At 65.6% G+C, this 57,671-nt stretch carries 53 protein-coding genes (2 of these 53 running past the window's edge); 11 read left to right on the forward strand and 42 right to left on the reverse strand.

Translation table 11 applies throughout. The features are described from left to right. The 4 genes from ACX3O0_RS05220 to trpD form a co-directional block, all read right to left on the reverse strand. Positions 1–88: the 5' portion of a DUF1697 domain-containing protein gene (locus tag ACX3O0_RS05220; protein ID WP_459107015.1), read on the reverse strand. It extends 467 nt beyond the left edge of the window; only the first 88 of its 555 coding nucleotides appear in the window; the start codon lies at positions 86–88; its stop codon lies off the left edge, out of view. A gap of 182 nt (positions 89–270) precedes the next feature. Beyond that, positions 271–912, reverse strand: coding sequence for a dihydrofolate reductase family protein (locus tag ACX3O0_RS05225; RefSeq protein WP_459107016.1), 642 nt, complete (start codon positions 910–912; stop codon positions 271–273). Positions 913–1,032: 120 nt separating this feature from the next. After that, positions 1,033–1,560, reverse strand: a complete 528-nt coding sequence (locus tag ACX3O0_RS05230) for a hypothetical protein (protein WP_459107017.1) — start codon at positions 1,558–1,560, stop codon at positions 1,033–1,035. A 97-nt stretch (positions 1,561–1,657) separates the two neighbouring features. Continuing rightward, entirely contained in the window at positions 1,658–2,710 is a 1,053-nt protein-coding gene (trpD, locus tag ACX3O0_RS05235) for an anthranilate phosphoribosyltransferase (RefSeq protein ID WP_459107018.1), read from the reverse strand. A 71-nt stretch (positions 2,711–2,781) separates the two neighbouring features. Here trpD and ctaE point away from each other — a divergent pair, with 71 nt between their 5' ends. The 5 genes from ctaE to ACX3O0_RS05260 all read left to right on the forward strand — a co-directional run bounded on the left by ctaE (position 2,782) and on the right by ACX3O0_RS05260 (position 8,439). Further along, a complete protein-coding gene (gene ctaE / locus ACX3O0_RS05240; RefSeq protein ID WP_459107019.1) occupies positions 2,782–3,426 on the forward strand; it encodes an aa3-type cytochrome oxidase subunit III in 645 nt (214 codons plus the stop codon). A gap of 23 nt (positions 3,427–3,449) precedes the next feature. After that, positions 3,450–4,256: a cytochrome bc1 complex diheme cytochrome c subunit gene (gene qcrC / locus ACX3O0_RS05245; protein WP_459092319.1), complete on the forward strand. Its 807-nt coding sequence runs from the start codon at positions 3,450–3,452 to the stop codon at positions 4,254–4,256. A 110-nt stretch (positions 4,257–4,366) separates the two neighbouring features. Beyond that, complete coding sequence (qcrA, locus tag ACX3O0_RS05250; protein ID WP_459107020.1) at positions 4,367–5,440, forward strand: cytochrome bc1 complex Rieske iron-sulfur subunit; 1,074 nt, start codon at positions 4,367–4,369, stop codon at positions 5,438–5,440. After that, positions 5,437–7,062: a cytochrome bc1 complex cytochrome b subunit gene (qcrB, locus tag ACX3O0_RS05255; protein ID WP_459107021.1), complete on the forward strand. Its 1,626-nt coding sequence runs from the start codon at positions 5,437–5,439 to the stop codon at positions 7,060–7,062. Before qcrA ends, qcrB begins: the two co-directional genes overlap by 4 nt. Positions 7,063–7,167: 105 nt before the next feature. Continuing rightward, a complete protein-coding gene (locus ACX3O0_RS05260) occupies positions 7,168–8,439 on the forward strand; it encodes an APC family permease (RefSeq protein WP_459107022.1) in 1,272 nt (423 codons plus the stop codon). Here the strand turns inward: ACX3O0_RS05260 and ACX3O0_RS05265 are convergent. The 6 genes from ACX3O0_RS05265 to ACX3O0_RS05290 form a co-directional block, all read right to left on the reverse strand. Next, entirely contained in the window at positions 8,411–8,878 is a 468-nt protein-coding gene (locus tag ACX3O0_RS05265) for a GNAT family N-acetyltransferase (RefSeq protein ID WP_459092311.1), read from the reverse strand. The two genes, ACX3O0_RS05260 and ACX3O0_RS05265, sit on opposite strands and share 29 nt — an antisense overlap. Continuing rightward, positions 8,847–9,302 carry a cytochrome c oxidase subunit 4 gene (locus ACX3O0_RS05270; protein WP_459107023.1) on the reverse strand — a complete coding sequence of 152 codons (456 nt, stop codon included), beginning with the start codon at positions 9,300–9,302 and terminating at the stop codon, positions 8,847–8,849. The genes ACX3O0_RS05265 and ACX3O0_RS05270 overlap by 32 nt, the downstream gene beginning before the upstream one ends. 2 nt (positions 9,303–9,304) lie before the next feature. Beyond that, positions 9,305–11,047, reverse strand: a complete 1,743-nt coding sequence (ctaD, locus tag ACX3O0_RS05275) for an aa3-type cytochrome oxidase subunit I (protein WP_459092307.1) — start codon at positions 11,045–11,047, stop codon at positions 9,305–9,307. Positions 11,048–11,055: 8 nt separating this feature from the next. Next, positions 11,056–11,934: an aa3-type cytochrome oxidase subunit II gene (ctaC, locus tag ACX3O0_RS05280; RefSeq protein WP_459092305.1), complete on the reverse strand. Its 879-nt coding sequence runs from the start codon at positions 11,932–11,934 to the stop codon at positions 11,056–11,058. A gap of 160 nt (positions 11,935–12,094) precedes the next feature. Then, positions 12,095–12,457 (reverse strand): iron-sulfur cluster insertion protein ErpA, encoded by a 363-nt coding sequence (gene erpA / locus ACX3O0_RS05285; protein WP_459092303.1) that lies wholly within the window; start codon positions 12,455–12,457, stop codon positions 12,095–12,097. Between the two features lie 151 nt (positions 12,458–12,608). Then, positions 12,609–14,012: a M20/M25/M40 family metallo-hydrolase gene (locus ACX3O0_RS05290; protein ID WP_459107024.1), complete on the reverse strand. Its 1,404-nt coding sequence runs from the start codon at positions 14,010–14,012 to the stop codon at positions 12,609–12,611. Between the two features lie 39 nt (positions 14,013–14,051). Here ACX3O0_RS05290 and ACX3O0_RS05295 point away from each other — a divergent pair, with 39 nt between their 5' ends. After that, on the forward strand, positions 14,052–14,666 hold the full coding sequence (locus ACX3O0_RS05295; protein WP_459107025.1) for a DUF3043 domain-containing protein: 615 nt from the start codon (positions 14,052–14,054) through the stop codon (positions 14,664–14,666). Between the two features lie 15 nt (positions 14,667–14,681). On the opposite strand, the gene ACX3O0_RS05300 is transcribed toward ACX3O0_RS05295, so the two are convergent. The 24 genes from ACX3O0_RS05300 to ACX3O0_RS05415 all read right to left on the reverse strand — a co-directional run bounded on the left by ACX3O0_RS05300 (position 14,682) and on the right by ACX3O0_RS05415 (position 40,832). Then, positions 14,682–15,716: a quinone-dependent dihydroorotate dehydrogenase gene (locus ACX3O0_RS05300; RefSeq protein ID WP_459107026.1), complete on the reverse strand. Its 1,035-nt coding sequence runs from the start codon at positions 15,714–15,716 to the stop codon at positions 14,682–14,684. Between the two features lie 61 nt (positions 15,717–15,777). Then, on the reverse strand, positions 15,778–16,248 hold the full coding sequence (gene nrdR / locus ACX3O0_RS05305; protein ID WP_459092295.1) for a transcriptional regulator NrdR: 471 nt from the start codon (positions 16,246–16,248) through the stop codon (positions 15,778–15,780). An 86-nt stretch (positions 16,249–16,334) separates the two neighbouring features. Beyond that, positions 16,335–17,642, reverse strand: coding sequence for a histidinol dehydrogenase (gene hisD, locus ACX3O0_RS05310; RefSeq protein ID WP_459107027.1), 1,308 nt, complete (start codon positions 17,640–17,642; stop codon positions 16,335–16,337). A 25-nt stretch (positions 17,643–17,667) separates the two neighbouring features. Then, positions 17,668–21,129 carry a DNA polymerase III subunit alpha gene (dnaE, locus tag ACX3O0_RS05315; RefSeq protein ID WP_459108449.1) on the reverse strand — a complete coding sequence of 1,154 codons (3,462 nt, stop codon included), beginning with the start codon at positions 21,127–21,129 and terminating at the stop codon, positions 17,668–17,670. A gap of 145 nt (positions 21,130–21,274) precedes the next feature. Further along, positions 21,275–22,195, reverse strand: coding sequence for an RluA family pseudouridine synthase (locus ACX3O0_RS05320; RefSeq protein ID WP_459107028.1), 921 nt, complete (start codon positions 22,193–22,195; stop codon positions 21,275–21,277). A gap of 5 nt (positions 22,196–22,200) precedes the next feature. After that, positions 22,201–22,773, reverse strand: coding sequence for a signal peptidase II (gene lspA, locus ACX3O0_RS05325; RefSeq protein ID WP_459092289.1), 573 nt, complete (start codon positions 22,771–22,773; stop codon positions 22,201–22,203). Beyond that, complete coding sequence (locus tag ACX3O0_RS05330; RefSeq protein ID WP_459092287.1) at positions 22,760–23,497, reverse strand: DivIVA domain-containing protein; 738 nt, start codon at positions 23,495–23,497, stop codon at positions 22,760–22,762. The genes lspA and ACX3O0_RS05330 overlap by 14 nt, the downstream gene beginning before the upstream one ends. Before the next feature lie 119 nt (positions 23,498–23,616). Continuing rightward, a complete protein-coding gene (locus tag ACX3O0_RS05335) occupies positions 23,617–23,910 on the reverse strand; it encodes a YggT family protein (RefSeq protein ID WP_459092285.1) in 294 nt (97 codons plus the stop codon). A gap of 4 nt (positions 23,911–23,914) precedes the next feature. Continuing rightward, positions 23,915–24,406, reverse strand: a complete 492-nt coding sequence (locus ACX3O0_RS05340; RefSeq protein ID WP_459092283.1) for a cell division protein SepF — start codon at positions 24,404–24,406, stop codon at positions 23,915–23,917. A 37-nt stretch (positions 24,407–24,443) separates the two neighbouring features. After that, the gene (locus tag ACX3O0_RS05345; protein WP_459092281.1) at positions 24,444–25,133 is read right to left on the reverse strand and encodes a YggS family pyridoxal phosphate-dependent enzyme; all 690 of its coding nucleotides are present in this window, start codon (positions 25,131–25,133) and stop codon (positions 24,444–24,446) included. Positions 25,134–25,143: 10 nt separating this feature from the next. Continuing rightward, positions 25,144–26,289, reverse strand: coding sequence for a cell division protein FtsZ (gene ftsZ / locus ACX3O0_RS05350; protein ID WP_459092279.1), 1,146 nt, complete (start codon positions 26,287–26,289; stop codon positions 25,144–25,146). Between the two features lie 231 nt (positions 26,290–26,520). Continuing rightward, positions 26,521–27,525 carry an FtsQ-type POTRA domain-containing protein gene (locus ACX3O0_RS05355; protein WP_459107029.1) on the reverse strand — a complete coding sequence of 335 codons (1,005 nt, stop codon included), beginning with the start codon at positions 27,523–27,525 and terminating at the stop codon, positions 26,521–26,523. Next, positions 27,522–28,931 (reverse strand): UDP-N-acetylmuramate--L-alanine ligase, encoded by a 1,410-nt coding sequence (gene murC / locus ACX3O0_RS05360; RefSeq protein ID WP_459107030.1) that lies wholly within the window; start codon positions 28,929–28,931, stop codon positions 27,522–27,524. Before murC ends, ACX3O0_RS05355 begins: the two co-directional genes overlap by 4 nt. A gap of 10 nt (positions 28,932–28,941) precedes the next feature. Continuing rightward, positions 28,942–30,033 (reverse strand): UDP-N-acetylglucosamine--N-acetylmuramyl-(pentapeptide) pyrophosphoryl-undecaprenol N-acetylglucosamine transferase, encoded by a 1,092-nt coding sequence (locus ACX3O0_RS05365; RefSeq protein ID WP_459107031.1) that lies wholly within the window; start codon positions 30,031–30,033, stop codon positions 28,942–28,944. Continuing rightward, positions 30,030–31,274, reverse strand: a complete 1,245-nt coding sequence (ftsW, locus tag ACX3O0_RS05370) for a putative lipid II flippase FtsW (protein WP_459092271.1) — start codon at positions 31,272–31,274, stop codon at positions 30,030–30,032. The genes ACX3O0_RS05365 and ftsW overlap by 4 nt, the downstream gene beginning before the upstream one ends. Next, positions 31,231–32,751, reverse strand: a complete 1,521-nt coding sequence (gene murD / locus ACX3O0_RS05375; protein ID WP_459107032.1) for a UDP-N-acetylmuramoyl-L-alanine--D-glutamate ligase — start codon at positions 32,749–32,751, stop codon at positions 31,231–31,233. Before murD ends, ftsW begins: the two co-directional genes overlap by 44 nt. After that, positions 32,748–33,848, reverse strand: a complete 1,101-nt coding sequence (mraY, locus tag ACX3O0_RS05380) for a phospho-N-acetylmuramoyl-pentapeptide-transferase (protein WP_459107033.1) — start codon at positions 33,846–33,848, stop codon at positions 32,748–32,750. Before mraY ends, murD begins: the two co-directional genes overlap by 4 nt. After that, positions 33,845–34,723, reverse strand: a complete 879-nt coding sequence (locus ACX3O0_RS05385; RefSeq protein ID WP_459107034.1) for a glutamate ligase domain-containing protein — start codon at positions 34,721–34,723, stop codon at positions 33,845–33,847. Before ACX3O0_RS05385 ends, mraY begins: the two co-directional genes overlap by 4 nt. Then, positions 34,724–36,262 (reverse strand): Mur ligase family protein, encoded by a 1,539-nt coding sequence (locus tag ACX3O0_RS05390; protein ID WP_459107035.1) that lies wholly within the window; start codon positions 36,260–36,262, stop codon positions 34,724–34,726. A 39-nt stretch (positions 36,263–36,301) separates the two neighbouring features. After that, positions 36,302–38,059, reverse strand: a complete 1,758-nt coding sequence (locus ACX3O0_RS05395; RefSeq protein ID WP_459107036.1) for a peptidoglycan D,D-transpeptidase FtsI family protein — start codon at positions 38,057–38,059, stop codon at positions 36,302–36,304. Positions 38,060–38,105: 46 nt separating this feature from the next. Then, positions 38,106–38,720, reverse strand: a complete 615-nt coding sequence (locus ACX3O0_RS05400) for a hypothetical protein (protein ID WP_459107037.1) — start codon at positions 38,718–38,720, stop codon at positions 38,106–38,108. After that, complete coding sequence (rsmH, locus tag ACX3O0_RS05405; protein ID WP_459107038.1) at positions 38,717–39,670, reverse strand: 16S rRNA (cytosine(1402)-N(4))-methyltransferase RsmH; 954 nt, start codon at positions 39,668–39,670, stop codon at positions 38,717–38,719. The genes ACX3O0_RS05400 and rsmH overlap by 4 nt, the downstream gene beginning before the upstream one ends. A 105-nt stretch (positions 39,671–39,775) precedes the next feature. Further along, complete coding sequence (gene mraZ, locus ACX3O0_RS05410) at positions 39,776–40,207, reverse strand: division/cell wall cluster transcriptional repressor MraZ (protein ID WP_459092414.1); 432 nt, start codon at positions 40,205–40,207, stop codon at positions 39,776–39,778. 235 nt (positions 40,208–40,442) lie between these two features. After that, positions 40,443–40,832: a DUF3040 domain-containing protein gene (locus ACX3O0_RS05415; protein ID WP_459092255.1), complete on the reverse strand. Its 390-nt coding sequence runs from the start codon at positions 40,830–40,832 to the stop codon at positions 40,443–40,445. 74 nt (positions 40,833–40,906) lie between these two features. Between ACX3O0_RS05415 and ACX3O0_RS05420 the strand changes: the two genes are divergently transcribed. Next, positions 40,907–42,013, forward strand: a complete 1,107-nt coding sequence (locus ACX3O0_RS05420; RefSeq protein WP_459092253.1) for a polyprenyl synthetase family protein — start codon at positions 40,907–40,909, stop codon at positions 42,011–42,013. Positions 42,014–42,045: 32 nt separating this feature from the next. Here ACX3O0_RS05420 and ACX3O0_RS05425 read toward each other — a convergent pair whose 3' ends face one another. Continuing rightward, on the reverse strand, positions 42,046–42,381 hold the full coding sequence (locus ACX3O0_RS05425; protein ID WP_459092251.1) for an Rv2175c family DNA-binding protein: 336 nt from the start codon (positions 42,379–42,381) through the stop codon (positions 42,046–42,048). Positions 42,382–42,547: 166 nt separating this feature from the next. On the opposite strand from ACX3O0_RS05425, the gene ACX3O0_RS05430 reads away from it, so the two are divergent. After that, positions 42,548–43,846 carry a LysM peptidoglycan-binding domain-containing protein gene (locus ACX3O0_RS05430; RefSeq protein WP_459092249.1) on the forward strand — a complete coding sequence of 433 codons (1,299 nt, stop codon included), beginning with the start codon at positions 42,548–42,550 and terminating at the stop codon, positions 43,844–43,846. A 73-nt stretch (positions 43,847–43,919) separates the two neighbouring features. Further along, positions 43,920–45,860: a Stk1 family PASTA domain-containing Ser/Thr kinase gene (gene pknB / locus ACX3O0_RS05435; protein ID WP_459092247.1), complete on the forward strand. Its 1,941-nt coding sequence runs from the start codon at positions 43,920–43,922 to the stop codon at positions 45,858–45,860. Here pknB and ACX3O0_RS05440 read toward each other — a convergent pair. The 3 genes from ACX3O0_RS05440 to ACX3O0_RS05450 form a co-directional block, all read right to left on the reverse strand. Beyond that, a complete protein-coding gene (locus ACX3O0_RS05440; RefSeq protein WP_459092412.1) occupies positions 45,857–47,185 on the reverse strand; it encodes a class II 3-deoxy-7-phosphoheptulonate synthase in 1,329 nt (442 codons plus the stop codon). The genes pknB and ACX3O0_RS05440 overlap by 4 nt on opposite strands. A 107-nt stretch (positions 47,186–47,292) precedes the next feature. Beyond that, the gene (locus ACX3O0_RS05445; protein ID WP_459092245.1) at positions 47,293–48,027 is read right to left on the reverse strand and encodes a lysophospholipid acyltransferase family protein; all 735 of its coding nucleotides are present in this window, start codon (positions 48,025–48,027) and stop codon (positions 47,293–47,295) included. A gap of 31 nt (positions 48,028–48,058) precedes the next feature. Further along, entirely contained in the window at positions 48,059–49,006 is a 948-nt protein-coding gene (locus ACX3O0_RS05450) for an ROK family glucokinase (RefSeq protein WP_459107039.1), read from the reverse strand. A 174-nt stretch (positions 49,007–49,180) separates the two neighbouring features. On the opposite strand from ACX3O0_RS05450, the gene ACX3O0_RS05455 reads away from it, so the two are divergent. Continuing rightward, positions 49,181–51,007: an AMP-dependent synthetase/ligase gene (locus ACX3O0_RS05455; RefSeq protein ID WP_459092241.1), complete on the forward strand. Its 1,827-nt coding sequence runs from the start codon at positions 49,181–49,183 to the stop codon at positions 51,005–51,007. A gap of 170 nt (positions 51,008–51,177) precedes the next feature. Here the strand turns inward: ACX3O0_RS05455 and def are convergent, their stop codons facing one another. From def to ACX3O0_RS05470, 3 genes are read right to left on the reverse strand one after another with little or no spacing between them, the layout of a single operon-like run. Then, entirely contained in the window at positions 51,178–51,666 is a 489-nt protein-coding gene (gene def / locus ACX3O0_RS05460; RefSeq protein WP_459092239.1) for a peptide deformylase, read from the reverse strand. 7 nt (positions 51,667–51,673) lie between these two features. Next, positions 51,674–53,089 (reverse strand): MinD/ParA family ATP-binding protein, encoded by a 1,416-nt coding sequence (locus tag ACX3O0_RS05465; RefSeq protein WP_459107040.1) that lies wholly within the window; start codon positions 53,087–53,089, stop codon positions 51,674–51,676. 29 nt (positions 53,090–53,118) lie between these two features. Continuing rightward, positions 53,119–56,523 carry a pyruvate carboxylase gene (locus tag ACX3O0_RS05470; RefSeq protein ID WP_459107041.1) on the reverse strand — a complete coding sequence of 1,135 codons (3,405 nt, stop codon included), beginning with the start codon at positions 56,521–56,523 and terminating at the stop codon, positions 53,119–53,121. A gap of 119 nt (positions 56,524–56,642) precedes the next feature. Between ACX3O0_RS05470 and ACX3O0_RS05475 the strand changes: the two genes are divergently transcribed. Continuing rightward, positions 56,643–57,455, forward strand: coding sequence for a ParA family protein (locus tag ACX3O0_RS05475; protein WP_459092233.1), 813 nt, complete (start codon positions 56,643–56,645; stop codon positions 57,453–57,455). Between the two features lie 195 nt (positions 57,456–57,650). Here the strand turns inward: ACX3O0_RS05475 and ACX3O0_RS05480 are convergent, their stop codons facing one another. Then, positions 57,651–57,671, reverse strand: partial view of a MerR family transcriptional regulator gene (locus tag ACX3O0_RS05480; RefSeq protein WP_459092231.1) — the 3' end only. The gene runs 528 nt beyond the window's last position; the window shows 21 of its 549 coding nt (coding positions 529–549); its start codon lies off the right edge, out of view; the stop codon is at positions 57,651–57,653.

The raw sequence follows: 57,671 nt of genomic DNA on the forward strand, positions 1-57,671 counted from the left end.
CAGCGAGTTCCGGCATGCCGATCAGGTTCTTGCCGCCCACGTTGATGCCGCGCAATAGAGCGACGTAGGAAACGTTGTCGTTCTTCACAGTTGTCCTCGGGCTGTCGGTGTCATCACTGCACGATCCCACGGACCGCCGACAGCGTGCTGAATGGTTTCGTGCGCAATGGTTCGTGCGCAAATGGGGCCTGCGCATAGACGCCGATAATGCACATTATGTCAAGTAGCGGGATTCCGGCCGTGCAACGTCATACGCCACCCTCCCCGGGCTCAACGCGCGAACGTGACGTGAACGACGCCGCTGTCGGCCACCTCCGACGTGACGGCGTACTCGCGCTCGAGCCCTCGCAGGTCGTCCCAGAGCCGAACGCCCCGACCGAGGACGATCGGGCTGATCGCGACATGCAGGCGATCGACGAGCCCTGCCCGCAGGTATTCGCGCGCGACGCTCGCTCCCCCGCCGACACGGATGTCGCCGCCGGCGGCATGCTCCCGGGCACGAGCGAGCGCGTCCTCGGGCGTGGCTGTGAGGAACTCGAACCGAGTGCCATTGGCGAAGTCGATGGCCGGCCGCCCGCGGTGCGTCAGCACGAAGACGGGACAGCGAAACGGCGGCTCCTCGCCCCACCACCCGCGCCAGTGCGGATCGTCCGGAAAGGAATGGAACCCGAACATCCCCGCTCCCATGATCTCGGCGCCCACACCGCCGAAGTAGGCCGCGGCGTACCGGTCGTCGACGCCGGTCGTCCCTGCTCCGGTCGTCTCGTGCAGCACCCGCTCGCGCATGGTCCTGGTGCCGATGTACGCCTCCACGAGGCGTCCCCAATCGGCGCCCATCGGATTCTCCGGGCTCCGGTCAGCCGGCGCGACAACGCCATCCAGTGAGAGATTAAGGTCGATGCGTACCGCCATGAGGTCCTTCCCGGGAAGCTGATGTGTACAGCGTACACACACCGTTACGCACTTCAGCAGTCCCCCCGCTTTGTAGGCGTTGGACTTCAGTTGCAGCCCTCGTGGCCGCGCGCTCGCTGGCTACTCGGTGCCGGAGCGGCGCTTGATCATGCCGACCTCGTTCAGCGGCTCGAACGACTCCATCTCCGGAATCTGAGGTGCGGGGCAGATCAACACCGCGTTCGGATGGGAGCGGTCTATCTGGTGCGCCCCCATCGGATGTCCGCACAACGGGCACGCATCATGGGACGCCACCGAGTCCTCTGACTCTTCGTCGTAGGGGCCAACCTCCGCCCCGCCGAGCCGCGGAATCAGTTTTTCGTCCAGCCATTCGGCCGCCTGCCGTACCCGATTGGGTTTCTCCAGGTCGGCCAGCTCGGCCCGCGCCTGCGAGTCACCTGCTTCAGCCCGTCGAGACCTGTCGTCACTCGTCTCCTGAGCCGCAGCTTCCTCTGCCTCGATCATGCTGCCGCGATGGGGCTCCCCCACGTCGTCAACGTCGGAGCGCTCAACGTCGGAGTTCTCAACGTCCGTGTTCTCAAAGTCAGTGTTCTCAACGTCCGTGTCGTGATGATTCTCGCCGGGCACTCCCGGCTCGTTCCCGGTCATGTGCGAGATGGTAGCGCGGCAACCCGCGAGTTGCCAGAAGAGTTGCTAATAAATTCTCATAATAAGCGTCCCCACTGCTGCGAATCACTGTGCTGCTTCATTGCTGCGAAGCCGCAACCCAGTGGTCGAGCTTCGCGATGGCAGCCCCGGAATCGACAGCATCCGCGGCAATGACCAATTTCTGCCTGAACCGCTCAACAATCGGCACCAGGGTCTGCGACGAGTCCTTCGCCAGGTCGAACGCGATCAACCCGGCAGCAGCGTTCAGCAACACGATGTCGCGCACCGGGCCGAGCTTTCCGCCGAGCGTCTCCCTCGCAATGGCGGCGTTATGGGCGCCATCCCCGCCGACCAGGTCGGAGATCCTGGCACGCGGAATCCCGAGGTCGAGCGGATCGAGGTCGTGCTCGTGCACATCACCACGCGAGACCTCCCAGATATGGCTGTGGCCGGTCGTCGTCAGCTCATCGAGCCCGTCGTCCCCGCGGAAGACCAGCGCCGTCGCTCCCCTGTTCCGAAAAACGCCGACGAACAGCGGCACCGTCTCCAGGTTGGCGACGCCGACAGCGGATGCCTCCGGACGCACCGGATTGCACAGCGGCCCCAGGAAGTTGAACACCGTGGACACCCCCAGTTGTGCGCGGATCGGGCCGGCATGCCGAAAACCGGGGTGGAACAGCGCCGCGTAGGCGAAAGTGATGCCGGTCTGCTCGAGCACCCGGACGACCTTCTCCGGATCCAGCTGAAGGTCGATGCCGAGCGCTGAGAGCACGTCGGATGCCCCGGATGCTGAACTGGCCGCACGGTTCCCATGCTTGATCACTGTGGCGCCGGCCGCAGCGCAGACGATCGAGGCCATGGTGGAGATGTTCACCGTGGCGAAGCGGTCTCCCCCGGTGCCCACAATGTCGAGCGCCATCGAGTCCGCACGCAACGGCAGCGCGTTCTCGAGCACAGCATCCCGGAAGCCCACAATCTCATCGACCGTCTCACCCTTGGCCCTCAAGGCGACCAGGAAACCGGCCAATTGGGCATCCGTCGCCTCCCCCGCCATGATCTGGCGCATGGCCCATGAGGCCTCGCTGATGCTCAGGTCGCCGCCGTCGAGCAGCGTGTTGAGAACGTCGGGCCAGGTGGTTTCATCATGCATGCTGGAAATCCTAGCTTTTTGCCCGCACACACCCCGCTGTATGACGAACGCGGTGAAGAATATCGGCCATAATGGAAACCGTGACCAGCACCTCTTTAACTCAGCCAGTTGGAGCCCCTGTTGTAAACAGGCCCAATGTCGTGGCCATCGGAACCATTGTGTGGCTCGGCAGCGAAGTCATGTTCTTCGCGGGCCTCTTCGCCATTTACTTCACGCTCCGATCCACCTCGCCGGAACTCTGGGCAGCGGAGACCGCGACTCTCAACGTTCCGTTCGCCCTGACGATCACCATCATCCTGGTGCTGTCCTCGGTCACGGCCCAGTTCGGGGTGTTCGCCGCTGAACGGCTGCAGTCACGGCGCACCGGCACTCTGCTGCAATTTGCCAAGTGGGGCATGGTCGAGTGGTTCTTCCTCTCCTTCATCATGGGCGCCATGTTCGTCACCGGGCAGGTCTTCGAGTACGCGACGCTGGTCAGCGAGCACGTGAGCCTCAGTTCGAACTCCTACGGTTCCGCCTTCTACATCACCACCGGATTCCACGGCCTCCACGTTCTGGGCGGGCTGATCGCGTTCCTGCTCATCATCGGCCGCGCGTACAGCGTCAAGAACTTCGGTCACAAGGAGGCGACAAGCGCCATCGTCGTCTCGTACTACTGGCACTTCGTCGACGTCGTCTGGATCGGGCTATTCCTGGTCATCTACGTACTCAAATAGGAACGGGACAACCGGAAAGCACCATGGGAAACAACTCCACACCCCAGGCCCGCGGCGCCAGGCCAGCCGGCCGCCGTCATCCACTGGCGACCGTTGCGCTCATCCTGGTCGGTCTGATGACCACCGGTGGCGCGTACGCGATGTTCAGCAGCACCGCGGCCGCCGAGACCACCGCCGTCACCCAGGCCACCGTCGAGGAGGGCCAGGCGCTCTTCGCGGCGAACTGCGCCACCTGTCACGGCATGAACGCTGAAGGCACCAAGGACGGCCCAAGCCTCTACGGCGTCGGCGCGGCATCCGTGCACTTCCAGGTGGGAACCGGCCGGATGCCGTTGGCCTTCCAGGGACCGCAGGGCGCCCAGAAGCCGGCACAGTTCAGCGAAGAGCAGACCCTTGCCCTTGCCGAGTACGTCGCATCCCTGGCCCCTGGACCGGCGATCCCCGACGCGGCAGACCTCGTGGGCGACGACATCGCCAACGGTGGCGTGCTGTTCCGCGTGAACTGCGCCATGTGCCACAACGTCGCCGGCGCCGGTGGTGCCTTGACCGAGGGCAAGTACGCGCCCGGGCTGCAGGGTGTTGAGCCGGTTCACATCTACGAGGCCATGGTCACCGGCCCGCAGAACATGCCGGTGTTCAATGACATGAACATCACGCCGGAAGAGAAGGCCGACATCATCAGCTACCTCCAGTACCTGGAGGAGACACCATCCGTTGGCGGGTACGGCCTGGGCAGCATCGGCCCCGTTTCCGAAGGCCTGTTCATCTGGATCTTCGGCCTGGGCGGCATCGTGGCGCTCACCGTGTGGATCGCCGCACGAGCCAGTTGACCCTGGGGGCAGCCTCGCTCCCCCACCATCCGGACACCACCAGCCCGGGACAGAGCAGAACAAAGAATTCGCAGAACTAGAAACGTCAAGCACCAACCGAAGGGAAATCAATGGCACAGCACGACAACGGCGGTGACGCCGCCGCTGCCGGCTCGGCTGTCGAGAAGAGCGAGCCGCGCCAGGTGTCGTCGGGGACCGCCGTCGTCACATCCGACGCCGTCCAGAACCCCGGTTTCCCCCCGCACCGGCCGCGCGTCACCGACCTCGACCCCGCAGCCGAGCGCACCGCCGCGCGACGGGTGTCCACCCTGTTCCTGCTCTCCGTCGTCGGCAGCATCTTCGCGGTCGTCGCCTACATCGTCTTCCCGATCGTGCCGGGCGACGCCGACTCCGTTCGCATGAACACGATGTTCCTGGGTATCGGAATCACCCTCGGACTGTTCCCGCTCGGTATCGGTGCCGTGTACTGGGCCAAGACGCTCATGAAGGGTGAGGAACTCGTCGAGTCGCGCCACCCGACCCGCGGAACCGTAGAGACCCGCGCCGCAGCGGTCGAGGTCTTCCGGCTCGGCAACAAGGAGTCCGGTTTCGGCCGCCGCTCCCTCATCCGCAACACGCTGATCGGTGCATTGGCGTTGACCCCGATTCCCGCGATCGTGCTGTTCCGCGACCTGGCACCGGCAGAAGACCCGGTGAAGCTGTTCAAGGAAACACTGTGGGAAAAGGGAACCCGCCTCATCCGCGACCCCTCCGGAACTCCGATCAAGGCATCGGATGTCACGATCGGATCGGTCTTCCACGTCATGCCGGAAGGCATTGACGAGGCAGAGCACATGCTCGAGGAGAAGTCGAAGGCCGCAGTGCTGTTGATGCGGTTGAACCCGGCCGACCTCAACGAGGAAGAGGGCCGAAAAGACTGGTCCTACCAGGGAATCGTCGCCTACTCCAAGATCTGCACCCACGTCGGATGCCCGGTGGCACTGTACGAGCAGCACACGCATCACCTGCTGTGCCCGTGCCACCAGTCGACCTTCGACGTCACCAACCACTGTGAAGTCATCTTCGGCCCGGCCAAGCGACCGCTGCCCCAACTCCCCATCGAGGTTGACGCAGAAGGCTACCTCGTCGCGCAGAGTGACTTCCATGAGCCCGTCGGACCTAGCTTCTGGGAGCGTTCAGCATGACCACCACAACTACGGGCGAAGCCCCCACGACCACGGCCCTGGCGCCGACACGGGGACAGCGCTTCACGGGCGCCGCCGCCAACTACATCGACGAGCGCACCAGCATCTCCGGCCTCGTCCGGGAACTCGGCCGCAAGGTCTTCCCCGACCACTGGTCGTTCATGCTCGGCGAGGTCGCGCTGTACAGCTTCGTCGTCATCCTGCTCTCCGGCACGTTCCTGACGTTCTTCTTCGACCCGTCGATGAGCCACGTGGTCTACGACGGCTCATACGTCCCGTTGAAGGGCATCGAGATGTCGGCCGCCATGGCGTCGACCATCGATATCTCCTTCGACATTCGCGGCGGCCTGCTCATGCGCCAGGTCCACCACTGGGCCGCACTGCTGTTCGTGGCTGCGATCGGGCTGCACATGCTGCGCATCTTCTTCACCGGTGCCTTCCGCAAGCCGCGCGAGCTCAACTGGATCATCGGCTTCGTGCTGTTCATCCTGGCCATGGCAGAAGGCTTCACCGGCTACTCCCTGCCGGACGACCTGCTCTCGGGCAACGGCCTCCGCATCATCGACGGAATCATCAAGGGAATCCCGGTCATCGGCACCTGGACGTCCTACCTGTTCTTCGGCGGAGAGTTCCCCGGCACCGACATCGTCGGCCGCCTGTTCGTGCTCCACATCATGCTGCTTCCTGCCCTGGTGATCGCCCTCATCGGTATTCACCTGGTGCTCATGGTGATCAACAAGCACACCCAGTTCGCCGGCCCTGGGCGCACCAACGACAACGTCGTTGGCGTGCCGATCATGCCGATCTTCGCCGCCAAGGCCGGTGGGTTCTTCTTCATCGTCTTCGGCGTGATCGTTCTGATCGCCTCGTTCTTCTCCATCAACGCGGTGTGGGTGTACGGACCGTACGACCCCTCCCCCGTGTCTGCCGGTACGCAGCCCGACTGGTACATCGGCTTCGCGGATGGCGCGCTGCGCCTCGTCCCGCCGGGCTGGGAGTTCGTGCTCGGCGGCTGGACGGTGTCGCTGAACATCCTCGTGCCGGTTATCGTGCTGGGCCTGTTCATCGTCACGGTCCTTATCTACCCCTTCCTCGAGGCGTGGATCACCGGGGACAAGCGCGAGCACCACCTTGCCGAGCGCCCCCGCAACAACCCGACACGCACCGCGGTCGGCGCCGCCGGCGTCACGTTCTACGCGGTGATGTGGGCTGCTGCCAGCTCCGACCTGATGGCCACCCACTTCATGTTGAGCCTTGAAGGTGTGACGCATGCGCTACAGCTGCTGCTGTTCGCCGGACCGGTCATCGCCTACATCGTGACCAAGCGCACCTGCATCGCGCTGCAGAAGAAGGATCGCGAGATCGCCCTCCACGGGTACGAGTCCGGTCGCATTGTGCGCCTGCCAGGGGGCGAATACATCGAGGTTCACCAGCCGCTGAACGCGTACGACCGCTGGCGCCTGGTCAGCTACGACGATCACCGTCCGCTGATGATCCGCCCGAACAGTGAAGGCAAGATCACGCTCAACCAGCGGATGCGGGCAGGGCTCACCCGGTGGTTCTTCGAAGACCGCATCTCGCCGGTTTCGCAACCGGAACTCGAGTCGAGCGAGCACCACTAGCCCGCTGTGTCCGAGAAAAGCCCCTGCTTCGGCGGGGGCTTTTCTGGTGGACCAGCAGCAGCCCTGCGCTACTCGTCGTTAACCTGACCGCCATAGGATTCAGCGGTGAGCACTCCCCCGAAATCACTGTCCAGGCAACTGGGACTCGGCGGCGCCGTCATCATCGGGTTGGGATCGATGATCGGCGCCGGCGTGTTCGCCGTCTTCGGTCCGGCGGCCGCGTCGGCCGGCACCGGCCTGCTGCTCAGCCTGCTCATCGCTGCGGTTGTCGCCACCTGCAACGCCACGTCGTCTGCCCAGCTTGCGGCGGTGTACCCACAGTCGGGCGGCACCTATGTTTACGGCCGCGAGCGGCTCGGCCCGTGGTGGGGCTTCCTGGCCGGCTGGAGCTTCGTCATCGGCAAGACGGCGAGCTGTGCCGCCATGGCGATGACATTCGCCGCCTACGCGGCTCCTGACGCCTGGGAACGGTCGGTGGCGGTGGCTGCCGTTGTCGTGCTGGCGTTCGTCAACTATCGCGGGGTGACCCGCACCGCGCGCGTCACCCTGATGATCGTCATCGTCGTATTGGCTGTCCTCGCCGTGGTGGTTGCCGCGGGACTTGCCAGCGGCCTCCCACACTTGGAGTGGACGTTGCCGGGCCCGGGCATCGCCGCCGGTTACGGCATCCTGCAGGCATCCGGGCTCCTGTTCTTCGCGTTCGCCGGCTACGCGCGCATTGCCACCATGGGCGAGGAGGTGAAGGACCCGGCGCGCACCATTCCGCGGGCGATCCTGATCGCACTGGGTGCCGCTGTGGCGGTCTACGCCGGCGTGGCCATTGCCGTGCTCGGAGCCCTGGGACCGGCAGAGCTGAGCGCAACCGATGAGCCGTTGCGGGCTGCCGTGCAGGCAAGCGGATGGGCGTGGGCGGTGCCGGTGGTGCAGGTCGGGGGCGCCGCAGCGTCGCTGGGTGCGCTCTTGGCGTTGATGGCGGGAATCGGCCGCACCAGTCTCGCCATGGCACGGGAGTCAGACCTGCCGCGGTGGCTTGCCGCCGTGCACCCCCGTTATCGAGTTCCGCATCGGGCCGAGGTCGCGCTGGCGATCGTCGTCACGGTGCTGGTGCTCACAATCGACCTGCGCGGCGCCATCGGCTTCTCCTCGTTCGGCGTGCTGCTCTACTACTTCATCGCCAACCTCGCGGCATTCACGCAGCCGGCGGACGCGCGGCGCTACCCTCGCCTGCTGCAGGTGCTGGGAATGGTCGGCTGCGCGGTGCTCGCCCTCACGCTGCCGCTCCCCAGTGTTCTGGGAGGGCTGGCCGTGCTGGCCGCCGGCGTGCTCGCTCGAGTCAGTGCTCGTGAGATCAGTCCTCGAAGACGAAACTCTTCTTGAGGAAGTCGGCGGTTGAGCGGTAGTCGAGCCCGTCATAGAACGCCGGCGCCCGGTTGCTTGCAACCGTGAGCTGGGACAGGTTGCGCGCCCGGCAGATGTCTTCCATGGCGTACACCAGGCGGCTGCCGACGCCCAGGTTGCGGGCGGACTCGTCCACGATGAGCTCCTGGATCTGGGCAATATCGTCGCGCGTGTACAACAGCCGCGCGATTGTCATCAGGACGTAGCCGAGCACACTGCCATCGGCGGCGACGGCAACCTGCAGCAGGTGGTCCTCCGCCTGCTCCACCGCGTGGTGGAACGCGTCATCGAAGGCCGCGCGGTCGACGTCGTACCGATCGGCGAGCTGGTTGACGAGAGCGAATACCGCGTCAGCATCATCCAGCGTCGCCTGCCGGATGCGGACGTCAGTGGGTGAAGTTTCCGCGGTAATACTCATACACCCACCCGACGAGCGTGATCGCCAACAGCGCTACACCGATGAAGGTGATCCAGTAGCCGATTGCAATGCCCAGGATCGCCAGGGACGCAGCGCCGGCCAACAGGATTGGCCACCAGCTCCACGGGCTGAAGTGCCCGAGCTCCGGGTCGCCGTCGTCGATATTGGCGTCGGTACGGTCCTCCGGAAGTTCCCCGCCCTGACTCTTGTGGGACTTGCCGATGTAGAACGCGATGAAAGCGAACATGACTCCGCACAAGCCGAGGGCGAGAGCGCCAACCGGCTCGACGTGGCGGCCATCTTCGCCTGGTGCGACCGTGAAAATACCGGTGGTCGCCGCGAGTGCACCCCAGATTATGTACATGATCGCGGAGATCACGAAGAACGCGCACAGCGCCCAGAAGAGGACTACGTTGCCTTTCACGCTTACTTCACCTTTCCATCGGCCATGTCAGCCACTGGGGAGTCGGGGGCGTCTTTGAACGGACCGACTCCGACCGGGACTCCGGCCTCCGGGTGGTTCAGGTCGAACGCCGGGGACTCCGAACGGATCCTGGGGATCGACGTGAAGTTGTGACGCGGTGGCGGGCAGGATGTCGCCCACTCGAGCGAGCGGCCGTAACCCCACGGGTCGTTGACGGTCACCTTCGGAGCGTTACGTGCCGTGATGTACACGTTGAAGAGGAACGGGATCATCGAGATACCGAGGATCATCGCACCGACCGTCGACAGCTGGTTCATCCAGGTGAAGTTGTCTTCAGGCTGGTAGGTCGCGTAGCGACGCGGGAAGCCGACGACGCCCAGCCAGTGCTGCACCAGGAAGGTGGTGTGGAAGCCGATGAACAGCAGCCAGAAGTGGATCTTGCCCAGCTTCTCGTTGAGCATCTTGCCGGTCCACTTCGGCCACCAGAAGTAGAACCCGCTGAACATGGCGAAGACGACGGTTCCGAACACCACGTAGTGGAAGTGAGCGACCACGAAGTACGTGTCCGACACGTGGAAGTCGAGCGGCGGTGAGGCCAGGATGACGCCGGTGAGTCCACCGAAGGTGAACGTGACCAGGAAGCCGATCGCCCACAGCATGGCGGACTCGAATGTCACAGAGCCCCGCCACATGGTGCCGATCCAGTTGAAGATCTTCACACCCGTCGGCACGGCGATCAGCATGGTCATCAGCGAGAAGAACGGCAGCAGCACCGAACCGGTCACGTACATGTGGTGCGCCCACACCGTGACGGACAGGGCGGCGATCGACACTGTGGCGTAGATCAGGGTCTTGTACCCGAAGATCGGCTTACGGCTGAAGACCGGGAAGACCTCGGAGACGATGCCGAAGAACGGCAGCGCGATGATATAGACCTCCGGATGCCCGAAGAACCAGAACAAGTGCTGCCAGAGGACCGCACCACCGGCTTCCACGTTGTAGATGTGCCCGCCCCAGACCCGGTCGATGCCGAGGCCGAACAGTGCGGCGGCCAGCACCGGGAATGCCATCAGGATGAGGATCGAAGTCACCATGATGTTCCAGGTGAAGATCGGCATCCGGAACATGGTCATGCCTGGTGCGCGCATGGTGATGACGGTGGTGATGAAGTTCACCGCACCGAGGATGGTTCCGAACCCACTGATGGCCAGGCCGAATACCCAGAGGTTGCCGCCGATTCCTGGCGAGAATGTCGTTGTCGACAGTGGTGTGTAGGCGAACCAGCCGAAGGATGCCGCGCCCTGGGGGGTCAGGAACCCGGCAACTGCCATCAACGACCCGAAGGAGTACAGCCAATAAGCGAAGGCGTTGAGGCGCGGGAACGCCACGTCGGGTGCGCCGATCTGGAGTGGCATCAGCACGTTGGCGAAGCCGGCGAACAACGGTGTCGCGAACATGAGCAGCATGATGGTGCCGTGCATGGTGAACAGCTGGTTGTACTGCTCCTTGGTCTCAAGCAGCTCGAGACCCGGGGCGAACAGCTGGGCGCGGATGATCAGCGCCATCACTCCGCCGAGGCAGAAGTAGATGAACGATGAGATCAGGTACATGTACCCGATCTTCTTGTGGTCCGTCGTGGTGATCCACTCGACCACCACGTTGCCCTTACGCCTCGCGCTGGGAGAAACCGTGTGCTGCGTGGTTCCCGTGCCGGCGACGACCGGCCGTGCTTCTGTGGTTGTCATGGTGACGATCAGTCCGTTCCGTCTACCGGTGCTGTGCCGGGCAAGTTGCTATTGGTGTTGTACTCTGCCCCACGAATTCCGGTCTGCCCGGCATCCGCGAGACTCTGAATGTAGTCCTCGTACTCCGCTTCAGACACCACCTCGACGTTGAAGAGCATCAGCGAGTGGTATTCACCGCACAGCTCCGCACACTTTCCAGCGTACGTCCCTTCCTTCTGCGGCGTGAAGTACATGTAGTTGCTCTTGCCGGGAATGTTGTCCTTCTTGTACAGGAAGTCGGCAACCCAGAAAGAGTGCACGACATCGCGGCTCTCCAGGGCGATCTCAACCGTCTTGTTGACGGGAAGTACCAGTACCGGAAGCTGGTCGTAGTCGATGCTGTCGTCGTCTTCGTTCTCCTGCGCCTGGATGCCCATCGAGTGGACGCCATTGCCGCCGGGGCCCTCGTTCAGGTAGTTGAAGTCCCAGGCCCAGCGCTTGGCGAACACCTCGACCTGAACATCGGGGTTCTCGGTCGGAGCTTCGATCGCCGCCTGGTCACGGGCTGTGAAGGCGAAGAACCCGACGATCAGGATGAGCGGGATGACCGTGTAGAGGATCTCGATCGGCATGTTGTAGCGCAACTGCACCGGGAGACCGGTCTGGCCCTTGCGGCGGCGGTACACCACGGCAACCCAGATGATGAGGCCCCAGGTCAGCAGGCCGACCAGCAGGAGGATGATCCAGGATGTTGTCCACAGGCCGGCGACGCGGTCGGTGTGGTTGGTGATGCCTGGCTCGCCGGGAAGATATCCCCTCAGCTGTGCCTGGGTGCATCCGGCGAGGACAACGACCAGCATTGCTGCCATCGGAATGGCAGCCCATCGAAGACGGCGGTTAGAGCGCACCTGAGACCTCTCGGAACGACATGGAACTGTACGAATCACAGTCTATTGACAGTAATGAGCCTATCGCTCGTGACGCGCAGACTCGAACCGGAACCGCCACCTGCGGCAAAAGAAAAAAGGGAAACCGCGCCTGGCGATTTCCCTTTCTTCGTCCTCTGACTCAGCTGAAGGAGTCTCCGCACGCACAGCTGCCGCCGGCGTTCGGGTTGTCGATGGTGAAGCCCTGCTTCTGGATGGTGTCCTCGAAGTCGATGTTCGCGCCATCCAGGTACGGGACGCTCATCTTGTCAACCACAACCTCGACCCCGTCGAAATCAACGGTCACGTCGCCGTCGAGCAGTCGTTCGTCGAAATAGAGCTGGTAGATCAGGCCGGAGCATCCGCCGGGCTGAACGGCGACCCTGAGGCGGAGGTCGTCCCGGCCTTCCTGCTCATACAGCGAGCGAACCTTGTCGGCAGCGGCTGCCGTCAGTGCGACTCCGTGTGCCGGTGCCGGCTTGGTTTCGGTCAGTGTGTCGGTCATGACCACTCCTTCTCGTTCTGAATCCTGGTCCCAGTGTAAGCAACGCAGCCGGGAAAGTGGTGCACACGCGATAGTGACCTTTCCGGCGGATAGGGCCAGTCCGCGGGGCACTATCCACCGGAATGGGAACTTCACGGTGCAGTCCAGGGCCTCAGCCGCGTTCGTTGAGGCGCGCGAGCAGTACTGCTTCGGCCAGGATCGCCCGGTGGAACACGCCCAGGTGCAGGGACTCGTTCGGGCTGTGCGCCCGCGTGTCCGGGTCTTCGACACCGGTAACCAGGATCTGCGCCTGGGGGAAGATGTCGACCAGGTCGGCGATGAACGGGATCGAGCCGCCGATTCCGGTCTCGACAGCCGGAACGCCCCAGGCATCCGTCATCGCGGTCTTCGCCTCGGCGACAGCCCAGCCGCTGGTGTCGACCAGGAACGGGTCGCCCATCTCGTAGGCGCTGAACGCGATGTGAGCGCCGAACGGGGTGTTCTCCTTCAGGTGCTTCTCGATCGCCGCCCGGGCATCCGCCGCGGTCTGACCGGGAGCGATCCGCACGCTGATCCGCACCCTGACCATCGGCAGGAGGGTGTTGGAGGCATTGGCGACGCTCGGCGCGTCGATACCGGTCACCGTGATCGCGGGTTGCGCCCACAAACGGCCGAGGATGCTGCCCCGGCCGATCGGCGTCACGCCGTCCAGGAAGCCGGCATCCTCGCGCAGCTGCTCCTCGGAGAACTCGGGGGTCTGCATGTCCTGCGACGTGAGGCCGTCGACGGCGACGGCACCATCGTCATCGTGCAGGGTGGCCAGCAGCTTCACTGCCGCCAGCATGGCATCCGGCGCCGCTCCCCCGAACATTCCGGAGTGCGAGGCGTGTTCCAGGGTGCGAACCTCGAGCTGGAACGCCACGTTGCCGCGGAGGGCAACCGTGATCGCCGGGGTGTCCACGTCCCAGTTGTCGGAGTCGGCCACCACGATCACATCAGACCGAAGCTGGTCCTGGTGCTTGACCAGGAAGTTCTTGAAGGACAGCGAACCGGCTTCCTCCTCCCCCTCGATGAACAGGGCGAGTCCGAGGTCGAAGTCGTCGCCTGCCGTCTCGACCAGCGCACGGACGGCGGCGATGTGCGCCATCACGCCGGCCTTGTCATCGGCAGCGCCGCGACCATAGAGCCGGTCACCGCGCAGCGTCGGCTCGAACGGCGGCGACTCCCAATCGTCATCCGATCCCTGCGGCTGCACGTCGTGGTGCGCGTAGAGCAGGATGGTCGGCTTGCCGTTACGGGCAGCCCTGGTCGCCAGCACGGCCGGCTTCCCCAGCGAGTCCGTGTCGCCGATCGTCGCCCGCGAGGTCTCCACGTGCTCGAACACCCCGAGTTCGCGAACCAGTTTCTCGACCGCCGCGGCACTGTCGATGACATGCTGCTCATCGAAGGCGGCCCAGGACACGGACGGGATACGAACCAGCTGCGACAGTTCGGCGATGGCCGCAGGCAACCCGGCCTGCACTGATTCCCTCAGCTTTTCCAGCAGTTCCGGACGCGTGCTTTCAGAAGTAGTCATGCAGGTAATCTTAAGAGTCAACGAACTCAAGGATTTACTGTGGCCAAGCCAGCACCGAACTCCCCCGTACCAGGCGGCTCAGCCGACCAGTCCGGTTACGACCTGAACTCCGACAGCGCCCAGCGCATAGAAGCGGCTGCGGGAAAGGGAAGGCCGACGCCCAAGCGCAAGGAACGCGAAGCCGCGAACCTCCGTCCGCTGGTCGGCAGCGACCGCAAGGTAGCGAACAAGGCGGCAAAGGCGAAGTACAACGAGGCCAGGGACCGTGCCCGCATCGGCATGGCCAATGGCGAGGAGAAGTTCCTGCCTGCGCGTGACAAGGGGCCCCAGAAGCGCTTCATCCGCGACTTCGTCGACGCCCGGTTCAGTGTCGGCGAACTGATGATCCCGGTCATGCTCGTCATCATCATCCTCACCCTGGTCGACAACTACGAGGTGCAGATCATCAGCATTCTCGGCCTGTGGGGTTTCTTCATCCTCGCGGTGCTGGACTGCGTGTTCGCCGGTTTCCTGGTCGGTCGCCGACTCGCCGCGAAGTTCGGCAAGGATAATGTTCAGCGCGGCTACCGCTGGTACACCGCAATGCGTTGCCTGCAATTGCGCCGGATGCGGTTGCCCAAGCCGCAGGTCAAGCGAGGGCAGTACCCGGCCTGATCCGGCACAGCAGAGTCATCCGCCGGAGCGAAGGCGCCGCAACCCCTTGTTGACCTGCGCAGCCCACAGCGGCCCCCGGTAGACGAAGCCGGTGTACCCCTGCACCAGCGTCGCACCCGCCTCAAGCCGCTCGGCGACGTCGCGGGCCGTCTCCACTCCCCCGACCGAGATCACGCACAGCTCGGCGGGCACGATACTGCGGATGAGCCTCAGCACTTCCAGGGACCGCGCAGCCAGCGGCGCACCCGACAGTCCGCCGGCGCCGATCTGCGCCACAACAGTCGGGTCGGTCGCCAGCCCGTCGCGGGAAATCGTGGTGTTGGTGGCGATGATCCCGGCCAGCGGCAACTCGACGACGAGCTTCGCGATGCGCCGCACCTCGTCGTCGGTCAGGTCGGGGGCGATCTTCACCAGCACCGGTGTCCTGCCTGCGGCGTTGCGGACGTCGCCGAGCAACGGGCCGAGCTTGTCCAGTTCCTGCAGGCCCCTCAGCCCCGGCGTGTTGGGTGAGCTCACGTTGACCACCAGGTAGTCGGCCAGCGGCGCCAGCAACGTCGTGCTCTGCAGGTAATCGGCCGCCGCATCCGCCACATCGACCATACGCGACTTTCCGATGTTGACCCCGATGACCGGACGGCTGTGGCGCTTGCGAGCACGTTCCAGCCGTGGGACGGCGTCCGCGCTCCCGCCGTTGTTGAATCCCATGCGGTTGACGACGGCACGGTCGGCGACCAGACGGAACATGCGTGGGCGGTCGTTGCCCGGTTGCGGCCTGGCGGTCAGCGTTCCGACTTCGACGTGGCCGAATCCGAGCTGCCACAGGCCCTGGACCGCCTTCGCCTCCTTGTCGAAACCGGCAGCCACCCCGAACGGGGACGCAAAGCGTAAGCCGAGCGTTTCGACCGCGAGCGACGGATGCGGGCGGGTGAAGCGGGCGATGAGCGTGCCGACCCGGGTCCAGGCCAGGGTCCGGATGAACCGGAACGCGAGGTTGTGCGCGAGTTCGGGATCCAGTCTGGTGAGAACGGCCCGGAAGAGTAGTCGATACATACGCTGATCAGGCTACCGGCATCCTCCGGCCGGACTGGCCCATTCGGTGGCGCTGGCTGGCCTATTCGGCGGCGCTGAGCGGCTCGTCGTGCTCCACCCGCAGCTGGGTGATTGCCGACTCGAAATCCTCGAGCGACTCGAAACCCTGGTACACGCTGGCGAATCGCAGGTACGCAACTTCGTCGAGTTCCCGCAGCGGGGGCAGGATTGCCACTCCGATGTCGTTGGCGTCGATCTGCGATGCCCCGGTGGCACGAATGGTCTCCTCGACCTTCTGTGCGAGCACCGCGAGGTCGGTGTCGGTCACCGGCCGGCCCTGGCAGGCCTTCCGCACACCGGCAACGACCTTCTCGCGCGAGAACGGCTCGAGCACCCCGTTGCGCTTGACCACGCTCAGGCTGGCGGTCTCGATGGTGCTGAAGCGGCGGCCGCACTCCGGACATTGCCGACGACGGCGGATCGACAGCCCATCATCACTGGTCCGTGAGTCGATGACCCGGGAGTCCGGGTGGCGGCAGAAGGGGCAGAACATGGTGACTCAACAATAGGCCACCGCCTCGGCGAAACCCTGACGACGCCCTGCCGCCCGGCCTCTCAACCTCTCTGCCTCTCAGCCGATCAGCCGTCGAATCGGGCGGTGACAGCTGCGGCGTGCGCCGGCAGGTTCTCCGCCGTCGCCAGGGCCACGATGTGGTCGCGAACCTCGCCCAAGCCCCGGCGGTCGTATCGGATGACCTGCTGGGGCCTCAGGAACGTGTACGCCCCCAGGCCCGATGAAAACCTCGCCTGCCCGCCGGTCGGCAGCACATGGTTCGATCCGGCCAGGTAGTCCCCCAGGCTGACCGGTGAGTGGTCGCCGACGAAGATGGCACCGGCGCTCTCAATACCCTCGAGCACCGCATCCGGATTCTCGGTGTGGAGCTCCAGGTGCTCCGGTCCGTAGGCATTGCTGAACGCAACGGCCGCAGGCAGGTCGTCGACGAGCACGATCGCCGATTGCCGACCACCCAGCGCCTCGGTGATCCGGACGCTATGGGCTGCTTCCGAGACCAGGGTGCGGAGCTCATCCTGCACCCGGCCTGACAACTCCGCGGAATCTGTCACCAGGACGGCGGAGGCGAGCTCGTCATGCTCGGCCTGGCTCACCAGGTCGGCAGCAACGAAACGGGCGTTGGCCGTGGCATCCGCGATGACCAGGATTTCGGTCGGGCCGGCCTCCGCGTCGATACCGGCCTGGCCGCGCACCAGGCGCTTGGCTGCCGCCACGAAGACATTGCCGGGGCCGGTGATGAGCTGAACCGGGTCGAGTCCGGCATCCGGCACTCCGTAGGCGAACGCGCCGATGGCGCCGGCACCGCCCATGGCGTAGACCTCATCGACACCGAGCAGCGCGGCGGCGGCCAGGATGGTCGGGTGAACCGAGCCCCCGAATTCCCGCTGGGGAGGCGAGGCCAGCGCGATCGAAGAGACGCCGGCGACCTGGGCGGGCACCACGTTCATCAGGACGCTCGACGGGTAGACGGCTTTGCCGCCCGGCACGTACAGGCCCACCCTGGCCATCGGGGACCAGCGCTGGACGACGTGGGCACCGGCGCCGAGGCGGGTCGTCACCGGGGCAGGCAGTTGGGCACGCGATGCGGCACGGAGGCGCTCGATGGCCTCCTCGATCGCCAGCCGGACGGTCGGGTCCAGTGCCGCCAGCGCGTCGCTGAGTTCAGAGGAGGCGACCCTCGTGCGGCTCGGTCGCACCCCGTCCAGGCGTTCGGCCTGATCGAGGAGCGCAACCTCGCCGCGGTTCCGCACGTCGGCGATGAGCTCCTCAGCGATGGCGGTCGCCGCGGAAACGTCGGTGACGGCTCTCGGCACCAGGGCGAGGAGCTCGGAACGATTGGGCGTGGCGCCTCGGAGGTCGATGGTCTGGATCATGGCTTCCACAACTTTAGCGGGATCATCAACCCAGGCAGCTGGGGCCGAGCAGCGACTTCAGCTCGCCGTAGAGGTCGGCGCTCACCGAGACGGGGTACGGCACCTCGAACATCCGCGCGCTCTCCCCCTTGATCAGCTTCAGCCTCACTTCGGTGTCACCAGAATGGCGGATGAGGGCATCGCTCAGCGCGGATACGACATCCGTCGTCGCCCGGAACTCCGGGAGCGAGATCACGAGCGGCCCGGAACCCAGCGATGCCCCGGTGTCCGGCGTGAACATGCTCACGGCGTGCAGGTTCATCCCGTCGTCTCGCGCGCTCACCCGCCCCCTGACCACGACGATCGAGTCGTTGGTCAGCGCCGGCGAGAACTCCTGGTACGTCTTGCCGAGGAACATGACCGTGATCTCGCCGCCGAAGTCCTCGACGGTGACCATTCCGTACTGGTTGCCGGAGTTGCGGGCGGTGCGGTGCTGCACGCTGGTGATCAGCCCGGCCACCGTGATTGTCTCACCGTCCTGGGCGGCATCACCCGCGAGAAGGTCGGCGATGGTGGTGCTCGCGTGCTTGGCGAGCTGCAGTTCCAGGCCGGCGAGCGGATGATCGGAGACGTAGAGCCCGAGCATTTCGCGCTCGAACGCCAGCTTGTCGCGCTTGGCCCACTCCGGTCGTGGCGGAACCTGTTGTACGGTCTGTGGTTCGTCCCAGAGGCTGTCGAAGTCGAAACCGACCTGACCGTTGGCCTCCGCCCGCTTGACGCTCACCGCTGCCTCGACGGCGTCCTCGTGGATCTCCATGAGCGCACGGCGCGTCGCCCCGAGCGAGTCGAACGCGCCGGCCTTGATCATTGACTCCATGGTGCGCTTGTTCGCGACCGGGATCGGGACCTTCGCCAGGAAGTCGTGGAATGACTCGAACCGCCCCTTCGCCTCGCGGGCCCCGCGGATCGCCTCAACCACGTTGTGGCCGACGTTCCGCACGGCTCCCAGTCCGAAGCGGATGTCTTCGCCGACGGCAGCGAAGAATCCGATCGACTCGTTGACGTCTGGGGCCAGCACCTTGATGCCCATCCGGCGGCACTCGCTCAGGTAGATCGCGAGCTTGTCCTTGGAGTCGCCGACGCTGGTCAGCAGAGCTGCCATGTACTCGGCCGGATAGTGGGCTTTCAGGTAGGCGGTCCAATACGAGACCACGCCGTAGGCGGCGGAGTGCGCCTTGTTGAAGGCGTAGTCGGAGAACGGCAGCAGGATGTCCCACAGTGTCTTCACCGCATCCGTCGAATAGCCGCGCTCCTGCATGCCGGCGCTGAAGCCCTCGAACTGCTTGTCCAGCTCTGACTTCTTCTTCTTGCCCATCGCCCGCCGCAGCAGGTCCGCCTGGGCGAGCGTGAAGCCGGCCAGCTTCTGCGCAATCGACATGACCTGCTCTTGGTAGACGATCAAGCCATAGGTCGTGCCAAGCACGTCGTGAAGCGCCTCGGAGAGCTCCGGATGGATGTAGTCGATCTCCTGCTGACCGTTCTTGCGCAGCGCGTAGTTGGTGTGGGAGTCCGCTCCCATCGGGCCTGGCCGGTACAGGGCCAGCACGGCCGAGATGTCTTCGAAGTTGTCGGGCTTCATCAGCCGGAGCAGCCCGCGCATCGGGCCACCATCCAGCTGGAACACGCCGAGGGTGTCGCCCCTGGCCAGGAGGTCGTAGGCAGGCTGGTCGTCCAGTTCGAGGTCTTCCAGCACCGGACGGTGGCCACGGTTCGACTCGATGTTGTCGAGTGCGTCATCGATGATCGTGAGGTTGCGAAGGCCCAGGAAGTCCATCTTGATGAGGCCGAGCGCCTCGCAGGCGGGGTAATCGAACTGCGTGACGATCTGGCCGTCCTGCTCCCGCTTCATGATCGGGATGATGTCGATCAGCGGGTCGGACGACATGATGACGCCGGCGGCGTGCACGCCCCACTGCCGCTTCAGGTTCTCCAGCCCGAGGGCGGTGTCGAAAACGGTCCTCGCCTCCGGGTCGGTTTCGACCACAGAGCGGATGTCTCCGGCCTCCTTGTAGCGCGGGTGATCCTTGTCGAAGATGCCGGTGAGCGGGATGTCCTTGCCCATGATCGGTGGCGGCATCGCCTTGGTGAGCTTCTCACCCATACCGAACGGGAAGCCGAGCACGCGGGACGAGTCCTTCAGTGCCTGCTTCGCCTTGATGGTGCCGTAGGTGACGATCTGGGCGACTCGCTCATCGCCGTACTTCTCGGTGACGTACTTGATGACTTCGCCACGGCGCCGGTCGTCGAAGTCGACGTCGAAGTCGGGCATGGAGACGCGGTCCGGGTTCAGGAAGCGCTCGAAGATCAGGCCGTGCTTCAGCGGGTCCAGGTCGGTGATGCCCATCGCGTAGGCGGCCATCGACCCGGCGCCGGAGCCACGGCCTGGGCCGACGCGGATGCCGTTCCGCTTGGACCAGTTGATGAAGTCGGCGACCACCAGGAAGTAGCCGGGGAAGCCCATCTGCAGGATGACGCCGACCTCGTAGTCTGCCTGCTTGCGCACGTCAGCGGGGATGCCGGTCGGGTAGCGCACGTGCAGCCCGTTGTCGACCTCCTTGATGAACCAGGTCTCCTCGGTCTCGCCGTCCGGAACCGGGAAGCGCGGCATGTAGTTCGCGCTCTCGTTGAATTTCACGTCGCTTCGCTCGGCGATCAGCAGCGTGTTGTCGCAGGCCTCCGGGTAGTCGCGGAACAGCTCACGCATCTGGCTGGCCGACTTGAGGTAGAACTCGTCCGCGTCGAACTTGAACCGGTTAGGGTCGTCCAGGGTCGACCCGGACTGCACGCAGAGCAGGGCGGCGTGGCTGGTCGCGTCGTGGGCGTGCGTGTAGTGCAGGTCATTGGTGGCCAGCAGTGGGAGGTCGAGCTCCTTGGCGAGCCTCAGCAGGTCGCTCATCGCACGGCGTTCAACATCGATGCCGTGGTCCATGATCTCGCAGAAGAAGTTCTCCTTGCCGAAGATGTCACGGAATTCCGCTGCCGCCTTCTTCGCCTCCTCGTACTGGCCGAGGCGGATGCGCGTCTGGATCTCGCCGCTGGCGCATCCGGTAGTCGAAATCAGGCCTTCGCCGTATTGGGAAAGCAGTTCGCGGTCCATGCGTGGCTTGAAGTAGTAGCCCTCGATGGAGGCCCTGGAGGAAAGCCGGAACAGGTTGTGCATGCCCTGGGTGGTCTCCGAGAGCAGTGTCATGTGGGTGTATGCGCCGGAGCCGGAGACGTCGTCCCCTCCCCCGTTGCCCCAGCGCACCCTGGTCTTGTCACTGCGGTGGGTGCCCGGAGTGAGGTAGGCCTCGGTGCCGATGATCGGCTTGATGCCGGCCTCGGTCGCCGTCTTCCAGAAGTCGTAGGCACCGAAGACGTTGCCGTGGTCGGTGACCGCAACCGCCGGCATTCCCTGCTCGACGGCAGCCGCAATCAGCGGCTTGACCCTGGCTGCGCCATCGAGCATCGAGTATTCGCTGTGCACGTGCAGGTGCACGAAGGAATCTTTGCTGGAAGGCACTGCTCTCCGTCTAGCCGAGGGTTGAACCGGGTGGAGAGTCCAGCTTAGATCGTCGCCGGACGATAGCTGGTCAGAGCGCGCGGGGAAGCGTTTAACTGGCGCGGAGAATGGCTAATGCATGTTGCAGATCGGCTGGATACTCCGTCTGGTATTCGACCGGTTGGTGGGTTCCCGGATGCACGAAGCCCAATCGAACGGCGTGCAGCCATTGCCGGCCAAGGCCGAGTCGCTCGGAAATCGTCGGGTCCGCGCCGTACATGGCATCGCCGACGCAGGGGTGGCGCTGCGCAGCCATGTGCACCCGGATCTGATGGGTTCGGCCGGTTTCCAAGCGGATCTCGAGGAGGGAGGCGCTGGGAAACGCCTCGAGCGTCTCGTAGTGGGTCACCGAAGGCTTGCCATCCGCCACGACGGCGAACTTCCAGCTCGACCCGGGGTGTCGACCGATCGGGGCGTCGATCGTGCCGGTCAGCGGATCGGGATGGCCCTGCACGATGGCGTGGTAGGTCTTGTCGACCTTGCGGTCGTGGAAGGCCCGCTTGAGTTCCGAGTATGCATGCTCCGACTTGGCGACGACCATGAGGCCGCTGGTGCCCGCGTCGAGCCGATGCACGATTCCTGCGCGCTCCGCCGCACCGGAGGTGGCAATGCGGTAGCCGGCACCGGCCAGGGCGCCGAGCACCGTCGGCCCGGTCCACCCGACGGAGGGGTGGGCGGCAACGCCGACCGGTTTGTCGATCACGATCAGGTCGTCGTCGTCGTGCACCACCGTGAGCTCAGGAACGTTCATCGGCACGATGACCGGTGCCTGCTTCGGTTCCCAGGTGACCTCGAGCCAGGCTCCCGCGCGCAGGCGATCCGACTTCGCCAGGCGAACACCGTCAGCGCTGACGCCGCCAGCCTCGATGACTTCGGCGGCAAAGCTGCGGGAGAAGCCCATGAGCTTGGCCAACGCGGTGTCGGTGCGCTCCCCCGCAAGGCCGTCGGGCAACGGGAGGCTGCGTGTCTCCATAGTCGCTACTTTGCTTCCGGCACGGCGTCAGGGTCGCCGGCTGCTTCTCGGGTGCCATCGAGGCGAACACCGCGGACCGAGAGGATGATGAACAGCCCCATGCTCGACACGATGAAGATATCGGCGACGTTGAAGATCGCCGGGAATCCCCACACCTGGATGAAGTCGACCACGTGCCCCAGGCCGAAGCTCGGCTCCCGGAACAACCGATCGAGCAGGTTGCCCAGGGTACCGCCCAGCAGCATCCCGAACAGCACCGCCCAGGCCAGGGACTTGATCCGGTGGGCGAACAGGATGATGAACACCGTGACGGCGGATGCCGCGATGGAGAAGATCCAGGTTGACCCGCTGGCCAGTGAGAACGCCGCCCCCGAGTTCTTGACGAACACGAATTGCAGCAGTTCCCCGATGACCGGGTTGTGCTCTCCGGCGCTCAGGTTGCTGACGACGAGGAACTTGGTGAACTGGTCAGCACCGAGGACCAGCACTGCGACTACGGCCAGTGAGGCTAGCGCCCGAACGTTGATCCGGTGACGCCCGGTGTTCCCCGACTGCGCGACCGGCTCAGTTTCCGCCAAAGCCCTGGTAGCTGGCTGGCGGAGGCGTCGAGGTCCCGGGAGCGGTGAAACCACCCGAACTCGCGGCACCTGAGCTCGCACCGGCACCATGCGGGGTACTGCCGGTGTTCACCGGTGCGGCGTTCTCCAGCTCCTGCAGCTGCTCTTCGATGTAGCTCTTCAGCTTCTGGCGGTACTCGCTCTCGAAGGTGCGAAGTTCTTCGATCGCAGCCTCGAGGGAGGCGCGCTCCTTCTCGAGCGCACCGATCTGCTCGCGCTGCTGGGCTTCGGCTTCTCCAACGACTCGTGCCGCCGTCGCGTGGCCCTCTGCGATGAGTGCGTCGCGCTTCTCGATACCTTCACGGACGTGCTCTTCGTGCAGGCGGCGGGCGAGCTGCAGCAGGTTGTTGGTGCTGCCGGCGTCGTCGAGGCCGGGGGTGGCGCCGAAGCCGGTCTGAGCCGGTGCCTCCGGCTGGGCCGGCTGCGCCGCGACGGGCTGGGCGACAGTGTCGGCCGGAGCCGGCTGGGCCTGCGCGGTGGCGGAACCACCACTGCGTTGCAGTTCGGCAATCCGCGAGTCGCTGGCGATGAGGCGCTGGCGCAGCTCTTCGTTCTCCTGGTTCAGGCGTCGCAGCTCGACAACGACCTCGTCCAGAAAGTCATCGACCTCGTCCTGGTCGTAGCCCTCGCGAAATTTGGTCGGCTGGAACCGCTTGTTGACTACGTCTTCAGGCGTAAGGGCCATTCTCGTCACCTCAAAAAACTTTCTGATAAATCATGGAACGTTAGGAAAACGCTAGCAAAGTTGACTGCGTTCAGGAATTGCACCCTGCCCACAGGTCAAGGCTACAGCGTACATTCCGGTTACCGGATACTCCCAGTCAGAATAATCAGGACTATCACCACTAGCATGACGATGCTCCAGGCGAAGTCGAGTGCCATACCGCCGGCCCGGATGGGCGGAACCAGCCGGCGAACGAGCTTCAGGGGCGGATCGGTCAGCACATAAGCGACCTCGGTGATCACCAGCACGAACCCCTTCGGGCGCCACTGACGGTTGATCACCTGCACGATATCGACGATGAAGCGCAACCACATCACCAGCAGGTAGATGAGCAGCGCGGCATACAGCACCGCCGCAACGGTCGAAACGATCACCCGGCTAGTTCTGGGTGAAGAACGACGCCTCGACGTCGGACTCTGCCGCAGGCTGGTCTCCGCTGACGGCAACGTGTGCCGGCGACAGCAGGAAGACCTTCGATGTGACCCTCTCGATCTTGCCGTACAGGCCCTGGGAGAGGCCGCTGGCGAAATCGATCAGTCGACGGGCATCCGGCTCGCTCATCTGGGACAGGTTGATGATCACCGGGACGCCTTCGCGGAAGCTTTCGGCGATCACCTGGGCGTCTTTGTATTGACGCGGGTGGACCGTGAGGATCTCATTCATTTCAGTGGGTGCCGCGCTTCGTGTGGTGGTCGGCCTGCGGAGTGGTGTCACCGGAGCCCTGGATGCCGAACCCTGCTGCGACACGTGCTGCGGGGACTGGGCCTGGTGAACGGGGGCAACGGGAGCCACCGGAGAGTTGTCCTGATAGTCGAACTCTTCGTCGGCAAGCCCCAGGTAGACCATGGTCTTGCGTAGTGGGTTTGCCATTTGTTTTGCCTCCTGGTGGTGAACTTCTGGTTCGAGATTAACCCGGGGTGGTGCGGTTTCCGGTGATTGCGGAACCAATCCGGAGGTGTGTCGCACCTTCCAGGATCGCCTCCCGGAAGTCGCCGGACATGCCCGTCGAGATGGATCCGGCTTCCGGGTCCAGGGTTCGCAGCCGAGCGGATGCTGCGCGCACCCGCTCGAAAGCCCGGCGCGGTTCTTCGCCGATCGGCGCAACGGCCATCACGCCGCGCAGTCGAAGGCCATCGGCGGCCTTCACGCGCTCTGCGATCCGGAGCAGGTCATCGGGCTGAACGCCGCCCCTGCCCGGGTCGTCGGTGAGGTTGAGCTGCACGAAGCCGTCGATGACCACGCCGGCCGCGCCATCAGCGAGTGCCAGCGCATCGATGACGGACTCACGATCGAGCGAATGGACGACGCTGGCGTACGACCGCACCTGCCTGGCCTTCTTGCTCTGCAACTGGCCGACGAAATGCCAGACCAGGTCGAGGTCACCGAGTGACGCGGCCTTCGCCGACGCCTCCTGATGGCGGTTCTCACCCACGTCACGCACTCCCAGTGCATGCAGTTCCCGCACGAGTTCCGCAGAGTGGAATTTCGTCACCACGATCGTCGTGATCTCGGATTCCGTTCGCCCGGCCTCGCGTGCGGCATCGGCTATGGCAGCCCGCACCGCCGTCAGCCGATCCGCGAGGGGGCCGCCTGTCACTTAAGGCCCGTCACTTCAGGAAGTCGGGAATATCGAGGTTGTCATCGTCTTCATCGAAGACGGGATCCGCTGGTGCCTTCGGGAGTTCCGGCTCGCCGCTCCAGGCCGGGGTGGCTCCTTCAGCTGCAGCCGACGGTGCCGCGACCGAGACGAGTTCGTTGTCGGGGTCGACGTACGTCGAACGGTGACCCTGCTTCTTGACGATCGGCTCGCCGCCGTCGAACCCGGCAGCGATGACGGTGACCCGGACCTCGTCGCCCAGGGTGTCGTCGATGACGGCGCCGAAGATGATGTTCGCCTCCGGGTGCACGGCTTCCTGAACCAGCCGGGCAGCGTCGTTGATCTCGAAGATGCCGAGGTTCGATCCGCCCTGCACGGAGAGCAGCACGCCGTGTGCGCCGTCGATGCTCGCTTCCAGGAGCGGTGATGCCACCGCCAGTTCGGCAGCCTTGATCGCCCTGTCGGCCCCGCGGGAGGATCCGATTCCCATCAATGCCGAGCCGGCGCCCTGCATGACCGACTTGACGTCAGCGAAGTCGAGGTTGATGAGGCCCGGAGTGGTGATCAGGTCGGTGATGCCCTGCACGCCGGCGAGCAGTACCTGGTCGGCGGTGGCGAAGGCCTCGAGGAAGCTGATGCCCCGGTCGCTGATCTCCAGCAGCCTGTCGTTCGGCACGACGATGAGGGTGTCGACCTCGCTCTTGAGCGCAGTGATCCCCACCTCGGCCTGGGCAGCGCGACGCTTGCCCTCGAAGCCGAACGGCCGGGTCACGACACCGATGGTGAGTGCGCCGATCGACTTGGCGATCCTCGCGACCACCGGGGCGCCACCGGTTCCGGTTCCGCCGCCCTCTCCCGCGGTCACGAACACCATGTCGGCGCCGGCCAGGGCCTCTTCGATCTCCTCGGCGTGGTCCTCGGCTGCCCGACGGCCTACTTCGGGGTCTGCCCCGGCACCGAGTCCGCGGGTGAGTTCGCGTCCGACGTCGAGCTTCACGTCGGCGTCGCTCATCAACAGTGCCTGCGCATCCGTGTTGATGGCGATGAATTCAACGCCTCGAAGGCCCAATTCGATCATGCGGTTGACCGCGTTGACGCCGCCGCCGCCTATGCCGACGACCTTTATCACGGCTAGGTAGTTCTGGTTTGCTGACATTGCCGGCCTCCGCTGCCAAATATGAGTTCCCAATGCTTGGGGCTGCCCCCGACTTTCAACCTCTACTAGAAGCTTAAAGTTATGCTCAGTATGTATTTCCTGCTCTGAAAGCTAAGCCGCCGACCCGCGACCTGCCCTCAGGCACTCCCGCGTGTTGCGAATCTGTGGTGTCGATTCACAGCAAGAGGCACGCCGATGCGCTCGAATTCGTTCGATCCGGGCGCGGGAGGGTCAGATCGGGCGGATGACAGCGCTCAGCGGTGCAGTGACGTCATATGCGACCCTCGCGTTCGGGTCCTGCGTCGCCATGAGTGCTGCCAGCACTCGCGCCTTGAGGTCCGACTGATCGGCGCTCCCCCACACGACCTGCTGCCCGGTGCCGTCGAGCACCAGGGTGACGTCATCCTTGGTGGCCGCCATGACGCGCTCCACCCGGACGGCCACGGAATCGGGGAGCGCGAACAGCACCTCGACCACGGAGTCGAAAACATCGGACTCGGTGTCCGCGCCGGACAGCTCGATCACCGGGATTCCCTCCGGCCTGGTGTCCGCCTTCGTTATGGTGACGCCTGCCGGATCGACCACCGTGAAGCCCGATGCGGTCGCAATGCTGCCGATCGGCGCGCGCTCGGTGACATGGATGATGAGGGTGTGCGGTGGCACCGTCTCGGTGACGTAACTCTGGATGAGGCTGAACTCCCCGAGTTCCCTGGTGAGCCGATCGGAGTCGACCAGGGCCAGCGGCGTGCCGAGTTGGCCCTTCACCGCATCGTGGATGTCTGCCGGATCGACGCTCGAGGTTCCGGTGATCTCGATCCTGGTCAGGGCGAGAAGCGGCGAGTACACCGCAACGGCGACCGTTCCCACCAGGGCGACCACGATCGCCGCCGCGGTGATCCAGGCGAACCGGCGATGCCGCGCCCGTCTGGTGAAGCGCCTGACCTCGTCGCGCTCGTATCGTCGGCGCTCCCTGGCTGCCCTGCGTGCCTGGCGTGCGGTGTCGTCGGCGCGGGTCGGCTTCCGGCGTACCGGTTCCTTCTGGGCCGGCTCCAGTTGGGCAGGCTTCTGCCGAGCGGGTTTCTTCGGAGTTGGCTTCGGGTGGGCTGGTTTCGGCTGGTCAGGCTTCTGCCGAGACTGTTTCGCCGGCGACGGCTTCTGCCGCGAAGGCTTCCGGGCCGCCGCTGTCTTCTGCCTCGGCGGTTCTGGCGCAGCGTCGAAACCCTCGGGCCGCTTCATGCACCCCGCCGTGCTGCCGCTGCCTTCAGGCTCTCGAGGAGCTGCGGCACGATCAGGAACACGTCGCCACCGCCCATCGGGATCAGCAGGTCGCCCGGCCTGGCGATGGAAGCCGCATAGTCCGAGGCCTCCTGCCAGTCGTCGAAGTAGCGACCGACGTCAGACGAGGTGAACCGGCTGGTGATGAGCTCGCCGGTGACCCCGGGCTCCGGATCCTGCCGCGCGCCGTAGACCGGAACCACGATGGTGTGGTCGGCAAGCTCCTCGAAAGTGTCAGCGAACTCGTCGGCCATCATCCGGGTGCGGCTGTACAGGTGCGGCTGGAAAAGGGGAATCAGGCGCCCATCGCCGGCCGCCGCCCGCGCTCCCGAGAGTGCCGCCCTGATCTCGGTCGGGTGGTGGGCGAAGTCATCGTAGACACGCACTCCCCCGACCTCGCCGCGAAGCTCGAACCGGCGCTCTGCCCCGGTGAAGGTGGCAATGGCATCCAGTGCCGGCTGAGGCTCGAACCCCAGGCCGACCAGGACGCCGAACGCGCCAGCGGCGTTGATGGCGTTGTGAAGGCCCGGCACGAGGAGCTTCGCCTGGTAGTCATGACCGAGGTAGTGCAGGGAGAACGAGATCGTCGACGAGTCGTCCACCGAGTGCAGGCGGATGTCCGCCGCATCCGCCTGGCCGAAGGTCAACACCCTGCGGTCCGCCAGGCGGGAGGCCAGCCCGGCGGCACGACGGTCGTCGCTGGAGATGACCACCAATTCGCGCGCCTTCTCGGCGAAGGTCACGAAGGCTGCCTCGAACGCCTCCTCCGACCCGAAATGGTCGAGGTGGTCCGGGTCGACGTTCGTGATGAGGGCGACCGCGGTGTCGTAGAGCAGGAAGGATCCATCGGACTCGTCTGCCTCCACGACGAACAATTCGCCGGAACCGCGAGCCGCGCTGACGCCCAATGAGCGGATGACCCCGCCGTTCACGAAACTGGGGTCAGCATCCAGTGCGAGCAGTGCGGTCACGATCATGGCGGTCGACGTGGTCTTGCCGTGAGCACCGGCCACAGCCACCAGGCGGCTTTGGTTGGTAAGCCAGGCCAGTGCCTGGGCGCGGTGGATGATCGGAAGGCCCTGCGCACGCGCGGCCAGGTATTCCGGGTTGTCCTCGGCGATGGCCCCGCTCACCACGAGAGTGTCTGCTCCGGCTACATTCGCTGCATCGTGCCCGACCGAGATCTGGACGCCGGCCGCCTGCAGTGCCTCGACAGTGCCGCCGCTGCGCATGTCGGACCCGGTGACCCGGAAACCCGCGTCGACGAAGAGCCGCGCGATGCCGCTCATCCCCGCACCGCCGATTCCCACGAAGTGCACGGCGCCGAGTTCGTCAGGAACCGGCTGGGAGAAGTCCGACTTGATCATTGTCACTAATTTACTGGGTAGAAGTGCCGCTGGATGCGAGGGCTTCCCGCACCAGGCCGAGCAGGCGATCGCTACCATCGCGCACTCCGTGCGCTGCTGTACGCGCGGCCATGGCGGCGATCGCTGCGCGGTCCTGCAGCAGCGGAACCAGCGTGCGCGACACCCACTCCGGCGTGAATGCGGCGTTGTCGACGATGATCGCTCCCCCGGCGTCGGCTACCGCGCGCGCGTTCAGCCGTTGTTCTCCGTTGCCGATGGCCAGCGGAACGTATGCCGCCGGGATGCCCAGCGCGGTCAACTCACTGACGGTTGCCGCTCCGGCACGCGCGACCCCGAAATCAGCCACCGCCAGGGCGAGGTCCATCCGGTCGCAATAGCGCAGCAGGCGGTACCCGGACAGCTCGGATGGCGGCAATGGGGAGCGCTCCCCGGTCACGTGGAGGATCTGCCACTGCGCGCCCAGGATGTTGGCCGCGGCGGCGTGGACGGTTTCGTTCACCCTGGCAGCTCCGAGGGAACCGCCGGTCACCAGCAGGGTGAGCCGTGACGGGTCGAGCCCGAAGAACGAGAATGCCTCCGCCCGGCTCACGTGGCGGTCCAGCTCCTCGATTTCCCGACGCAACGGCATCCCGACCACTCGAGCGCCTCGCAGGCGGGTTCCCGGGAAGGTGACCCCGACATGGCGAGTGAACAGGCTGCCGAGACGGTTGGCCAGGCCCGGTCTCGCGTTCGCCTCGTGGATGACGATGGGCACACCCGCGCGGCGGGCCGCCAGGTAGGCCGGAGCAGAGACGTAGCCGCCGAAACCGATCACCACGTCGATCTGGTTCGCCTCGATCAGGCCCTGGATCTCGGCGATGAGAGCACGGAACCGTCCGGGAAAACGAAACGCAGCGCCGTTCGGCCGACGCGGGAACGGCAACCGGGCGACGGTGAGCAGCTCGTGGCCCCTGGCCGGCACCAACCGCGCCTCCAGTCCTTCGGCCGTTCCCAGTGCAAGAACGGTGGCATCCGGTTCAGCCTGGCGAAGCCGGTCGGCGATGGCCAGCAGCGGGTTCACGTGGCCGGCGGTGCCCCCGCCGGCAAGGAGGTAGTTGGTCATCGAACCATCCTCCCGGGTGCCAGGCCGGCCCGCTCCGCCGATCGTTCGTTCGGCGACCGCCTGGCGAAGGAGAGCGCGACCCCGATGGCCACCATGCTGGAGATCAGCGCTGTGCCGCCGGCCGAGATCAGCGGGAGCGGCACTCCGAGCACCGGCAGGACGCCCAGCACCACGGCGATGTTGACGAAGGCCTGGCCGATGATCCACACCATCACGGCACTGACCGTGATCTTGGCGAACGGGTCGGGGTTGCTGCGGATGATCCGCACGAATGCGATGGCGGTGACCGTGAACAGCACGAGAACCAGAGCGGCACCGACTAGTCCGAGCTCTTCGCCGATGATCGCAAAAATGAAGTCGTTGTCCGCCTCCGGAAGCCAGTTCCACTTCGCCTTCGAGTTGCCGAGCCCGTCACCGAAGACGCCACCGGATGCCAGCGCCCACCACCCGTGGATGGTCTGCCAGCAATCGGTCAGCAGGTCGGCAGACGATGAACAGCCGTCCTGCCAGACCTGGATGCGGTTCTGGCGCGACAGTGTCGCGAACGCCATGATCGCGCCTCCCAGCGCCATTCCCGCGACCACGACCGCCAAGTGACGGAGCCTGACCCCGGCGAAGAACAGGGCGCCGAGCACGATCATCGTCACGATGATCGCCGTTCCGAGGTCCCGGCCGAGGAGGACGAAACCGATCGCAGCGCCGGCGATCGGACCCACCGAGAGTGCGAGGTCCTTCCAGTTGTGCAGGCTGTCCTGCTTGCGTGCCAGCACGCTCCCCAGCCAGATCACCAGGGCCAGCTTCACCACTTCGGACGGCTGCATGGTGAAGTCACCGAGTCTGATCCAGTTCCGGTTGCCGTTCACTGAGTAACCGAGATTCGTGGCGACCGTGAGAAATTGGAGTCCGATGCCGACGGTTACGGCCAGCAACGCCCACTTCTTCCAGAAGATCGCCGGCATCCTGGAGGCCAGCAGCATCAATGGCAGGCCGAGCGCAGCGAAGAGTGCCTGGCGCTCGAATCCGCGGAAGAAGTTGTCGGACTCGGTGTACGAGGTCACCGCGGATGATGAAAGCACCATCACCAGGCCGAAGACCACGAGGAACAGGGTGGTGCCGAGGAGCAGGAAATAGTTTCCGGTCTCAGAGGCGAACAGCCGTTTGACGGCGACCACCGCACCGGCGGGCTGCCGACCGGGATCAGGGGCGTGCGGCGGGAGGCGGCGGGGCCTGCTCGTCGTCATCTGCCTCAGCTCCCAAGAATTCCTGCACCGCCACCGCGAACCGCGTTCCACGGTCCGCGTAATCGCGGAATTGGTCCATCGACGCGGCGGCCGGAGCCAGCAATACGACGTCCCCGGCCATCGCGACACCGGCCGACAGCCGGACGGCCGACGGCATCACCTCTTCAGTGTCAAGTGTGTCGACCTCGAACACCGGGATCGCGGGCGCGTGTCGCGCGAAAGCCTCCCGAAGCTCCTGGCGCCCTGCGCCGATAATGACGACTGCGCGCAGCCGGGCTGCCTGGCGTGATACCAGGTCGTCCACCGAAACGCCTTTCAGCAGCCCGCCGACGATCCACACCACCGATTCGAACGAGGCCAGTGCAGCAATCGCTGCGTGCGGGTTGGTGGCCTTGGAGTCGTTGACCCAGCGGATGCCGCGGCCCTCACCAACCGTCTCGGTGCGATGGTGGTCGAGGTGGAAGTCAAGCAGGGCGGAGCGAATGGCGGCGACTGATGCTCCGAAGGAGCGGGCGAGTGCTGCGGCGGCCAGGACGTTGGCCACCATGTGCGGGGTGCTGAGCCCGACGCTGTCGAGTTCGTGGACAGTGGCCAGCTCCAGTGCGGTGCTGTGGCGATCATCGAGGAATGCACGGTCGCACAGGATCCCCTCGACCACCCCGAAGTCGCTCGGTCCCGGAATTCCGAGGCCGAAGCCGATCGCGCGGCATCCCTCGACGACGTCGGCGTTCTCCACCATCGCGAGCGTGGCGTCATCCGCCCGGTTGAAGATCGCGGCGACCTGGGTCGCCTGGTACACCTTCGCCTTGGCCTGCGCGTAAGCCTCGGCAGAACCATGCCAGTCGACGTGGTCGGCAGCGACGTTCAGGCACACGCTCGAGTACGCGGAGAGGCTTTCCAGGTAGTGCAGCTGGAAGCTGGACAGTTCGACGACCAGGACATCCCAGCCCACCGGGTCGCGGATGGCGTCGAGCACCGGAACGCCGACGTTGCCGCAGGCAATGGCGCGCGTGCCGTCGGCGATCAGCATCGCGGTCGCCAGCTGCACGGTCGTGGTCTTGCCGTTGGTGCCGGTCACCACGAGCCAGGGCGCCGGTTCGGCCACTTTGTCACGGAGTCGCCAGGCCAGCTCGACGTCTCCCCAGACCGCCACCTGGTTCTGGTTCGCCCAGGCGATCAGCGGATGCCCGGGGGGAAAGCCGGGCGACGTCACGACGAGGTCCGGCCCGAAGGCTGCCATGTCATCCGTTGCACCCGACGCCAAGTCCCTGGTCACCAGGCGAGCACCGATCACCGAGAGCAGCCCCGCCCGCTGCGGGTCGCTCTGCGAAGCGAGCACGAGCACCTCGGCTCCAAGCTCCACCAGCGTGTCTGCGACGGAAAAGCCGGTGACACCGAGCCCGAGCACGGCGACTTTGAGGCCGCGCCAATCGGCGTGCCAGCTGGTCAGTCCTGCTAGCCGTTCCGAACTTCTCACCGCGCGATCCACTCGAGGTAGAAGAGCCCAACCCCAGCTGAGACGAACAGGCCGGAGATGACCCAGAAGCGGACGACGATCGTGACCTCGGCCCACCCCTTCATCTCGAAGTGGTGGTGCAGCGGGCTGGCGCGCCAGATGCGCTTGCCCTTGGTGAGCTTGAAGTAGGTGCGCTGGAGGATGACCGACAGGGTGACGATCACGAACAGGCCGCCGATGAAGACGAGGAGCAACTCGGTGCGGGAGAGGATGGCCAGCGCTGCCAGGGCCCCACCGAGGCCGAACGCACCCGTGTCGCCCATCATGATCTGGGCAGGCGAGGTGTTCCACCACAGGAAGCCGATCAGCGCGCCGACGATCGCGCTGGCGATGACGGCCAGTTCGAGCGGACTCGACACCTCGTAGCACTTGTTGACATCGATCGGAATCGGTCTCAGCGAGAAGCACGACTGTGCGTTCTGCCAGAACCCGATGATCACGTAGGAGCCGATGGCGAAGATGGATGCTCCGGCAGCCAGGCCGTCCAGTCCATCGGTGAGGTTCACTGCGTTGGAAACGCCGGTGGTGATGATGACGATCCAGACGATGACGGCTGCCACCCCGACAATCGGCCCGAAGATCACCAGGAAGTCCAGCCAGGGGATGTCGCGAACCAGCGAAACTGCGTACGAGACCGGCGCCTGGCCGTTGATGTCGCGGACGTTGATGCCGATCACCGCGAAGACGATCCCGACGATCACCGTGCCGACGATCTTCCCCAGCGGGTGCAACCCGAGGCTGTTCTGCCGGTGCACTTTCATGTAGTCGTCGATGAAGCCGACCATTCCGAGGCCGACCATCATCAGGATGACCAGGAGGGCGGATGCTGTCGGGGTTTCCTGGCCGAGGAGCTTGGCGAGGAAGTAACCGGCGATCGCCGCCAGGATGAAGACGACACCGCCCATTGACGGCGTACCGCGCTTGACCACGTGGGTGGTCGGGGTGTCAGCGCGGAAGAACTGGCCCAGGTTCATCCGGCGGAACAGCCGGGCGAACAGCGGAGTGAGCAGCATTGAGAGGATCAGCGAGAAGCCGCCGGCGGCGAGGAGAACGATCATGGGGTCACCCCAGTCAAGCGCTGCGCGAAACGGTCGAGCGCTGCGCCCTTCACGAGGACGACGTCCTGCTTGCGCAACTCATCACGCAGCAAATCGTATGCCTGACCGGCCGTGTCCACGAGCACCGACTCTCCGTCCCATGACCCTTCGAGCCCGGCCGCATTGTGGATGTGGCGTGCTCCCTGCCCGACAACGATGAGCTTCTTGACGTTCAACCGGACGATGAGACGACCGATCCGGTCGTGTGCCTCCCGTGCGTCCTCCCCCTCGAGCGTGAGTTCGCCGAGCACCGCGATGGAGCGCCGCCCAGCAGAAACCTGGGCCAGGGCCTTGAGCGCTGCGGCTGCAGACTGCGGACTGGAACTGACAGAGTCGTCGATGACGATGACCTGGTCCGCGGCTGACAGCTTCTCCATTCGCCCGCTCCCGAGTGTGCCGAGCCCTTCGAGCGCCGGGATGGCACGATCGAGAGGGATGCCGAGCACCGTCGCAACGGCGAGGGCCGCCAGCGCGTTCATCACGTGATGCTCGCCCAGCGCCTTCAATTGCACCCGATACCGGCGTCCGTCGCCTGCCAGCGTGAACGAGGTGCCGTCGATGGTGGCATCAAGGTCGCTCGCCTGCAGCGCGGCGTTCCCGCCGAGCCCGAAGGTCACAGCGGATGCCGGCAACTCGGTTGCCGGGACAGAGTCGGCGTTGGCGACGACATGGCCGCCCGCGCCCAACTCAGCCACGGCGGAACGGCCGGCGTCGTCCCTCGACAACAGCACCACGACATCCGCTGGGGTTCCGCCGCCCGCCGTTTCGGTGATGGCGTCGACCATCAATCGCGTTGTCGTCTTGCCTTCCGCGCCGTAGACCCGCACTGCCGCCACCTAGGCCCACCCTGCCTCGCGGAGGGCCTCCCTGGCCTCCGCCCGCGCCGAGTACGGCGTGCGAATGCCGCGGATGTCGCGGTAGTCCTGGTGGCCGGGTCCTGCCCAGAGGATGGAGTCGCCTTCGGCCGCGAGGGAGACCGCCACGCGGATCGCCTGCTCCGGCGGGCTGACCTCGTGCAGCTCTGCCTGGTGATCGGCCAGCCCCGCACCTTCGACCAGGGTCGCCCGGATGGATGCCGGGTCTTCGAACCGCGGATGGTGGTCGGTCACGACCAGGATGTCAGAGCCCTCCGACGCGACCCTGGCCATCTCGTGGCGCTTGCTCGGGTCCCGATCGCCATCGGCGCCGAAGACCATGATGACTCGCCCGCTGGTCACCCGCCGCACTGCGGCCAGCGTGTTCAGGAAGGCGTCAGGGCTGTGCCCGAAATCGACGTAGACGGTTGGACCCCGCTCACCTGAGACGCGTTCGGTGCGCCCGGGCAGGTACGCCTGGACTCCGTCGCCGATGGCGTGACCGATGGCTTCGAGCTCGAAACCGGCCTCAACCAGCATGACGATCGCCAGCGCGGCGTTGGCTGCCATGTGCCGCCCGATGATCGGGATCCGGGTTGCCAGCGAGCGGTTCTCGGGACCGGTCAGGCTGAACGCGGTGTACTCGGCCTGCTCGTCGAGGATCTCGACCTGCCACTCCGCGTCGGTCCCGGGAACGGATGCGACGGTCGTCACCGGGATGCGCGAAGCGTGCACCACTTTCTCACCCCACGGCGAGTCCAGGCACACGACTCCTCGCCTGGCTCGCTCGGGGTCGAAGAACAGCACCTTGGACGCGAAGTACTCGTCCATGTCCGCGTAGTCGTCGAGGTGGTCGTGGCTGAGGTTGGTGAACGAGACGACATCGAAGGAGAGACCGTCGACGCGGTTGCGGCTGAGCGCCTGTGCACTCACTTCGAGCACGGCTGCCCGGACTTCGCTCTCACGCATGCGGGCGAGCAGCGCGTGGATTTCGCTGGCTTCCGGCGTGGTCAGCCGGCTGACCACGGTCAGGTCGCCGATGTGCCTCTCGGCCGTTGTGCTCAGCCCGGTCACCAGGCCGAGTTGTTTCAGGATGCCTTCGAGCAGGTACGCGGTCGATGTCTTGCCGTTGGTCCCGGTGATTCCCAGCATCAGCGGCGGATGCTCGTTGGTCTGGTAGACCCAGGCCGAGATGTCGCCGAGCGCCGCACGAGGTGAATCGACGATGACGATCGGGAGGCCGGCGGCGGCGGCGAGTTCGGCGCCCTCCTGGTCGGTGAGGAGGGCTACCGCCCCACTCTCCTTCGCGGCCTGGGCGAAGCCGGCCCCGTGGCTGGCAGCGCCTGGCATCCCCACGAACAGGTCGCCTGGCTGAACCTCGCCCGAGCGGAGGGTCACCCCGGTGACCTCTACGGCGTCGAGACTGCCGATACTGTGCAGACCGAACTCACTGACCAGGCCGGCAAGGGATCGGGCTAACGGATGCTCCGGACGCAGGACCGGGGGAATCCGATCGGACACTGAATCCCACTTTCTTTGACTTCACCGGGACGACCCGGGTTACCAGGTCGTCTGCGATTGGGGAGCCGGCGTTGTGGACGGCTCGACACGGTACGTCTTCAGCACCTGGGCCATGATCTTCTGGAATGACGCAGCCGCTGCCGTCGACGTCTTCATAATATCGGGCTTGACGATGCTCACGATCACGGCGTATTCAGGATTTTCGGCCGGCGCGAGCCCGGCAAGCGAGACGATGCGCTCGCTGGTGTACCCGTTCGGCCCGGCCACCTCACCGGTTCCCGTCTTGGCTGCGACGCGGTATCCCGGGATGGACAGCGCCGTGGAGAGGCTGCCGCCGCTCACCACGGTCTCCATCATCTGGACGACCTGGTCGGCCGCAGACTCGGACACCACTCGTACCGGCTCTCCCGTGGTGGGGGTGGTCACCGTTCCGTCCGGCATCGTGCACTTCTCGACCAGCCGCAACGGAAGCCTCACGCCGTCATTGCCGAGCGTCTGGTAGGCGCCGGCCATCTGGGCGAGGCTGGCGGCGATTCCCTGACCGTAGGTGATGTCGTACTTCTGCTGGGTGTTCCAGCTGTCGGACAGGATGCCCGGGGTCTCGTACTGGAACTCGACGGCGGACTTCGCCCCGAACCCGAACTTCTTGAGGTAGGCGTACCGGGTTCCATTGTCGAGCCGGGAACCGAACATCGAGATTCCGACGTTGGACGACTGCTGGATGACTCCGGTAAGGGTCCAGTTGACGTCACCGTGGCCGAACGCATCGCGAACGGTTGCACCGTCGGGCGACTTCCACAGCGATGGGACGGTGATCTTCGAGTCCGGTGCCGCTACCCCCTGGTCGATGACCATCGCCGCCGTGAAGGGTTTGAAGGTGGAGCCCTGTTCGTAGGCGCCCGAGAACGACAGCGCACCGAGCGAATTCGGATGCTCGGAGACCGTGGCATTGCGGTTGTTGGGGTCGACCGCCGGCCAATCGGCCATCGCCATGATGTGGCCGTCCTTCACCCTCACGACGACGGCCGAAGCGGATTCCGCGCCCAGTTCGATGGCGCGCTCAGCCACCCGCTGTTGCACGAACCACTGCAGGTCGCTGTCGATGGTCAGGGTGACGGTGCCGCCGGGTTTCGCCTCTTTGGTGGTCACCGTGCTGCCGGGTAGCCGAACACCGTCGAGACCACGCTCGTAGGTCGACACACCGTCGGTACTGCCGAGGCAGTCGTTCTGGGTGGTCTCAACACCGTATTGGGGTCCTTCGGCGCCGATGAACCCGACCAGGTTGCCGGCCACAGCGCCGTTGGGATAGGTGCGGGCGGGGTTCTGCACCATATGGACCCAGGGTATCCCCAGAGCCCAGACCGCATCCAGCTGGTCCTTGTCCAGCCCGCTGGCCAGCAGTGCATAGTTGGACTCCGGATCCTCAGTGAGCGCCAGGAAGATCTCGGTCGCATCCACCCCGGTGATCTCGGCGAGCTCCCCGGCGGCGTCGAGCAGGCTGACACTCTGGGTGCCGTCCTCCGTCTTGCGGTCGAAGGCGCCGGCAACCTTGGGCGCCGCTGTGACGTCGTAGCGCATGACGCTCTCCGCGAGGACGACACCGTCCTTGTCGGTGATGGTTCCACGGGAGCCGTAGGTCTTCGTTGCGACGGCACGCTTGTCGTGGGAGGCCGCGTTGAGTTCGGATGCGCGAACCACCTGGAAGTCGACCAGGCGCACGACGAAAACGCCGACGACGGCGATGATCAGGAGGATCGCAATCGACAGTCGACGGCTGGTCGAACGTGGATTCCTCACTCCACCCCCTCTTGCTCTATTCCGGGCTCTTGGTGCATTCCTGGCCCTACCTGGTGGTCGGACCGGGGATTCCGGTGGCTGTCGACGCTACAGAATCGCCCGGAGTCGTGCCGGTAGGCGCGCCCACGACTCCCCCAGTGGCCGTCGTCTCGGCTGGCGTCATCGTGCCGGGCACGTCGGCCAGCAATGCATTGGGGATGAGCAGGCTGCCGTTGCCGCCGACGACGCTGCCGGCCCCCGCCTGGGCGGCAGTCGGAGAACCCATCACGGCTCCGGTGGCGAGATCCAGGTACACCGCACTGTTGTTACTGACCAGCCCGAGCGATTCGGCGCGTGCAGCGAGGTTCTGCGGCGACTCCAGCACGTTCAGCTGTTCCGTGACCGACTGCTGCGCCCGAGACAGTTCCTTCTGCTCAGCCTGCAGGTCCGAGATCTGGTACGCGCCGTCAGCCAGCGCGATGCTCAGCAGCATCTGGGAGGCGAGAACGCCGAACAGTCCGGCAATGATGATGAGCGAGAACGCGAGCCGCGGACGAGCCCGGCGCTGGCTCCGCGTGGTGACGATCTCGATGTGCCGCGTGTCCGCAGCCGGCTTCCGCCATGGCATCCGCTCCGGAAGCGACATAGCTGCTGAAGAGCGCACAGCGGCTGATGCGCTCATGCTGCCCTCCTGATGCGCTCAGCGGCACGCAACCGCACCGGGATCGAGCGAGGGTTGGTCTCTTGCTCGTTTGCCGGGGCAAGCTCTGCGCCGCGAACCAGGAGCTTCAATTCCGGCGCGTGCTCCGGAAGTTCCACCGGAAGGCCGGCCGGAGAACTCGATGAGGAGCCGGAGGCGAATGCGCGCTTGACCAGGCGGTCCTCCAGCGACTGGTAGGCCAGTACGACGATGCGGCCGCCGACCGCCAGACTGTCGATGGCTGCCGGGATGGCGCGCTCCAGGGCGGCGAGCTCCTGGTTGACCTCGATCCGGAGAGCCTGGAACACCCGCTTGGCGGGGTGCCCCTTGCGCTGGATGGCAACCGGTGTTGCGGCCGAGATCACGTCGACCAGATCGCCTGACCTGGTGAACGGCTTCATCGACCGCCGTTCCACGATCTTCTGGGCGTACCGGGGAGCCAATCGCTCTTCGCCATAATCGCGGAAGATGCGCCGCAGGTCGGCTTCGCTGTACTCAGCGATGACCTGCTCGGCGGTCACCGGCGATGAGGCGTCCATCCGCATGTCGAGCGGGGCGTCCTTCGAGTACGAGAACCCGCGCTCCACCCGGTCGAGCTGCAGGGATGAGACGCCGAGATCGAACAGCACTCCGGCGACTTCGGTGATTCCGAGTTCGGCCAGGGCGTGGACGAACTCGTCGTACACCGTGTGCACGAGGTGCACCCGCTCACCGAAGACCGCCAGCCGCTCCCCCGCGATCGCCAATGCATCCTGGTCGCGATCGAAACCGACCAGTGTCAGGTCAGGGAAACGCTCGAGGAATGCCGCCGCGTGCCCGGCCATGCCGAGAGTCGCGTCAACGAGCACGGCACCGGGACGTGCCACGGACGGGCTGAGCAACTCGACCGTGCGTTCGAGCATGACCGGAATGTGGATTTGCTTGTCGTTCATGGTTTCGCCGGGGAAAGCTCCTGAACCCTGATCCCCATCCGGTCCGACCTGCCACCGGGGAAGTGCGGCAGGGCGTGTGAACGGCTGGGAGTCAGGATCAAGGTGCTAGAAGAGTCCCGGGATCACCTCCTCCGTGGTGTCGGAGAAGTTGCTTTCCTGTTCGGCGTAGTACTGCTCCCACGCCTCGGTGTCCCAGATCTCTGCCCGGTTGCCGACGCCGATGACGGTGAGCTCGCGGTCAAGGCCGGCGTACGAGCGCAACTGGGCGGGGATGGTGACACGGTTCTGGCTGTCGGGAACCTCGGAGTTGGCACCGGACAGGAACAGGCGCAGGTAGTCCCGCGCCTGCTTGCTGGTGACCGGTGCCTGGCGGATCTTGTCGTGCAGTTCCTCGAACTCACGCGTGCTGAACACGTAGAGGCACCGCTCCTGGCCGCGGGCGATGACGACTCCGCCCTCGAGCTCGCTACGGAACTTCGCCGGCAGGATGACGCGGCCCTTGTCGTCGAGCTTGGGTGCATAGGTGCCCAGAAACATCGGCACTCACCCCCTTACTCACCGGCCTGTGTTCAGGTGTTCTCCACTTTACTCCACTTCCCACCACAAAACAACGAAATTGGTCGTTATTTGTGAATCGGCGCGCCGAATAGGCCTGTGTTTACTAGGAAGTTACTAGTGGAGGGAAATGGAGTGCTGCAGGGCACACCCGGGAGAAAATCGGGCAACAAAAAAAGGCCGACCTTGCGGTCGACCCGATTTGTTACTTCACCTGCTATTCGTCGTGGCCATCCTGACGGCGGTCCCAGCGCTCGTTCATCCGGTCCATGAACCCGCCGCCGGCGCGGGTCTTGCCTGATGACGAAGGTCGCGAATCACCGAGCCCCTCGAGGGATTCGGGTGCACGAGACCGCGGCGACAACGCGAGCAGGGCGCCACCGAGGATGACGATGAACCCCAGCATGCCGACGAGCGGCTGCTTGATCATGATCCCGGTGACGATGGCTATGATGCCCACCAGGGCGATGAGCGCACCCAAGGCGATCCGGCGGTAATTCGGACGCCCGCCGCGGGGGCTGACCGTCGCCACGAAGTCGGCATCATTGTTATAGAGGCTACGCTCCATCTCTTCCAGGAGACGTTGCTCGTGCTCAGACAACGGCATGAGGACTCCCTTCGGTGCGCGTCGGTAAAGACTACCCACAATTGTATGCTCCCCCGGCTGGCTAGGCTAGGACTGTGGCTGAGAGTACACGGTTAGTCGACCTGGTTCAGGAGAGCATTGATCAATTCCTGGCGGGTCAGGAACCCCAGCTGACAGCCATCTCGGCTGACCTGCTCCCCTACCTGGAACTCTCCCGTTCCCTGCTCCGTGGCGGCAAGCGCTTTCGCGCCCTCTTCTGCTACTGGGGATGGCAGGCGGTTGCAGGCGAGGGCGGCGCGGAGACGCATGGCCGCGGTCCGCTGTCCTCCGTGGTGGATGCCGCCAGCGCCCTCGAGATCTTCCATGCCGCAGCGCTCGTGCACGACGACGTCATCGACAACTCCGACACCAGGCGCGGACAGCCTTCCGCGCACCGCCGCTACCAGAAGTTGCACGTGGACAACGGGTGGCGCGGCGACTCGGCCGAGTTCGGGCGATCCGGCGCCCTGTTGCTGGGCGACCTGTTGCTCGGCTGGAGTGACGAAGTGCTCGACCGCGGGTTGCGTGCGCTGGCCGACCCGGAGATGGCGGCATCCGCTCGCCGGGAATTCAACCGGATGCGTACCGAGGTCACCTACGGCCAGTACCTCGACGTTCTGGAGGAACGCTCCTGGCACACCAGGGCCGAGGCCGACCTCCTCTCTCGGGCGCACCGCGTGATCGTCTACAAGTCAGCGAAGTACAGCGTCGAAGCCCCGCTGGCCATCGGTGCCGCGATCGGTGGAGCGAGCATCGGGCAGCTTTCTGCCCTGCGCGACTTCGGGCTGCCCCTGGGCGTCGCCTACCAATTGCGCGACGACCTGCTCGGAGTGTTCGGCGACCCTGACGTCACCGGGAAGCCATCCGGCGACGACCTGCGTGAGGGGAAGCGCACCGTATTGGTCGCCCTGGCCCGCACCAGGCTTCCGGGCAACTCCGCTCGACTGCTCGACGAACTCCTGGGAGACCCCGAGCTCAGCGATCACCAGGTTCGGGTGCTCCAGGCCTCCATCAAGGAGAGCGGAGCGGTCGACCAGGTGGAGCGCATCATCACCCACAACGTGGAGAAAGCCAGGGCGGTCCTGGCGGATGCGCCGATCAGCCCCGAGGCCGAACGACAGTTGTCAACGCTGGCTGACACTGTCAGCCGACGAACCGCGTGATCACGGCCGAGAGGCCGGGCGCCCGGTAGAACTCAGGCGAGCGCCTGTGCGACCCGCCGCACTTCCGCCTTGCGACCGGCGCGCAGCGCCTCGATCGGGGACGTACCGAGGCTCTCCTCCGGCTCGAGCAGCCAGTCCATGGCTTCGTCGTCGCTGAAGCGGGCATCGGCGAGCAGGATCAGCGTGCCACGCAGTTCCGGCAGCGGTTCGCCGTCACGGACGAAGTCCTGCGGAACCCGCCACACACCGTCGATCCGTCTGGCCAGCAGGCTCCGGTCTTCGATCAACCGGCGGATCTTGCTGACCCCGATTCCGAGGATGTCGACCAGCTCCGGGATGGTCAGCCATTGGGTTTCTACAGGGTTCACGCCTTAAGCCTGTCAGAAATCGTCGTCCCGACAAGCGCGACACGATCGGTGCTGCTTGATTTACTCCAGTCACATCAGTCACACTGGTTGACAGGCATTCACTTCTATGCCAATTTGAGGACAAAACTAGCTCTCAGGCCGGGAGCAGAGCGGTGACGGGGAACTCATGACGACGACGGCAGACCACAAGCCACGCCACCTGGCGCCCAGGGAGCCCAGTCGTCTGGGCAGGAACCTGATGGCCACCCTCCCCATCGTGCTGGCCGGCTCCATGGCCGTGTCGATGAACCTCACCGGCCCGCTCGACACGCACGAGTCGAAGCGTCCGGCAAAAGACAAGGCGATGAGCCCGGCAGGTGGCCCCCAGGCGAACCTGGGCGAGACGGTTCGCGAGGCATTGGCCAGGGCCGCCGCAGGCACCACCACCAGCGCCGCGGTCACCCCGGACGGCGACGTGACCGTCGCAGCGGCCCCCACCACCTACACGGTGCGTTCCGGGGACACGGTGAGCGGCATCGCCGGTCGCTACGGAATGTCGACGGCATCCGTTCTCGCACTCAACGGCCTCGGCTGGAAATCGATCATCCATCCCGGCCAGGTGCTGACCCTGTCGAAGGCCGGCGCTGCGCCCGTGGTACCCGTGCAGAATGCACCCGTCGCATCGTCGCGGTACACCATCGTCGCCGGGGACACCATCGGGAAGATCGCCGCCCGGTTCAACGTGAGTACCCAGTCAGTGCTGTCGGCCAATGGCCTCGGCTGGAAATCGATCATCTACCCCGGACAGACCCTCGCCATCCCCGGACAGTCGGCACCGGCCGCGGTTCCCGCCCCGGCGCCGGTCACCCCGCCCGCGGCGAACACGCCTCCGCAGGCGAGCGGCGCATACACGATCAAGTCGGGCGACACCGTCAGCAGCATTGCGACGAAACACGGTGTCACGATCCAGGCACTCTTGAACGCCAACGGCCTCGGCTGGTCGAGCATCATCTACGCCGGGCGCACGCTGACCATTCCCGGGCAAGCCGCCCCGGCATCCGTCGGCACCACGATCACGCCGATGAACGACGAGATGAGGGCGAACGCCGCCATCATCGTCAGCGTTGGCAAGCAACTCGGAGTGAGCGACTACGGACTCGTCATCTCGCTGGCAACCGCCATGCAGGAATCCACGCTGCGCAACCTCAACTGGGGCGACCGCGACTCACTCGGGCTCTTCCAGCAGCGGCCGAGCACCGGCTGGGGCACGCCGGCCCAGGTCACCGACCCGGTGTACGCGAGCCGCTTGTTCTTCGGCGGCCCGAGCAACCCCAACACGGGCAACACCCGCGGGCTGCTCGACATCCCAGGGTGGCAGTCGATGACGGTCACCCAGGCCGCCCAGGCGGTGCAGATCTCCGCCTACCCGGACGCTTACGCCAAGTGGGAGGCATCCGCGTGGGTCTGGCTCGACCAGCTCAGCTAGGGAACCGAATCGTTATGGCGGAACGCCTGCGTGTGTGCAGGATGCTTACGGCGGTCAACTTTAGACTGGTGCGGTGACAACCCAGAGCGCCGACCCGATGATTGGCCGTCTACTCGACGGTCGTTATCAGGTGCGCTCGCGCATCGCCCGCGGCGGCATGGCGACAGTGTACGTCGCCACCGACCTGCGCCTGGAGCGGCGCGTCGCCGTCAAGATCATGCACGGCCACCTGGCGGACGACAGCCAATACAAGGCCCGTTTCATCCAGGAGGCACGCTCGGCGGCCCGCCTCGCGCATCCGAACGTCGTGAACGTCTACGACCAGGGGCAGGATGCAGACACCGCCTACCTGGTGATGGAGTACCTGCCCGGCATCACCCTGCGCGACCTGCTCGCCGAGCACCAGGTGCTCACCACGGTCCAGGCGATGGACATCCTGGAAGCCGTGCTGTCCGGCCTGGCTGCCGCTCACAAGCACGGCATCGTGCACCGCGACCTGAAGCCGGAGAACATCCTGCTGGCCGATGACGGCCGCATCAAGATCAGCGATTTCGGGCTCGCCCGCGCTGCGCACGCCAACACGGCGACCGGGAACGCCCTGCTCGGGACCATCGCCTACCTGTCCCCCGAGCTGGTGACCCGCGGCGTGGCCGACACCCGCAGCGACATCTACGCGATCGGCATCATCCTCTACGAGATGCTCGCCGGCGAGCAGCCGTTCAAGGGTGAGCAGGCATTCCAGATCGCGCACCAGCACGCCAACGACACGGTGCCCACCCCGAGCTCGAAGAACCCGCGGGTACCGGAAGAACTCGACGAACTGGTGCTGTGGGCGACTGCACGCGACCCTGACCAGCGCCCCAGGGACGCCCGTTCGATGCTCGAGCAACTGCGGGAGACCCAGCGGCTACTGGCCGGTGACGCGGATGCCGCCACCACCACGATGCAGAACACGATGGTCATGCCGGCGACAGCGCTCCCGGCCGGATCGGACGATGACACCCAGATCATCGCCCCGGTCAGGAGGCCGCGAAGCGGCCCCGTCGTCAAGGACAACGCCTCCGCGCTGAAGGAGAAGAGCGACCGGCGTCGCTCGAAGGGATACTGGCTGCTCGGGCTGGTGCTGCTGCTGGCCGGGCTCGCCGCCGGGACCGGCTGGTACTTCGGCTCAGGGCCTGGATCGCTCGTCACGATTCCCGAGGTGTCCGGGGAGACTGTGGAAGCGGCGACGACCGCGCTCGTTGCCGCCGACCTGCAGGTCTCCGACACGCCGTTGCGCGCATTTGACACGGACGTGCCTGCCGGGCTGGTCGCGGGCACTGACCCGCCGGCAGGAAACGCCGTCGGGCACGACGGCATGGTGCAACTCATCATCTCCGACGGGCCGGAACCGCTGGAGATTCCCGAGTTGGTCGGGCAGCCGGAGGACGTGGCGAAGGACCTGGTGAAGGATGCCCGGTTCACCCTGGCGGAGTCGCAGTACCAATTCCACCCGGAGGTCGCCAGTGGAGTCGTGATCGACGCCCTCGGCGTGCAGGGCGAGGAGACGGTCAGCCTTCCCACCCTTCAGACCTATGGGGAGCAGCAGCCGGTGACCCTGGTGGTGTCGCTCGGCCCGATCCCGGACGTCTCCAACCTGACGATCGAAGAAGCGCAGCAGCGCCTGCAGGAGGCCAAGCTGAACGCGGTGGAGGGCGACCACGAATTCCACGACACCATCGAGGCCGGCAAGGTGATCAGGGCGGTGGCCCAAGCCGAACCGGTGCTCGAAGGTCACACGGTGAACCTGATCATCTCTGACGGTATCGAGAAGGTCGAGGTGCCGAAGGTTGAAGGCCTCAGCTGGCTGGAAGCGAAGAAACTGCTGACGGACAGTGGGTTCCAGGTCGAATATGACAAACGTGCCGACCTCCTGCCAGCGGCAGTCGAGGTTCGGAGAACCAACCCGCGGGGTGGCGAATTGGCGGACAAGGGCTCGACCGTAGCGGTGAGCTTCAAGGGTCTGGGCGACTAGCGGGCGCTGAGCTCTTCGGCCACCAGGAATGCCAGTTCGAGCGACTGCATGTGGTTCAGCCGCGGGTCGCACAGCGACTCGTAGCGGGTTGCCAGGGTCGCCTCGTCGATCATCTCGGAACCGCCCAAGCACTCGGTGACGTCGTCGCCGGTCAGCTCGATGTGGATGCCGCCCGGATGGGTGCCGACAGCGCGGTGCGCTTCGAAGAACCCCTTGACCTCGTCGACCACGTCGTCGAAACGGCGCGTCTTGTACCCGGTCGGGGTCGTCATGCCGTTGCCGTGCATCGGGTCGGAGACCCACAGTGGCGTGGCATCCATTTCCTTGATCGCCTCGAGAAGTGGCGGGAGGGCATCCCGGATCTTTCCCGCGCCCATGCGGGTGATGAAAGTGAGCCTGCCCGGCTCGCGGTGCGGGTCGAGTTTGTCAATCAGTTCGCGCATCACCGCCGGCGTCGTGGTCGGGCCGAGCTTGACGCCGATCGGGTTGCGGACACGGGAGAAGTAGTCGACGTGGGCACCATCCAGCTCACGGGTGCGCTCACCGATCCACAGGAAGTGCGCTGACGTGTTGACCGGCGTGCCGTTGCGGGAGTCGATGCGGGTCATCGGCCGCTCGTAGTCCATCAGCAGGCCCTCGTGGCTGGTGTAGAACTCGACGCGCTTCAGCTCCTCGAAGTCCGCACCGGCGGCCTCCATGAACTTGATCGCCTTGTCGATGTCGCGGGCCATCTGCTCGTACCGCACATTGGCCGGGTTGCGGGCGAAGCCCTGGTTCCAGCTGTGCACCTGACGGAGGTCGGCAAACCCACCCTGGGTGAACGCACGGATCAGGTTCAGCGTGGATGCCGCCATGTGGTAGCCCTGCACAAGCCTGCGCGGGTCGGCGGTGCGAGACTCCGGCGTGAAATCGTAGCCGTTGACGATGTCACCGCGGTAGGCGGGCAACGTGACCTCGCCCCGGGTCTCGTTGTCGCTCGAGCGCGGCTTCGCGAACTGGCCGGCCATCCGACCCATCTTGACGATCGGCATCGACGCACCGTAGGTGAGCACGACGGCCATCTGCAGGATCGTCTTCACCCGGTCGCGGATCTGGTCGGCGGTCGCCCCGGCGAACGTCTCGGCACAGTCGCCCCCCTGAAGGAGGAAGGCATTACCGGCTGCGGCAGCCGCAAGCCGCTGGCGGAGGATGTCGACCTCACCGGCGAACACCAGCGGAGGGAGACTGGCGATCTCTGCACTGGCCGCGGCAACAGCATCCGCATCGCCCCATTGCGGCTGCTGCTTGATGGGGAGCGTCCGCCAATAGTCGAGGCCGGCGACCACGGAAGGATCAGCAAGCACGACGGGTTCTGGGGACGAGATGGCCACGGACGTATTCCTCAAATGCAATTCTTGGCGGGAAGGGGCAGGCACGGCCCCGAGGAACAAGCCTAGCCGCTCGCAGCTACCCGACCTTCTTTGGTTACGGCGGACGCTGCGTCCTTTCCGGAAGCGGCCCTGTCCTTGACCGAAGAGGCATAGATGTCGACGTATTCCTGGCCGCTGAGGCGACTGAGCTCGTACATGATCTCGTCGGTGATCGACCGCAGGATGAACCGGTCGCCCTCCAGTCCGGCGAAACGGGAGAAGTCGAGCGGCTTGCCGATGACGACGCCCAGCCGGCGAACCTTCGGCAACGCACGGCCGATCGGCATCACCTTCTCGGTGTCCACCATGGCCACCGGAACGACCGGGACATTGCCTTCGAGAATCATGCGCGCGACACCGGTACGACCGCGGTAGAGCCTGCCGTCCGGGCTGCGCGTCCCCTCGGGGTAGATCCCGAGGATCTCATCCCCGGCCAGCACCTGGAGCCCGGTGTTCAGGGACGCCTCGGATGCCTTCCCTCCCGAGCGGTCGATGGGAATCATCCCTGCGGCCTTGAGGAAGGTCTTGATGAACCAGCCTTTCGCACCGCGCGCCGTGTAGTAGTCGCTCTTGGCCAGGAAAGTGATTCGCCGGTCCATGACGAGGGGCAGGAACACCGAATCGATGAACGACAGGTGGTTGCTGGCCAGGATGACCCCACCGGAGCGCGGGATGTTCTCATGGCCTGTCACCCAGGGCCGGAATGCCGTCTTCAGGATGGGACCGACGACCAGGTTCTTCATCAGCCAATAAAACATGTCCGCCTGTCCCTACGAATGTGGAACAACTCTAGCGCCCCCGCTGATGCAGCCTGGCGAGGTCCGCAGCCCCGACTACACCGGCGTTGTTGACCAGTTCGGCGATAGTGAACTCGGGCTCCGGGTGATAACCGCGCGCCGGCAGGTGTGCCAGGTAGGCCTCCCGAATGGGGTCGAGCAGGAGGTCGCCTGCGACAGCCACTCCCCCGCCGAAGACGAAGAGCTGCGGGTCGAGCACCGCACTGAGCGAAGCGCAAGCCTGCCCGAGCCAGCCGCCCAACTCCCTGAGCGCCTGCAGCGCGCCGGCGTCGCCTGCGGAGATCAGGGCTGCGACGTCGTCGCCGATGAGGGTTCCGGATGCCGCGCGCGCCTCGGCGAGGCCCAGCCCGATTCCGCCCGCATCCGCTATCTCGTTCGCCATCCTCAGCAGCGCGCGACCAGAACCGTACTGTTCAATGCAGCCCCTGGCACCGCATCCGCACGGAATGCCCCCGGGAACCACCCGGAGGTGCCCCAGTTCAGCGCCCGCACCGAAGCCACCCCGGAACAGCGAGCCGCCGGTGACGATCGCGCCTCCGACACCGGTGCCGATCGTCAGCATGGTCATGTCGGCCACCTGGCGTCCAGCACCGAAGCGGAACTCAGCCCAGCCTGCGGCATTCGCGTCATTGTCGATCGTCACGTCGAGGTCGACCCGCTCAGCCACCCGTGCGCGGAAGGGCTCATTGCGCCAGTTGATGTTCGGTGCATAGTAGACAGTCGACTGCTCCAGGTCGATGAAGCCGGCCGCGGCGACACCGGCCGCCCGCACATCGGTGCCGGAGGCCAGTTCGCCGATCATCCGCGCCACCGCGTCGACAATCGCTGTCGGGTCGCCAGCCGGTGTCGGGGAGCGAAGCTCGGCCAGGATGTGGCCGTCTTCGGAAACCAGTGCTCCCGCGATCTTGGTGCCGCCGATGTCGATTCCGATGGCGTGCATGCAGGGGCGTCCTCTGAGGTCGAGTCATACGGGCAGGAGGGCCCAGCCGAGAAAAGCCGCCGGGCACCTAGTAGAGTTTAGGCAACCTGGGGGTGCGTCGCTATCTGGCCTCCCACACCCGAAAACAATGGATAGCGCGGTGCACAGCATCACGCCGGTACCAAAGGAGTTGCCGTGGAACAGTACGACGTACCCGCCCTGGTCAAGGCTGACCCGACCGCCAACGTGACCGACATCCTGATGGAGAGGGTCAAGGAGACGCCGAACAAGGCGCTCTTCTCCCTGCCCACAGCAGACGGCGGATGGAGTGATGTCACCTCCACCGAATTCCTCGACCAGGTGCGCGCCCTGGCCAAAGGCCTCGTCGCCTCCGGCATCGAGCCCGGCGACAAGATCGCCTTCATGTGCAAGACGCGCTACGAGTGGACGCTGGTCGACTTCGCGATCTGGTTCGCCGGGGCCGTCATGGTGCCCATCTACGAAACCTCCGCGCCAGCGCAGATCCAGTGGAATGTCAGCGACTCCGGCGCGACCGCGTTCATCGCTGAGACTCCGGATCACTTCGCCCGCTTCGACGAGGTGCATCCCGAACTTCCGCAGGTCCACCATGTCTGGCAGGTCGACCTGGGCGACCTCGACAAGCTGGTGGCCGCCGGAGCCGAGGTGACCGACGAGGAGATCGAGCGTCGCCGGAACCTGGCGAACGCCGACGACCTCGCGACCCTCATCTACACCGCCGGTACCACCGGAAGGCCCAAGGGCGTCGTGCTCAACCACAGCAACTTCGTTGAGCTGGTACGCAACTGCCGTCTCGCCATTCCCGAGGTGGTCAACGACCAGTCGAGCACGCTGCTCTTCATCACGCTGGCCCATGTGTTCGCCAGGTTCATCTCGGTGCTCAGCATTCACGGCGGGGTCAAGGTCGGCCACGTTTCGGACACCAAGCAGCTGCTGCCATCACTGGGCAGCTTCAAGCCGACCTTCCTGCTGGCCGTTCCGCGCGTGTTCGAGAAGGTCTATAACTCCTCCGAGCAGAAGGCGGAAGCCGGCGGCAAGGGCAAGATCTTCCGTGCGGCAGCGGATGCCGCCATCGCGCATTCGAAGGCGGTCGACGCCGGTCATGTGCCGCTGGGTCTGAAGCTGAAGTTCGCCGTGCTCGACAAGCTCGTGCTGTCGAAGATCCGGGCGGCGATGGGCGGCCGCGTCGAGTACGCCGTCTCCGGTTCCGCTCCCCTCGGCCTGCGCCTGGGGCACTTCTACCGCAGCCTCGGGCTGACCATCCTCGAGGGTTATGGGCTGACCGAGACCACGGCACCGGTCACGGTGAACACCCCGTCGAAGTTCAAGATCGGCAAGGTTGGCCCGGTCCTCCCCGGCAACGCGGTGCGCATCGCCGAGGACGGGGAGATCCAGGCCAAGGGCATCAGCGTGTTCCAGGGCTATTGGCACAATGATGCGGCAACCGCCGAGACGATGGAGGACGGCTGGTTCAAGACCGGGGACATCGGCTCGTTTGACGCGGATGGTTACCTGGAGATCACCGGCCGCAAGAAGGAGATGATCGTCACCGGCGGCGGCAAGAATGTTGCGCCCGCCGTGCTCGAAGACCCGATCCGCGCCAACCCGATCATCGGGCAGGTCCTGGTGGTGGGAGACCAGAAGCCGTACATTGCGGCCCTCATCACGCTGGACGACGAGATGCTCCCGGTGTGGCTCAACAACAATGGCGAAGACGCGACCATGTCGGTTGCGGAAGCAGCCAAGAACCCGAAGGTGCTCGCCGAGGTGCAGCGGGCGATCGACGCGGCCAACACCAAGGTGTCGCGCGCGGAGTCGATCCGCAAGTTCCACATCATCACTGCAGACATCAGCGAAGCGAGCGGTCACCTGACGCCCAAGATGTCCGTCAAGCGCCACGTGATCCTGAAGGAGTTTGCGGCCGACATCGAGGCCATGTACGCGGACACTCCAGCGACCGAGGGTATCTCGACCGTCGGGTAGCTCGTGTTCAGCTGATCTAGCTCGTGTTCAGCTGATCGAGCTCGTGTTCAGCTGATCGAGCTCGTGTTCAGCTGATCGAGCTCGTGTTCAGCTGATCGAGCTCGTCGAGATCCCGCTGGGGTGACCCGGCCGGGGTCTCGACGAGCTCGACCGGCTCAACGACGCACGACTTAGAACCAGTCCGACTCGCGGATCTGGCGCATCGCCTCACGCTTGGTCTCCTTGTCGAGCCCGTCGATGTACAGGTGCCCCTCGAGGTGGTCTATCTCATGCTGGAGCGCCTGGGCCATGATCCCACTGCCGGAGAGCTCCACCTCGTTGCCGTCCAGGTCCACGCCGGTCACCACCGCCTCCGGATAGCGCAGGCGCTTGAAGTACAGGCCGGGGACCGACAGGCAGCCCTCATCGACCAGGTCCGGCTCCCCCGAAACTGATAACAGCACCGGATTGATCACATAGCCGATGTCGCCGTCGACGTTGTAGCTGAAGACTCGCTGGTTGACGCCGATCTGGGGCGCGGCGACCCCGGCGCGGCCGGGAAGCATCACGGTGTCGACGAGGTCGGCGACCAGTCCGCGAACGTCGTCCCCTTCGCGCACCGGATCGGACACGGTCTTCAGTACCGGGTCACCGAAGATCCGGATCTGTCGTACGGTCATCGTGCGGTTACCGGCCCTGAGTGGTCGGCAGCCCGTCCACGACCAGTGCGGCAAGTTCGCGTGCTGCCGCCTTGGTCAGCGGGCGGAGCTCCTTGTAGTTGATGACGGAGCCGGCGGCCAGCTGAGGGTCGTAGGGAATCCGAACGATCTCCCTCACCCGCGACGTGAAGTGGGCTTCGATCTCGTCGAGCTTGACCAGGTTGGTGCCCTGGGTGCCCGTGTTGAGGGCGACGACCGCGTTCTTGACCAGGTAGCCGTACCCGTTCGACTCGAGCCAGGTAAGGGTTTCGGATGCCAGGCGCGCCTCGTCGATGCTTCCACCGGACACGATGACCACCGAATCAGCCCGCTGGAGTGTCGCCCGCATCACGGAGTGCACGATGCCGGTGCCGCAGTCGGTGAGGCAGATCGAGTAGAACCGGGCGGCGAGGTCCGCCACGACGTTGTAGTCGTTCTCATCGAACGCCTGGGCGAGCAATGGGTCGGTGTCGGACGCCAGGATGTCCAGTCGTGTCTCGTCGCGGGACACCATGGTCGAGAAGTCGTTGAAGCTGGTGATGGACGCCGCCCGGGTGACGATGTCACGCACGGTCGCCCTGGTCTGCTTGTTGACCCGTTCGGCGAGCGTTCCGCGGTCGGGGTTGGCATCGATGGCGACGATTCGATCTTCGCGCACGTCGGCGAGGGCCATCCCGATCAGCGCCGTGATGGTGGTCTTGCCGACACCGCCCTTGCGGGTGAGCACCGGCACGAAGCGGGTGCCACCCTCGAACTGCTTGTCGATCCTGGCGTCAACGGCCTTGCGGGCGCGCGCCGCCGGTGAGTCCCCCAGGTTGACCAGGTGGAGGGTGATCGCGTAGACGAAGGAGTTCCAGCGCCCCTCCGGCTTCGGACGCTTGCGCCTCTTGGTGTCGAGCAGGCGGTCGGCGGTGAGCATGGCCGCAGCTTCCGGCTTCGATGAAACCTGCCCGTTCAGGCTGTCCCGACGGCTGTACACCGATTCCGTGTTCGCGCGAGCGAGCGCAGCACCGTCGAGTTCGTCGTCCACCCCGTCGGTGCTGCCCGGGTCGGCCGGGGCGAGCGCGCCGACCATGACCGATAGGGTGCCTGATTCGTCGGAGCGGATCTGGCCGGGGTTCACCGGAATATCCGCGATCGCCACGGCAAGCTCGTGCTCTGGGGCGATGTGGATGGTTGCCGGGAGGTCGACGCTGACCCTGGGTCGCTCCGGCTCGTCGTCGTCGTCATCAGCGGTGTCGTCAGCGGTGTCGTCACCCAGGAACTGGTCAACCGAGGTCTCGACGGAAGTGCGGTCGTCGCCGGTCGGCTCATCGACGCGGTCGTCGGCAAGCTCCGCCGCCTGGCGTTCGGTCTCGACCGTCTCGTCATCGACCGGGTGCGACTTCTGCTGCCTGGTTGCCACTGTGGGTACCTCTCCCTGGTCCGAACGGTCTAGTTTAGCTCGACAACGAGCAGCAGGTCCCCCGCCTCCACCTGTTCGGTGGCCCGTACGGCGAGCCTGGCCACGGTACCGGAAACGGATGCCGTGATGGCCGCCTCCATCTTCATCGCCTCGATGGTGGCGACCGTTTGCCCGGCCGTGACCTGGTCCCCCTCTCCCACCTGCAGGGTGACCACCCCGGAGAACGGGGCGGCCACGTGACCGGCTTGACCGGCATCCGCTTTCTCGGCAGCCTTGGTGTCGACCTTGACGCTGCGGTCGCGGACGAAGACCGGCCGCAATTGGCCGTTGAGGGTTGCCATCACGGTGCGCATGCCCTTGTTGTCGACGTCGCCGATCGCCTCGAGCCCGACCAGCAGGTTGACGCCGGTCTCCACTCGCACGACATGCTCGTGGCCCTGCCGCAGCCCGTACAGGTAGTCGTTGGTGTCCAGCACTGACAGGTCGCCGTAGTGCTCGCGAACCTCCAGGAACTGGGCGGTCGGTACCGGGAACAGCAGGCGGTTGAGGGCACCTCTCCGCTCAGGTGAGGACCCCGCCAACGCGGCCAGGTCGTCAGCCTCAGGCTGCTGGACGCCGGACTTCACCGCCCGGCCGGCCATCACCTTGGTGCGGAACGGCTCCGGCCAGCCACCCGGGAGTTCGCCCAACTCACCGGCCATGAAACCGATCACCGAGTCCGGGATGTCATAGTTTCCGGGGTTCTGCTCGAAGTCGTCCGGGTCGGCATCCGCCGCAACCAGGGCCAGCGCGAGGTCACCGACCACCTTCGACGACGGCGTCACCTTCGGCGGGCGGCCCAGGATGCGACTGGCGGCGGCGTAGGCGTCCTCGATCTTCTCGAAGTGGTCACCCAGGCCGAGGGCGATCGCCTGCTGGCGCAGGTTGCTGAGCTGGCCCCCCGGGATCTCGTGGGCGTACACGCGCCCGGTCGGGCCGGGCAGCCCGGACTCGAATGGCCGGTAGACATCGCGGACGGCCTCCCAGTACGGCTCGAGGTCGCTGACGGCCTTCAGCGACAGCCCGGTGTCGCGCTCGGTATTGGCCAGGGCGGCGACCAGGGCGGATGCCGAGGGCTGGCTGGTCGTTCCGGCCATCGGGGCGCTCGCAACGTCAACCGCGTCCGCACCGGCATTGCTCGCAGCCAGCAGGGTGGCCAGCTGGCCCCCCGCGGTGTCGTGGGTGTGCACGTGGATGGGCAGGTCGAAACGGTCGCGCAGGGCGCGCACCAGCCGGTCGGCAGCGCCGGCCCGCAGGAGCCCAGCCATGTCCTTGACGGCGAGCACGTGCGCGCCGGCATCCACGATCTGTTCCGCCAGGCGCAGGTAGTAGTCGAGCGTGTACAGGTTCTCGGCCGGGTCGAGGAGGTCGCCGGTGTAGCAGAGCGCCACCTCGGCGACGGCAGAACCGGTCTCGAGCACGGAGTCAATGGCCGGGCGCATCTGGGACACGTCGTTGAGGGCGTCGAAAATCCGGAAGATATCCACACCGGTGCTCGCAGCCTCGCGCACGAACGCGTCGGTGACCACTGTGGGGTACGGGGTGTAGCCGACGGTGTTGCGCCCGCGGAGGAGCATCTGGATGGCAATGTTCGGCACGGCTTCCCGCAGTGTCGCCAGCCTCTCCCAGGGGTCTTCACCGAGGAATCGGAGTGCGACATCGTAGGTCGCACCACCCCAGGCCTCCACCGACAGCAGTTCGGGCGTGAGCCGGGACACATACGGTGCGACCTCGAGCAGGTCGCGGGTACGCACCCGCGTGGCCAACAGCGATTGGTGAGCGTCACGGAACGTGGTGTCGGTGACTGCCAGCGCCGTTTGTGCACGCAATGCGGATGCGAAGCCGGCCGGCCCCAGTTCCAGGAGTCGCTGTCGGGAGCCCGCCGGGGCATCCGCCCGCACGTCGATCGCCGGCAGCTTCTCCGCCGGGTTGATCAGGTCGGCGCCTGGTCCGTTCGGCTGGTTGACGGTGACATCGGCCAGCCAGTTGAGAATGCGGGTGCCACGGTCCTTGGAGGGGTGCAGGTGCACCAGGCCCGGCCGCTCATCGATGAATGACGTACTGAGGTCGCCGGCGGCGAACGACGGGTCCTCGAGCACGGCCTGAAGGAACGGGATGTTTGTGGAGACACCGCGGATGCGGAACTCGGCCAGTCCGCGTCTGGCCCGGCCGACAGCCGCGGCGAAGTCGTGACCGCGGCAGGTCATTTTCACGAGCATGGAGTCGAAGTGCGGGTTGATCTCGGAGCCGGGACTCACAGTGCCGCCATCGAGCCGGATGCCGCCACCGCCGGGCGAGCGGTAGGTGGTGATCTTGCCGGTGTCCGGACGGAAGTTCTGGGTGGGGTCCTCGGTGGTGATCCGGCATTGCAGGGCTGAGCCGTGCATGGCGAGGTTCTCCTGGCGGAGCCCGAGTTGCTCGAGGCTGAGCCCGAAAGCAATGTTCATCTGTGCCTGGACGAGGTCGACATCCGTCACCTCCTCGGTCACCGTGTGCTCGACCTGGATGCGCGGGTTCATCTCGATGAACACGTGCTGGCCGGCCCGTTCGCCGACCGTGTCGAGCAGGAACTCGACGGTGCCGGCGTTCACGTAGCCGATCGACTTCGCGAAGGCGACGGCGTCCCGGTACAGGGCCTGCCGGATGGACTCGTCCAGTCCTGGCGCCGGGGCGATCTCGATCACCTTCTGGTTGCGGCGCTGCACCGAGCAGTCCCGCTCGAACAGGTGAACGGTCTCCCCCGTCGCATCGGCCAGGATCTGCACCTCGATGTGGCGGGGACGCAGCACCGCCTGCTCGAGGAACATCGTCGGATCGCCGAACGCGCTGTCGGCCTCCCGCATCGCCTCATCGAGTGCAGCGTGCAGTTCGTCCAACGAGTCGACGCGGCGCATTCCGCGCCCACCGCCGCCGGCAACCGCCTTGGCGAACAACGGGAAGCCGATCGCCTCAGCGCCTGCCAGCAATTCGTCGACATCAGTGGACGCCGGAGTCGACGCCAGCACCGGAACCCCGGCGGCTGCAGCATGCTGCTTGGCCGTCACCTTGTTGCCCGCCATCTCGAGCACGCTCTTGCCAGGGCCGATGAACGTGATGCCCGCTGCGGCAGCCGCTTCGGCCAGGTGGGGGTTCTCGGAGAGGAAACCGTAGCCCGGGTAGATGGCGTCGGCGCCGCACTCGACGGCGACCCTGATGATCTCCGGGACACTCAGGTAGGCGCGGACCGGGTGGCCCTTCTCCCCGATCAGGTACGACTCGTCCGCCTTCAGCCGGTGAAGCGAGTTGCGATCCTCGTACGGGTACACCGCCACCGTCTTGGCTCCGAGTTCAAAAGCTGCCCTGAAGGCCCGGATGGCAATCTCACCACGGTTGGCAACGAGGATCTTCGAGAACATAGGGTCCTTTCGGGCTGCGGACAGTCTTCAACAGTCTTCTACAGCTGGCGGATCGCCGACCCGCGCACGGGCGGCAAATATTGCGTTCTTTCAGAATAGTGAAGGTATGGTTTCTTGTTGTGCATGTTCTCAGCGTGAGCTCCCTCAAGGGAGGAGTCGGAAAGACGACTGTCACGCTCGGACTCGCTTCCGCCGCCTTCGCCAAGGGTCTGCGTACCCTCGTCGTCGACCTGGACCCGCAGTCGGATGTCTCCACCGGCATGGACATCAACGTGGCCGGCCACCTGAACGTCGCCGACGTGCTCGCCTCCCCCAAGGAGAAGATCGTTCGCGCTGCGATCGCGCCGAGTGGCTGGACCAAGGGTCGCCCCGGGAAGATCGACGTCATGATCGGCAGCCCGTCGGCGATCAACTTCGACGGCCCGCATCCGAGCATCCGCGACATCTGGAAGCTGGAAGAGGCGCTGGCGAACGTCGAGAAGGATTACGACCTGGTGCTCATCGACTGTGCGCCATCCCTCAATGCCCTGACGCGCACCGCGTGGGCAGCCAGCGACCGGGTCACCGTGATCACCGAGCCGGGCCTGTTCTCGGTCGCGGCCGCCGACCGAGCCCTTCGCGCGATCGAGGAGATCCGCCGCGGGCTGAGCCCCCGATTGCAGCCGCTCGGCATCATCGTCAACCGGGCGAGGGTGCAGTCGCTCGAGCACCAGTTCCGCATCAAGGAACTCCGCGACATGTTCGGCCCGCTGGTGCTCAACCCCCAGTTGCCAGAACGCACCTCATTGCAGCAGGCCCAGGGCGCGGCCAAGCCGCTGCACATCTGGCCGGGCGAAGGCGCGCAGGAGATGGCGCGCAACTTCGACCAGTTGCTCGAACGCATCATGCGCACCGCAGGGCTCACTCCCCCGGAGCCAGGCGCCGTCGCCTGAGCGGCTCGCGCACCAGTCAGTGCGGCTGATACTGGCCGCGCTGCCCGATCGGTGTCGCGTGTGCGCATAAGCGCAGGCGATCCACCGATCGGTGCGCGCCACCGAAGATAACGTGCCGCTCGACAACAATCGTGCACGCCCAGCGTGAGCGGATGCGTGCGCGAACCAGCCGCGCAAAGCGGACGGTTGGCGAACCTAGGACGCGCGGGAGGCGCG

Source organism: Homoserinimonas sp. A447 (genome assembly GCF_054489325.1).

Coding starts and splice junctions, on each gene's coding strand:
- ACX3O0_RS05450 (WP_459107039.1), bottom strand. CDS start 49,006: ATGCACGCCATCGGAATCGACATCGGCGGCACCAAGATCGCGGGAGCA.
- qcrC (WP_459092319.1), top strand. CDS start 3,450: ATGGGAAACAACTCCACACCCCAGGCCCGCGGCGCCAGGCCAGCCGGC.
- ftsW (WP_459092271.1), bottom strand. CDS start 31,274: ATGACGACGAGCAGGCCCCGCCGCCTCCCGCCGCACGCCCCTGATCCC.
- erpA (WP_459092303.1), bottom strand. CDS start 12,457: ATGACCGACACACTGACCGAAACCAAGCCGGCACCGGCACACGGAGTC.
- rsmH (WP_459107038.1), bottom strand. CDS start 39,670: ATGAACGACAAGCAAATCCACATTCCGGTCATGCTCGAACGCACGGTC.
- mraZ (WP_459092414.1), bottom strand. CDS start 40,207: ATGTTTCTGGGCACCTATGCACCCAAGCTCGACGACAAGGGCCGCGTC.
- ACX3O0_RS05300 (WP_459107026.1), bottom strand. CDS start 15,716: ATGTATCGACTACTCTTCCGGGCCGTTCTCACCAGACTGGATCCCGAA.
- qcrA (WP_459107020.1), top strand. CDS start 4,367: ATGGCACAGCACGACAACGGCGGTGACGCCGCCGCTGCCGGCTCGGCT.
- hisD (WP_459107027.1), bottom strand. CDS start 17,642: ATGATCCAGACCATCGACCTCCGAGGCGCCACGCCCAATCGTTCCGAG.
- ctaE (WP_459107019.1), top strand. CDS start 2,782: ATGGAAACCGTGACCAGCACCTCTTTAACTCAGCCAGTTGGAGCCCCT.
- mraY (WP_459107033.1), bottom strand. CDS start 33,848: ATGATCGTTCTCCTCGCCGCCGGCGGCTTCTCGCTGATCCTCTCAATG.
- murC (WP_459107030.1), bottom strand. CDS start 28,931: ATGATCAAGTCGGACTTCTCCCAGCCGGTTCCTGACGAACTCGGCGCC.
- ACX3O0_RS05400 (WP_459107037.1), bottom strand. CDS start 38,720: ATGAGCGCATCAGCCGCTGTGCGCTCTTCAGCAGCTATGTCGCTTCCG.
- ACX3O0_RS05230 (WP_459107017.1), bottom strand. CDS start 1,560: ATGACCGGGAACGAGCCGGGAGTGCCCGGCGAGAATCATCACGACACG.
- ACX3O0_RS05330 (WP_459092287.1), bottom strand. CDS start 23,497: ATGGCCCTTACGCCTGAAGACGTAGTCAACAAGCGGTTCCAGCCGACC.
- ACX3O0_RS05470 (WP_459107041.1), bottom strand. CDS start 56,523: ATGTTCTCGAAGATCCTCGTTGCCAACCGTGGTGAGATTGCCATCCGG.
- ACX3O0_RS05265 (WP_459092311.1), bottom strand. CDS start 8,878: ATGAGTATTACCGCGGAAACTTCACCCACTGACGTCCGCATCCGGCAG.
- ACX3O0_RS05445 (WP_459092245.1), bottom strand. CDS start 48,027: ATGTTTTATTGGCTGATGAAGAACCTGGTCGTCGGTCCCATCCTGAAG.
- trpD (WP_459107018.1), bottom strand. CDS start 2,710: ATGCATGATGAAACCACCTGGCCCGACGTTCTCAACACGCTGCTCGAC.
- ACX3O0_RS05290 (WP_459107024.1), bottom strand. CDS start 14,012: ATGACTACTTCTGAAAGCACGCGTCCGGAACTGCTGGAAAAGCTGAGG.
- dnaE (WP_459108449.1), bottom strand. CDS start 21,129: ATGCTCGATGGCGCAGCCAGGGTCAAGCCGCTGATTGCGGCTGCCGTC.
- ftsZ (WP_459092279.1), bottom strand. CDS start 26,289: ATGTCAGCAAACCAGAACTACCTAGCCGTGATAAAGGTCGTCGGCATA.
- nrdR (WP_459092295.1), bottom strand. CDS start 16,248: ATGTTCTGCCCCTTCTGCCGCCACCCGGACTCCCGGGTCATCGACTCA.
- ACX3O0_RS05340 (WP_459092283.1), bottom strand. CDS start 24,406: ATGGCAAACCCACTACGCAAGACCATGGTCTACCTGGGGCTTGCCGAC.
- ACX3O0_RS05355 (WP_459107029.1), bottom strand. CDS start 27,525: ATGAAGCGGCCCGAGGGTTTCGACGCTGCGCCAGAACCGCCGAGGCAG.
- ACX3O0_RS05365 (WP_459107031.1), bottom strand. CDS start 30,033: ATGACCAACTACCTCCTTGCCGGCGGGGGCACCGCCGGCCACGTGAAC.
- ACX3O0_RS05415 (WP_459092255.1), bottom strand. CDS start 40,832: ATGCCGTTGTCTGAGCACGAGCAACGTCTCCTGGAAGAGATGGAGCGT.
- ctaD (WP_459092307.1), bottom strand. CDS start 11,047: ATGACAACCACAGAAGCACGGCCGGTCGTCGCCGGCACGGGAACCACG.
- ACX3O0_RS05430 (WP_459092249.1), top strand. CDS start 42,548: ATGACGACGACGGCAGACCACAAGCCACGCCACCTGGCGCCCAGGGAG.
- def (WP_459092239.1), bottom strand. CDS start 51,666: ATGACCGTACGACAGATCCGGATCTTCGGTGACCCGGTACTGAAGACC.
- ACX3O0_RS05225 (WP_459107016.1), bottom strand. CDS start 912: ATGGCGGTACGCATCGACCTTAATCTCTCACTGGATGGCGTTGTCGCG.
- ACX3O0_RS05320 (WP_459107028.1), bottom strand. CDS start 22,195: ATGGAGACACGCAGCCTCCCGTTGCCCGACGGCCTTGCGGGGGAGCGC.
- qcrB (WP_459107021.1), top strand. CDS start 5,437: ATGACCACCACAACTACGGGCGAAGCCCCCACGACCACGGCCCTGGCG.